Origin of the sequence: Pseudomonas sp. NFX15 (genome assembly GCF_049132105.1) — a bacterium.
Taxonomy (GTDB): domain Bacteria; phylum Pseudomonadota; class Gammaproteobacteria; order Pseudomonadales; family Pseudomonadaceae; genus Aquipseudomonas.
Genome location: NZ_JAFMPV010000036.1, coordinates 1 through 51,634, shown reverse-complemented (window position 1 = coordinate 51,634; position 51,634 = coordinate 1). Strand labels below are relative to the sequence as shown.

Below are 51,634 nucleotides of genomic sequence, written 5' to 3'. Positions count from 1 at the left end.
AGGCATTCTTGAGATCGCCTTCGCCGGCAAGCCGGCTCCTGCGGTTTTTTCGTGTCCGTTGAACCCATCTATCGAGCCTGCCACTCCAGCGCCAGGCCTGCATGGATGCCCACGCAAACAAACTTTCTGTATCGATTGAAACGGACAAATTCTGTATCTATCCAGCCCTCATTCAACTAACTACGATCACTTCAAATGCACGCTAATCCCGGCAAGTCAGTGAATGGAGTGTTCTATGGATAACAGGAAGCTAAAGCTGTATCTCGGCGCGGATTATGTCAGCGCTTTTGCAATGTCGGCATTTGTTGCGCTCAAGGAAAAGCAACTTTCATTTGAACTTGTTACGGTCGATTTAAAGTGGCGGGAAAACTATCTGGCGACTTATCGCGATCTTTCGTTGACCTGCAAGATTCCGACGCTGGTTCATGAAGGTTTTGCCCTGTCGGAGTCGTCGGCGATCGCCGAATACCTCGATGAACTCACCCCGGGCCATAACAAACTCTATCCCCAGAACCTCCAGCAACGCGCTCGCGCCCGGCAACTGCAAGCCTGGTTGCGCAGTGACTTGCTGGTGGTGCGCAAGGAGCGGCCATTCGACCTGGTGTACTTCGGCAAAAAACACACCGTGCTGTCCGATGAGGCCCAGGCCGCGGTCGGGCGCCTGTACTTCGTCGCCGAGCATTTGCTGGAGGAGGGCGCCGAACACCTGTTCGGTGACTGGAGCATTGCCGACACCGACCTGGCAATCATGCTCAATCGCTTGCTGGCCAATGGTGACCCGGTGCCTGCCAGGCTTGCCGCGTACGTGCGTCGCCAGTGGGATCGCGACAGTGTCCGGGCATGGATGGACATCGAGCGCCAAGCGCCGGCCATCGCGTAACAACACTCAGGGCAATCACCAGGAGCGCGGCCATGCAAGGACTGTCGGAGCACGAACGCTACAAACCCTATAACGCTCGCACCATCCGCGATACGCCGTACTGGCACAAGCTGACCCCGGCATTGCAGGAGGCCATGACCGTGGTGGCCCGGGTCATGCCGTTTCGCACCAACGATTATGTGTTGGGCACGCTGATCGACTGGGACAACATCCCGGACGACCCGATTTTCCGCATGACCTTCCCGCACAAGGACATGCTGCTGCCCGAGGAATATGCCTCGCTCAAGCAACTGATCGCGCAAGATGACAGCGTCGCGATCAAGCGCCGGATCGAGGCGATCTGGCTGCGCATGAACCCGCATCCGGCCGGACAACTGACCCACAACGTCGCCACCCTCAACGGCAAAGTCCTGCCGGGCATCCAGCACAAGTACCGCGAGACCGTGCTGTTTTTTCCCGGTGCCGGGCAGACTTGTCATGCGTACTGCACCTTCTGTTTCCGTTGGGCGCAGTTCATCGGCGAGGAAGAACTCAAGTTCAACGCCCGCGAGTCCCAGGAACTGGTCAGCTACCTGCGGGTGCACAGCGAAGTGACCGATGTGCTGATTACCGGTGGCGATCCGATGATCATGAACACCCGTTCGCTGGCCGGTTACATCGAGCCGCTGCTGGCATTGCCGCACCTCAAGAGCATCCGTATCGGCACCAAGTCCGTGGCGTACTGGCCGCAGCGTTTTGTCTGCGACAAGGATGCACCCGAGTTGCTGGAACTGTTCCGGCGCATCGTCGCGGCGGGCAAGAACCTGTCGATCATGGGCCATTACAACCACCCGGTGGAGATCCGCCAGGCCATCGCCCGCCAAGCCGTCGAGTGCATCCGTTCGACGGGCGCAACGCTGCGCATGCAGGCGCCGGTGATCCGTCATATCAACGAAAACCCCGCCGATTGGGCCGCGCTGTGGACAGAAGGTGTACGGCTTGGAGCCGTGCCGTATTACATGTTTGTCGAGCGTGACACCGGTCCCAGCCATTACTTCGCGATGCCGCTGGCGCGGGCCTTCGAGATCTTCCAGGCGGCGTACCGCACGGTGTCGGGGTTGGCGCGCACGGTGCGCGGGCCGTCCATGAGCACCTTCTACGGCAAGGTGTTGATCAACGGCATCGAGACCGTCGCCGGGGAAAAGGTCTTCGTCTTGCAGTTTTTGCAGGCGCGCAATCCGCAATGGGTGTTGCGCACGTTCTACGCGCGCTTCGACCCACAGGTGACCTGGTTCGACGACCTGCAACCGGCCTTCGGCGAGCGTGGATTTTTCTTTCAGAACGAGCCCGCAGCAGTGCCGGAATTGATACCGGTCCTGCTGGAAACGGCGTAGGGCAATGGCGAGGAGTCAAGAATATGAGCGGTATTGCGTTTGATCAGCGCGAAGGGGTCATCTGGCTCGACGGCGAGTTCGTCGAGTGGTCCCAGGCGCAGTTGCATGTATTGACCCATGGCCTGCATTACGCGAGCACCGTGTATGAAGGCGAGCGAGTCTATAACGGCAGGGTCTTCAAATTGCGCGAACACAGCGAGCGCTTGTATCGCTCGGCGCAGTTGATGGATTTCGTCATCCCTTATGAACTGGCAGAGCTGGAATCGGCCAGCCTGGAACTGTTGCAACGCAACCAGGTGGTCGACGGTTACCTGCGTCCGGTGGCGTGGCGCGGCAGCGAGATGATTTCAACCTCGGCGCGTTTCAACCGTGTGCACGTAGCCATTGCGTGCTGGCAGTGGCCGAGCTATTTCGACCCGGCGGCGCGCATGGCCGGCATTCGTTTGAAAACCGCGACCTGGCGCCGTCCGCCGCCGAGCAGCAGCCCCTTCGAAGCCAAGGCCTCCGGGCATTATCAGATCGCCACGCTGAGCAAGCACGATGCCGAGAACACCGGTTACCACGATGCGCTAATGCTCGACTGGCGCGGCCATGTCGCCGAAGCCACCAGTGCTAATGTGTTCTTTGTCAAAGGCCGGACGCTGCACACACCGCTGCCGGATTGCTTCCTCAACGGCATCACGCGGCAAACGGTGATCGAGCTGGCCAGAACCCTGGATTACCAAGTCGTCGAACGCACGATGTTGCCTACAGAGCTTGGCGACTTCGAGGAATGTTTTCTCACCGGCACCGCCGCCGAAATTACCCCGGTGCAGAGCATCGACGCACACCACTACCAACCCGGCGACGCCTGCCGCGACTTCATTGCCGCGTACACCTCAACCGTCAACGCCGGATAACCTGTCAGGAATCTCGCCATGTCAGATCAAGGAATCGTTGCGTCTCACGCGTTTGTCTCACTGGGCCATCGTCATGAAGAACTGTCCACCCTGGGCTGGACGGTGCTGACGCCGGAGGAATTTGCCGATGATGTTGTAGGCACCTTGCAGGCATTCGGTCCGGTCATTCCACAGTTCAATGGCCAGATGGCCTTTGCGATTACCCGCAAGCCGGGTTACGAAGACTTGCCGTATTCACAGAGCATGAACGGCATCGGCCCACACACCGAAGCGCCGGTGTACGGGCCGCCACCGCGCTACCTGGCATTGCACTGCCACACGCAGGCCACGTGCGGGGGCGGGCACACCGGGTTGGTGGATGGCTACCAATTTCTCAAGTGCCTGGAACGCGATGAACCAGAACTGCATGAGTGGCTGGAGGATACGCCGGTAGAATTTGTCGCCACCGCCAAGCCCGGCGAACCGGGACAGCGGCGGGTCAGGGAATACATCCTGACGCCTACAGAGGACGGGGATATTTTCCGCTTCAGCTACAACCAGTTTCACTATGGCGATGTGAACCCGTCCAAAGAAGCCCTGCAGCAATCTCGGGTCGCCAACAGCACATCGCCGCTGGCCAGGTTTGCCGCATTGGGGGAAGCGTATTTCGTCGAGCACAACGTTGCGGTGCTGATTCCCGACGGATGCCTGCTGATTTGGGACAACTGGCGAATGATCCACGCCCGCAGTCGTTACACTGACCCGGCGCGCCACCTGACCCGCTATTGGCTGGCCTGATTTTTCCGTCGCTTCTCATTCTTTTGGCGTACCCCATGGCGGGTACGCGTCCTACAGGTATCGCGTCATGCAAACAGCAATCGAGATCGCCCAGGTCGATCACCAACTGATCGTGCGGCTCAATCAGGGCTGGACCAAGCGTGCCTCCGTTTGTACCCCGCAAAAGGCCCAGGTCAACGAAGTGTTCGACCCGGCGCGCCCGGATTACCCCGAGTGCATGGTGCCGTTCTTCCAGCATCCGAAGTTCCAGGCCTTGAGTGATGAGCTCAAAAGCAACGTGGTGACCTGGGGCTGGATCGGCTACAACCTGCGCACCATCACCGCCGAGGAACATGTGGTCAACCCGGCGCTGAGCGTCATCGCCCATCAGTACCTGGGCAAGGATGACTGGCATTTTCGCGAGGCCATGCAACAGACCCTGATCGACGAGCATTACCACACGCTGATGCACCTGCGGGCTATCGAGCGGACTAAACTGGAGCGGGCGCTGGATCAAGACCTGGACTTGCCACCTTCCGTCACTTACCTGCGTCTCAAGGCCCATTGCGAAGCATTGCCCGAGCAATGGCAGCGCGATCTGGCGGCGATCACCTTTGCGGTGGTGGCCGAAATCAGCGTCAACGCCTATCTGGATTTGCTGGCAGACGACCAGACCATCCAGCCGCAAAACCGCCGCGTGGCCGAGATGCACAACCGCGACGAATATGCCCACAGCAAAGTGCTGGCCGAAGTGGCCAAGGTCATGTACGCCAACATGCAGCCTGTGCAACGGGAATTTTTCGCACGCAATCTGTCGGTGGCGCTGAGTGCTTTTATCGCCCAGGACTACTCGATGTGGGAGGCGATTCTGACGCAACTCGGGGTCGAGGACGCGGTGCTGATTATCGCCGACACGCGCGAGAGCAACAGGAACGCGACCATCATGCGCGACTACAGCGGGCTGCATAAGCTGGCGCAGGACCTGGGCATCAGTGACCAGATCGATTTTGATTTCCGTGCGACCCTCAAATCCACGGCGGCTGCCTGAGCCCGGAGGTGCGTATGTCGATTCCCGTGTACGAAGTGTTCGCTATCCGTGTCGGTGCAAACGCCCAACGCACCGCCAAAGAAAACTTTCTCTACGACGCCTGTTGCGGTGATCCGAATGCGCCGATGCCGCTGGACTACTACTTCTGGGTCATCCGCAACGCGCAGCAGTTGATCGTAGTCGACACCTGTTTTCAACCGGCCACGGCAGAGCGTCGCAATCGGCAGATGTACCGCTTGCCGGAGGAATCCCTGCGGCAACTGGACATCGATCCGGCGCAGGTCGAGCACCTGATCCTGACCCATTTGCATTGGGATCATGCCGGTAACCTCGGGCTGTTTCCGAAGGCGACCGTGTATTTGCAGGAGGCGGAGTTGCGATTCTGCACCGGGCCGAAAATGGCCCATCGCACGGTGAACAAAACCTACGAGGTCGAGGACGTGATGTCGGCGTTGCCGCCGCTGTTCGAAGGGCGGATGCGCCTGCACAACGGCGTCGCCGAGGTGGCCGCCGGCGTGACGCTGCACCCGGTGGGCGGACATACGCCGGGTAGCCAGGTGGTGCGGGTCAATACCGAGCGTGGCTGGGTGGTGCTGGCCTCGGATGCGGCGCACCTATGGGTGAACATTCGTGAGCGCAGCCCGTTTCCGATCCTCGATGACCTGGCGCAGACCCTCGAAGCCTTCAGCGAAATTGACCGCCTGGCCGACAGCCAGGACCATGTCATCCCTGGCCATGACCCGCTGATCGCCAAGCTTTTCCCGCACTGGAATGACGACCCGCACATCATTTGCCTGCACCTGCACCCGGTCTGAAACCCCGCTGCCGCCTTCGCTGGCAAGCCAGCTCCTACAAAGCTTGCGGTGGGCACCGATCAACTGTGGGAGCCGGCTTGCCAGCGAAGACGGCGGCACATCCAGCATTGATATTGGCTGCGAGGAAGCTTTCGCTGGCACGCCAGCGCCTACAAGGGTTTCAGTGCTGGCTCTTGAGGATGCGCCCCAAGGTCTGTAGCGCCTCATCGATCCGTGGCGAAAATGGCGCGCCACAACCCATGCGCACAAAGTGATCGAAACGCTGGGTGTTGGAAAAGATATCCCCAGGGGAAATCTGGATGCCGACCTTCAGCGCTTCGTGAAAAAACGCCATCGATGAATGCCGTCGGGGCAATTCCACCCAGAGCAGTGTGCCGCCTTGCGGGTGGGTGACGCTGGTGCCGAGGGGGAAATAACGACTGATCGCCGTGCTCATCTGTTCGCGTTGCACGGTCAGGGTTTTCCTCAAGCGCCGCAGGTAACGTTCGTAGGACGCTGTGCGCATGAACTCGCTGGCGGCCATTTGCGATAACGCCTCGCACCCGCGTGATTGCGTGTGCTTGAGCATTTCCACGCGGTCGTGCCATTGGCCGGCGCTGATCCAGCCCAGGCGCATGCCCGGGGCCAGGGTTTTGTTCAGCGAGGCGCAATAGATCACGTTGTCGGTGCAGTCCCAGTGTTTGAGCGTGGACAGCGGTTGCTCGGTGTCCATCAGGTCACCGTAGGTGTCGTCTTCGATCAGCACGGTGTTGTGCTCGGCGCAGAGTTTCACCAATCGCGCCTTGTTGGCCTCGGGCATGATGCTGCCCAGCGGGTTTTGCAGGTTGGGAATCACGATCAACGCCTTGATCTGCTCACTCCCTTGCAGCAGCAATTGCAAGGCCGGCAGGTTGATCCCGGTGTGCGCCGAGGCCGGGACTTCCAGCACCCGCAGGTTCAGGCTCTCGAGAATTTGCAGCAGGCCGTAGAAGGTCGGCGACTCCACGGCCACGGTGTCGCCGGGGCGGGTGACCGCGCGCAAGGCCAGGTTGATCGCTTCGGTGGCACCGTTGGTGATCACGATCCGCTCGGGGGCCAGATGAGTCTTGCTGGCCAGTGCCCGCCGGGCCAGCAAGTTGCGCAATGTGCTGTTGCCGGCGGTCGTGCCCGCGGCACCGAGCAGACGGGCGTCGTTGCGCAGCGCCTTGATCATGCTGTCTTGCAAGGTCTTTAGCGGATACAACTCGGGCGCGCAGTAGGCGCTGGCCAAGTTGACCTTGACCGTCGCACGCTGGCTGGCCTTGAGTACCGCAGACACCTGTTGATGAATGCCGATGTACACGCTGCTATCCAACGCGGGCACCAAGGCAATCGCTTGGGGCTTGGGCAAACTGTCGGGCTGGCGGATGTAGTTGCCGGAACGCGGCCGGGCCTCCAGCACGCCGCAGTCTTCCAGTTCGCGGCACACCTGCACGGCGGTCGACAGGCTGACGGCGTGTTTTTCCATCATCAAGCGGATCGAGGGAAAGCGTTCACCGGTTTTCAGGGTGCCGCTGCGGATCGCGTCCAGGTAATGGTTGGCGAGTTGGCGATACAAGGGGGTCGTGTTCATGATGACCTCGGCACTTGCACCACTGAGGTCTGGGCTGGAAAGTGAGTTGACGCTCCCCGCAGGCGGACCCGTGGTGCTCATGGGTGAAGGGAAGGGGTGTTCTGCGTCGATACTGGAAGAGTAATCGCGGTTTTGCCCGAATCACGGGCAATAAAAAGCCCCGCTCGGATGGCGGGGCTCTTGGGAGGGGCTGTGAGTCATCTGTGGCGAGGGGGCTTGCCCCCGTTCGGCGGCGAAGCCGTCGTAAAATCAGCGACCGTGGTTTTTCTGAAAGAGCTCAAGTGACTTGATTAGGGTGGCTGCGCCACCCAACGGGGGCAAGCCCCCTCGCCACAGAACAGCTTGCTGTTCACAACAGCCGGGGGTTACTGCGCAGCAATGCTGTACCCATCAAACGCCGTCTGCTGTTGCAGGGCGGTGATGATGTTCTTGCGGTTGACCGCTTGCTCGGCGCCGCTGTTGTCCAGGAACGTCTCGCTTTGCAGCTCTGCTTCTTCGCCTTCGCCAACGAAGGTGAAACCGAGGAATTCCAGGGCTTCACGGTCGACATTCAGGCGCGACCGAGGAGTGCGCAACGGCAGGGTGACGCTGATGCCGTCCTTGCTGATGGTGAACACTTCGACTTCTTTCCTGGCCTTGGCGGCTTTGCTCTTGCCGCCGCTCGGGTTGCTGACGGCCTGGTGGGTCTGGTTCAGCACCTTCAGGGCCAGGCCGTAGACGATTTCCTGGAACGCCGGGTCGTCCTTGAAGCTGGACAGGATACGGCTGATCGGGAATTTGCTGCTCAGGTCTTCGAGGGCGGCGATGTCGGCAGCCTCGGCGTCCTTGAGCTGCTTGAGCTGGCCCATCAGTTCGTAGGCCTTGTCATCGTCGAAGCTGTCGTGGGCCTGACGGATCGCCGCGCGCAATTCGCGGATCTGGTCGCTTTCGCGGGTGGACTGGAAAGCGTCCAGCACCATCTCGCTGATGGTCTTGGCCTGGGGAACGTGTTGTGAAAGATTGATGGAGTTTTCGTATTCCGCTTTGGACGACAAGGTGACTAGGGATTCAGCGGTGTTGGAATCGGACATTGAAATTTCACTACTTCTGTAACTGGAATTGAGGCGAGAAAGCGCGGGGGCTTTTTCAGGCCGTCTAATCTATTGGACCGGGGCGGCGTTGTCACGGCTCAACAGGCGGCTGGTCATTTTTTTGCTCCTTTGTAGGAGCGAGCCTGCTCGCGATGGACGTTAACGATAACGCGTACATCCCGATGAAACGCTGCGCATGTGAGACCTTCGCGAGCAGGCTCGCTCCTACACAGGGGTATTTTTCAGGGTTCGGTAGATCAGGTAAAACTTGATCGACCGTCCACAGATCAAACCGCAGGCAGCGCCTGACGCCACAGCCTTGAGCAGCACCATGGGCAAGGTCGCGGACTTTTGTGGATACAACTCGGCTTGATAACCAAAGTAATAATTGACGGCAAAAAACACCAGGTAGAGTGCCAGGGTCTTGGCCGTGCCGGGCAGTGACAGCCCGGTGGCGCTGTCGTCGAGCTGCACGCCCTTGCGCGAAAAAATCACCAGCGCGATCACGCCGGACACGACCACCGTGACTGTCCAGTAACCAATCACCAGCACGGGAAACGTCAGGTTCAGCGAGTACAACGACCAGCCCAGCAGGATCGGCGGGGTAATCAACATCGAGAGCCGGCTTTCGCGGGACGGCATCAGCGCCCTGATGCCCAGGTAGCACAACAGCAGGAAGATGGCGTAGACCCACAACGGGGTGTTGAGCAGTGTATTGAGCATCAGGCAGGATCCCTTGCCGTAAATCGGGTGGCCGGATATTAACCGCAGTGCTCGCGAATGCAAAAAAGCCCCGCGCTCGTAAGAGCCGCGGGGCTATTTCAGTGGTGCGCCAGAAGGCTCACGGGTGCAGTAGTTTTTGTGCGCGTTTGTCCGCCAGGTGCTGAACCACCAACCGGCCAATCAACACCAACAACGTCAGGCTGATCAGCAACACCGAAATCGCCGCGACGCTCGGGTCGACGTTATCGCGCAAGCCGCTCCAGATACGCTTGGGCAGGGTGTCGACGTTGACGCTGGTGATGAATAGCGTGACCGCCACTTCTTCCCAGGACAAGGCAAAAGCCAGCAGCGCGGTGGAGGCCAGGCCCAGTTTCAGGTTGGGCAGGATCACCATGAAGGTGGTCTGCATCAGGCTGGCGCCGAGGTTGCGCGAGGCCAGTTCGATGCGTCGGTCGATGTTGCTCAAGGCAACCAGCATGGTCACCACGCCGTACGGGACCACCATGATCACGTGGGCAATCACCACGCCGGTCAGGGTGTCGTAGCCCATGCCCGGGGCGAAGCGGCCGAGCTTGGTTTCCATGAAGTACAGCACCAGCGCGGAAATCACCGGCGGGATCGCCATCGGCAACAGCACCAGGCCGATCAGCGCCGTGGCCCATTTGGAGCGCATGTACCAGATGCCGAGGCTGAAGCTCGCCGCCAGCAACGTGGCGATGATGCTGGTGGCAAACGCGATGCTCAGGCTCTGGCTGATCGCGTGAAACCAGTCCGGGTTGCTCACCAGCGCTTCGTAGTGGCGCAGCGACCAGTTGCCTTCGGGCATCGACAGGAAGCGTTTGCTGGTGAACGACACCGGGATGACCGTCAACAGCGGGAACAGCATGAAGGCCATGGCGACCACGGCCAGCAGCCGGGTACTCGGGCTTGTGCGATGGGTATTCATAGTTTTCTCAGCCTACCAGTCGGTTCACGCGGGTCATTTTCAGCAGCACCCAGATCAGCGCGCTGACCAGGGCCAGCAACACCACGCTCAGTGCCGCACCCAGGCCCCAGTTGCTGGTCTGGAACATTTGCAGGAACACGTATTCGGCGATCATCACCGTTTGCCCGCCGCCCAACAGTACCGGGGTGATGAAGAAGCCCAGGCAGAACACGAAGACCATGATGAACGCGCCGAGGATGCCCGGCAGGGTCTGCGGCAGCAACACTTGCCAGAACGTGCGCAGGGCACCGGCCCCCAGGCCTCGCGATGCCATGAGCACGCGTTGATCCAGTTGACGCATGGTCGACAGCAGCGGGAACACGGCGTACGGGATCATCACGTGGAGCATGCCGATGACCACGCCTATCTCGTTGCGGCTCAGTTGCAGCGGCTGGTCGATCAACCCCATGCCCATCAGGCCATTGTTGAGCACGCCGTTGCTGCGCAGCGCGATCAGCCAGCCGAAGGCGCGCACCAGCACCGAAATCCAGAACGGGATGAAGATGCAGATCTCTACCACGCGCTGCCAGAACGGCGGGCTGAAGACCCAGCAGTAGGCCAGCAGGTAACCGATCACCAAGGCCAGGCAACTGACGGTCATGCACAGGCGCAGGGTGCGCCAGAGCATTTCGTGGATCGCCGGGTCCGTGGCGATGCGCTGGTATTGCTCGATGCCAGGCGTCGGCAGCGAGAAGCTCCAGCCGACCACGCCGAGGAACGGCAGCACGTAGAAGACCAGCAGCAACACCGGCAGCGGAAACAGCAGCAAGCCGCGCTCCAGGCCCGGCGAACTGAAGCGGGGCTTGGGTCTGGTCAGGGTTGAGGTCAGGGTCGTAGTCATGGTCACAGGCTCACTTGGACAACCGCGTCAGGTACTCTTCCAGGGCTTTGGAATAGTTGTCGGCGTACCACTGCGCGTTGAGGGCGATCTGCTTTTTCAGGTTCGCTTCGGAGCCGCAGTTGGCTTCCAGTTGCTTGGCCGACATCAGCTTTTCGGTAGCGCTGTTGGACGGGCCATTGCCCAGCAGTTCGAACAGCTTGAGCTGGCCTTCGGGTTGCAACGCTTGCTGGATGAACTGCATCGCCGGTTGTGTGCCGCCCGGGTTGCCGTTGAGCACCGCCCAGCTGCTGGAGTTGATGAAGCCGTTGTCGAAGCTCCAGCGCACGCGGTTGTCAGTGTCTTCGCTGAGCAGCTTGGCGCGCGTGTGCCAGATCGCGCCGACCGACACTTCGCCATCGACCATCAATTGCTGGCTCTCGGCACCCGAACTCCAGAACGACAACACGTGCGGCTTGATCTCGTCGATCTTCTTCATCGCCCGTGGCACGTCCAGCGGGTACAGCTGATCGGCTGGAACACCGTCGGCCAGCAATGCTGCTTCGAGCATGCCGTTCATCCACTTGTACAGGGTGCGTTTGCCGGGGAATTTCTTCACGTCCCAGAAATCGGCCCAGGTCTTGGGGCCGTTTTCGCCAAACTTTTCGCTGTCCCAGGCCATGACGTAGCTGAACTGATAGCTGGCGATGCCGAAATCGGAGGACAGCGCCGGGGCCACCTGATCGCGCTTGATGGTGGTGTAGTCCAGCGGTTGCAGGATTTTTTCCCGGCCCAGCACGATGGCGCTGTAGCTCTCGACGTCGACCACGTCCCAGCTCGGTTGACCGCTGGCCAGTTGCGAGCGGATCGCGCCCTCGGTCGGGCCGGCGCCGTCGATGCGCACCTGGATGCCGGTGTTCTTGGTGAAGGTGTCGGTCCATGCGGCGCGGAAGGCGTTCAGGGCATCGCCACCCCAGTTGACCACCACCAGCGGCTTGTCGGCCGACCAACTGATGCCGCTGCGCAGCGCCAGTGGCACGGCGGCCAGCAGGCCCATCGCCTGGATAAAGGTGCGACGGTTGATCTGACCGTCGCGGGCCTTTTCGATAAGCACTTCGATGCAGTCTTGTTGGTGATCCTGGCGCATGGGCAAGTCCTCAGTCGACGGGTGCCTGCGTGGGCACCGGCCTTTTTGTTGTCATTGGAAGAGAGCTTTGTGACGCAATTTTTTCTGAAAGTCAGGCCTGCAGCAGGAAGCTTTGCTGCACCGGCCAGCTCAGCCACACCGGCGCACCGTTGGGCATCGACGCGCCCGGGTGATTGCCGGGCACGGACAGGTTGATCGGCTGGGTGTCACCGCCAACCTTGAGCGCCAGGTGGGTGCTGGAACCCTGGTAGACCTTGTCGGTGAGTTGCGCGGGCATCATGTTGTAGCCCTCGCGGTTGGGGCATTCGCTGTGCAGTTCCATGTGTTCCGGGCGCACAGCCAGCACGATCGGTGCGGCGCTCAGCGCGTTCGGGGCCTGGGCGTGCAAGACGCTGGTGCCGCAGCGGCCGCTGGCGGTCGGGCCATTGCGGGTCAGGTTGTCCAGCGGGAACAGGTTCATCTTGCCGAGGAACTCGGCGACGAAGCGGCTCTCGGGGCGGTTGTAGATGTTTTCCGGGGTATCGACCTGGGTCAGTTTGCCGTGGTTGAAGATCGCGATGCGCGATGACAGCGCCAGCGCTTCGTTCTGGTCGTGGGTGACGAACACGAAACTGGTGCCGACCTGACGGTGGATGCGTTGCAACTCGGTTTGCAGCTGCTCGCGCAGGTTCTTGTCGAGTGCCGACAGCGGTTCGTCGAGCAGCAGCAGTTCCGGTTCGAACACCAGCGCCCGGGCAATCGCCACTCGCTGTTGCTGGCCGCCGGACATCTCGGAAGGCTTCTTGTGCATGTGCGCACCGAGGCCGACCACTTCCAGGATGTGCTTGACCCGGCGGTTGCGCTCCTCGACCGGGACTTTGCGGATGCGCAGCGGGTAGGCCACGTTATCGGCCACGGTCATGTGCGGGAACAAGGCATAACCCTGGAACACCATGCCGTAGTTCCGCTTCTCGGCGGAGCGCTTGATGATGTCGACGCCTTGCTCCATCAGCTTGCCCGAGGTCGGGCTGAGGAAGCCGGCCAGGATCATCAGCAAGGTGGTCTTGCCCGAGCCGGAAGGACCCAGCAGGGTGAGAAATTCGCCTTTGCGAACGTCAAGGTTGACGTTGTCCAGCGCCGCGAAACGGCCGTAATACTGGCTGATACCTTGGGCGCTGAGCTGAGTCGCTGAACGGCTGGACACAATGAGGTTCCTCTTTTTATTGCCCATATGACGTACGAGGACGGATGCAAATCCGACATGGGCTTTGGGCTTATTATTGTTAAAAATATCGCTACATCAATGGAATTATTTTGCGCGTATTGGTTAGTTTTATTACCCAATCAACGCGGGCGTTGTAGGAGCAAGCTTGCTCGCGAAGGTCGATAACGATGATGCGAAAACCTGATACACAACGGTGCTCTCTGGTTTTTCGCGAGCAGGCTCGCTCCTACAGGGCGATGTGTTGTTAGAGGGCGTCCTGCCAGGTCTGGCGGGACGATTGCAGCTGGGTCTTGACCCAGTTGCTGAAAGCCTGGACCACGGCGCGCTCGGCCTTCTGCGGGTCGACCGCCAGGTAATAACCCCTGTGCAGATCGATGGTGATGTCGAACGGTCGCACCAGCAAACCCTTGGACAGGGCGTCGCCGCTGATCAGGTTGTCGCCGATGGCGATGCCCTGGCCGGCAATGCACGCCGACTGCGCGCAATGCGCATCGGAGAACAGGATGCCACTGAGTGCGTTGACACCCGAAGCCCCGGCAGCTGTCAGCCAGATGCGCCAGTCCGAGTAATCGGTCATGTGCAGCAACGGATAGGCGCTGAGTTCCTGCGGGTTTTTCAGCCCGCTCAGGGCGTTGATCAGCCGTGGGCTGCACACCGGAAAGAAGCGCAAGGCGACAACCTCTTCCACGTTCATTTCCGGCCAGTCGCCAATCCCGTAGGCGATGAACAGATCGACGTTGGGGTTGTGGGTGTCGTCCGGTGTGCGCGGGGAAACCAACTGGAGCTGCACTTGCGGGTACTGGCGCGAAAACGCGCCGATGTGGTGACACAACCAATAGGTGGCAAACCCCGGCGCACAGCTGACGCACAGCCGCCCGGAAATCTCCTGGTCGTCGATCAACTGCCCGGCATCGAGCAGGTTCAACAAAATCCCGTGCACCTCGCGCGCGTAGCGTTCGCCTTGATAGGTCAGGCCGATGCCGCGGCCGATGCGCTCGGTCAAGGCAAATCCGACGCACTCCTCAAGCTTGCTGATCTGGTGGCTGATGGCGCTGCGCGTCAGGTTCAGTTCACGGGCCGCGACCGACACGCTGCCCAGGCGGGCGACTGCGTCAAGGGCGCGTAGGGCTGTCATTGAAGGAAATCGCATAAACCATCCCGCTGAGAGGTTGAAGGGCCACAAGTCCGGTGCTTGCCTTATCAATATGGTGAGCTAAATCGAACAGTCAGGCCAAAAAAAATCGATTGTTGTATCGGTTGGTTCAACAATACTAGCGCTAATTGTCACTGGGGTAATCAGGCCCGGCATCAAAAAATGCTGCCTGCTACATGGCCTGTTGACTAGAACAACAACAGTTTTTCAGGTCCCCGGCCCGCCCCGCGCCCGGTGGACCTTTCAATCTCCTGAACTCGAAGGTGGCTACATGGCTGAGTCCGATAACTTTTCCTCTACCCATTCCGCGCAGGGGACCTACGCCGACCTGATCCTCGCCAACGGTCGCATCTATACCCAGGACCCGGCCAACCCGTGGGCCGAGGCCGTGGCCATCCGCGATGGCAAGTTGATCGGGGTCGCCAGCCTCGGCCAGATCGAAATGTTCAAGGGCCCGAACACCCGCGTGCATGACCTGCAAGGCGCCTTCTGCATGCCGGGCCTGCACGACATGCACACGCACCCCGACCTCGCCCTGGCGCCGCGCTACGCCGATGATCTCGACGTCGGCATCGAAGACCCGACGCCTGCGCAACTGCGCGAAAGCATCCTCGCCTACGCCGACAGCCATCCCGGTGACGGTTGGATCTACGGTCAATACTGGGTGCGCTATACCTTCCGCGAAGCGGGTCTGACCCCGGGCCGCGAGTGGCTCGACAGCGTCATGCCGGACCGTCCGGTGGCGCTGCTCGACCGTATGTGGGGCACCATGATGGTCAACTCCAAGGCGCTGGAGCTTGCGGGCATCGACGGCAACACGTGCGACCCGCGCAACGGTTATTTCGAGCGCGACGAACTGACGGGCGAACCCACCGGCCTGATGATCGACGGCGCCTACGCGATGATCCACGCCGCCATGCCGCCCACCCCGGTCAGCGTGCTGCGCCGCGCCTACCGCGATGGCGTGCACTTCCAGAGCTCGCGTGGCGTCACGGCGAGCAAGTACGTGCACGTCTGCGAACAGCGTCTGCAAGCGCTGAAAGAACTCGACGACAGCGGCGAACTGACCGTGCGCATCGAAGCGGCGATCAGTTGGCAGGACGACATCTTCCCGGTGCGTCGTCGCTGGGAACTGCTGGCCGGCGAGCGTCACTACTACCGCAGCGCACGTCTGAGCGCCAACGCGGTGAAGTTCCACTTCGACGGTACCGTCGAACCAAAATCTTCCTACCTGCTGACCCCGTGGCCAGAGGAAAAGAGCTGGCGCGGCAAGCTCAACCTGACCCCGGAACACATCACCGACATGGTGGTGGACATGGACCGCAAGGGCATCCGCGTGATCGCCCACTGCACCGGCGACGGTGCTTCCGACGTGTTCCTCGACGCGGTGGCCGAGGCTCGTCGTCGCAACGGTTTTAGCGGCGTGCGCCACCAGTGCGCCCACAGCACCTTGCTGCACCCCGGCAACCTGCCGCGCTTCAAGGAACTGAATGTGATCGCCGAGTTTTCCCCGGCCGCGTGGTACCCGACGCCGTTCGCCAGCGGTGCGCGCTCCGGCTATGGCCAGGAACGCCTCAAGCGCATCTACGATTTCAAAGGCGTACTCGCCGCCGGCGGTACCGCGGTGATGGGTACTGACTGGCCGGTGGCGTCCATCGACCCGTGGCTGGGGCTGGAAACCATGATCACCCGGCAGAACCCGTGGAACGACGACCCGTCCTGCTTCGGCGACCCGATCAGCCTCGAACAGGCGCTGACCGTGATCACCAGCAACGGCGCCGTGGCCATGGGCCTGGAGCACAGCACCGGCAGCCTGCAAGTGGGCAAGGCGGCCGACCTGATCGTGATCGACCGCGACCTGTTCGCTCAGCCTGCGCGCAATTACATCCACAAGACCCAGGTGCTGCTGACCTTCGTTGAAGGGCAACTGGTCTACGACCGCCATTCGACCCTGCAATCCCTTGGCCTCAAGGCCGTGTGGCAGGGCGAACCACCGGTGCTGGAGGGCAAGGCAGAATGACTTCCCCACGCATTGCCGTGACTGTGGTCTCGGGATTTCTCGGCGCCGGTAAAACTACGCTCCTCAACCGCATGGTGCGCCGTGCCGAAGGCAGTCGGCTGGCGGTGATCGTCAACGATTTCGGCGAGCTGAACATCGATGCGGCCATCGTCTCGGAGGTCACCGACGCGGTGTACAGCCTGCAAAACGGTTGCATCTGCTGCACCGTGCAGGAAGACCTGCTGGCGCAACTCGCCAGCCTGGCGCAGCTTGAACCAAGATTGGAACGCATCGTCATCGAGTGCAGTGGCGTGTCCGATCCGCAGCGCATCGTGCAGACGTTGGCTTATCCACAGCTGCGCAGCCAGATGCAGCTGGACATGGTGATTACCGTGGTCGACGCCACCCGTCATCTGCAACTCGACGGTGAGTACGCACGGCTGGCCCGGGCACAAGTCGCCGCCGCCGACTTGCTGTTGTTGAACAAGACCGATCTGGTCGACGAATCACAATTGCAGACCCTGCGCGAAGCACTGGGCGCGAGGACTCGGGTGCATGAAAGCGTGCAGGCCGAGTTGCCCGATGCGCTGTGGCTGGACACCGACCTGGACCTTGAACCTCGGGCCCTGAAACCGTTGACGCGGGTGGCCGATGGCGACCATGGCGAGATGTTCAGCAGTTGGCTCTGGCAGAGCAACGCGGCGCTGGATGTCGAGTGCCTGCGTGGCTGGTTGCGGGCGTTGCCCAGCGATGTATTCCGGGTCAAAGGGCTGATCCTGTTGACACCCGGCAGCACGCCGCACTGGCTGCAACATGTCGGCACCCGCAGTCAGTTTTCGCCGGCGATCGATGAGGCCCAGGCCAGCGCCACGCGCCTGGTGTTCATCGCCCGCCGCGGCTTCGAGGGCTGGCCGGCGTTGGGCCAGGGGCTGGAAGATTGCACCGTGAAGGAGGTCATCGGCGTATGACATCGACCGAACAACGTTTGCGGGAAGAGCTGGCGGCCTGCTACCGCTTGATCGCGCACTTTCGCATGACCGATCTGATCTTCACCCACATATCGGTGCGGATTCCGGGGCCGGAACATCATTTTTTGATCAACCCGTACGGGCTGATGTTCGATGAGATCACCGCATCCAATCTGGTGAAGATCGACCTCAATGGCCAAGCCGTCGAACCGTCACCGTACCCGGTCAACCCGGCCGGTTTCGTGATCCACAGCGCCATCCATGGCGCCCGTGAGGATGCGCAATGCGTGTTGCACACCCACACCAAATCCGGCTGTGCTGTCGCGGCGCTGAAGTGTGGATTGTTGCCGGTGAACCAGATCTCGATGGAGTTCTATGGCCGCGTCGCTTACCACGACTACGAAGGCGTAGCGCTGGACCTGGGCGAGCAAGAGCGCCTGGTGCAGGATATCGGCGACAAGCCGGTGTTGATGCTGCGCAACCATGGTTTGCTGACCGTCGGCGAAACCGTAGGCCAGGCGTTCATGCGCATGTATTACCTGGAAAAAGCCTGCGACATTCAGTTGGCGGCCATGGCGGCTGGTGAGTTGGTATTGCCATCGGCGCAGGTGTGCGCGCACACCGAGCGCCAGTTCAATGATCCGGGACGGGTGCTGGAAGAGGGTGAGCTCAATGATCCGGATGCGATGGAGCTGGCCTGGGCGGCGTTGTTGAGGATGTTGGAGCGTATTGCTCCGGGGTATCGCGACTGATCTGAGCCTTGGGTTGTTTGATGTGGCCCCATCGCTGGCAAGCCAGCTCCTACAGGGTATGTGGGTGTACACAAAAGCTGTGACCAACATAAAAACCTGTGGGAGCTGGCTTGCCAGCGATGCAGGCGCCGCGGTTTGTCAGGCCTGCCGCGGTGTATTGAGGTTCATCGAGCGCTCGGCCAACGCCGTCGCCGTCTCCTCATCGACCGGCAACGAAAACCGGAATGTCGCCCCACGCCCCGGCACATCCACCAACTGAATCTCGCGCCCATGCAATTGCAGGATGCGATGCACGATCCGCAACCCCAACCCGCCATCACGCCGCGCGCCGCCGATATTGAACGGGCGCAGGAACAACCCTTCGCGCAGTTCTGCGGCGATGCCGGGGCCGCTGTCGCTGACTGTCACTTCGATGAATGACCCTTGCGGGCGCAGGCCCAGTTCCACCTCGCCACCCGGCGGGGTATGACGCAGGGCATTGTCGAACAAGTTGGTCAGCACCCGCTCGATCAGGCCGAGATCCGCGCAAGCCGCCGAGGCATTCGGCGCGAACGTGGCCTTGAGTTCGACCTGGCGTGCTTCGGCGGTGAGTTCGAATTTCTGGAAGATGTCCTGGGCCAGGTCGGTCAAGGAGAAACGCTCCAGTATCGGCTGCACGAAGCCGTGCTCCAGCCGCACCAGTTCCAGCAGCGACTGCGCCAGGCCACCGACCTTGCGGCTCTGGTCGAGGGCGATGCCGAGGTAGCGACGGCGGTCGGCAGGGGACAGCGTGGCATCCTTGAGCGACAGGGTTTCCAGATAGCCATGCAGCGAGGCCAGTGGCGTGCGCAAGTCGTGGGAGATGTTCGCCACCAGTTCGCGGCGCTCCTGGTCCTGACGGGTCAACGAACGCCATTGTTCGCCCAGGCGTGCCTGCATCTGCCGGAACGTGGCGTCGAGGATGGCGATCTCATCGTGCGTGGCGGTTTTTTCCGCCGTGACAGGCAGGGCCGGGGTGACGGGAACGCCATCGATGTCGAACTGGCTGACGGTGTCGGTCAGGCGGCGCAACGGCCGGGTAATCAGGTTGAACGCGGTGAGGCCGGCAATCAGGCACAGCAGCGCCACCAGGCCGATGGACAGCAAGGCGGTATTGAGCGCCGCGCTGGTCGCGCCACGTTCGGCCAGGCGGTCGTGATCCTCGCCGAGCAACACCACGTAGAGGTAACCCGCCGGTTTGCCATCGACCTTCAGCGGTGCGGCGCTGAACACTTTGCGTGCATCGACGCTGCGTGGGTCGTCGCCCAGAATCGGCAATGCGTCGCCGCGCAACAGGCGCTGAATCGGCGCCAGGTCGACCTGCTCGCGACGGATGCGACCTTCGGGCGCGGCGCTGCCGACAATCTTCCCGGCGGAATCGAGCAGGTACACCTCGACGCTCGGGTTGACCAGCATCAACTGGCTGAACAGGTTGCGCACGGCATCGGGCATCAAGCCCTGGGTGTCCATCAGCACGGTGTCACGGGCGATGTGCTGGGCCAGGTCGCGAGACAAGCCTTGCACCACTTCCTGCTCATGCATCTGGTTGGAGCGCACCTGCATCCACGCCGACGTGCCGCAGCACACCAGCAGCAACACGGCGAACACCAGGGACAGGCGTTGCGTCAGGGTCAGCCTCATGGCAGCGACTCCTCACCGGTGGCGAATTTGTAGCCGCGGCCCCACACCGTGAGGATGCGCACCGGTTGCGCCGGGTCGGTCTCGATCTTGGCGCGCAAGCGGTTGATGTGGGTATTGACCGTGTGTTCGTAGCCTTCGTGGCTGTAGCCCCACACGGCATTGAGCAGGTCCATGCGCGAAAACACTTTGCCCGGCTGGCGCGCAAAAAAGTACAGCAAGTCGAACTCCCGTGGCGTGAGGTCCAGGCGTCGGCCGTCGAGGGACACTTCGCGGGTGATCGGGTCGATGGCCAGGCCATCGGTGAGCAGGCTGCCGGCGTCCATCTTCAGGTTGCGCGCCATGGCATCGACCCGGCGCAACAACGCCTTGACCCGGGCCACCAACTCCAGCATGGAAAACGGCTTGGCCAGATAGTCATCGGCGCCGAGTTCCAGGCCAAGAATGCGGTGTACTTCACTGGAGCGCGCACTGGTGATGATGATCGGCGTGTAGCGCGCCATGGCCCGTGCGCGGCGGCAGATTTCCAGACCGTCGACGCCGGGCAGCATCAGGTCGAGCACCAGTGCGTCCCAGTTGCCTTGCTGCAGCAGGCGCATGCCTTCATCGCCATCGGCACTGTGCACCACCTCGAACTGCTCATCGCGCAGGTGCAGGCAGATCAGGTCGGCGATGTGCTGGTCGTCCTCGACCACGAGGACGCGTTTGGTCTGTTCCATCCAGGTCAATCCTTCAGTGCGATGCGCGCAGGGTGCGCAAACCCCCTGTAGGAGCGAGCCTGCTCGCGAAGGTGTTCCAGGCACATTGGTGTCGACTGACACTCCATCGCGAGCAAGCTTGCTCCTACAGCCATTGCAGCGTTCAAAATCGGCGTTATGCATTGTGCGGGTTTTTCGGAGCCCGAGTTATCACGAATTGTTTAACTTCCCGTGAGGATTTGGCGATCACCCAAAGCCTAGGCTGTGTTGCATGAAACACCCCTGGATTTTTTGGAGACGAGCATGTTTTCACGACGGCAATTTCTTCTAGCGAGCGGCGGGCTGGGCGTGGCAGCCCTGGCCATCGGCCTGTTGCCGAAGTTTTCCACAGGCTCGGCCCTGATCAGCGAGGCCAGCGCCGAGGAGGCATTCGAAGTGACCCACAGCGACAGTGAATGGCATGCGATCCTGAGTGACGAGCAGTACGACATCCTGCGCGAAGAGGGCACCGAGCGCGCCTACAGCAGCCCATTGAATAACGAGCACCGCGACGGCACCTTCGCCTGTGCCGGTTGCGACCTGGCGTTGTTTTCCTCGGCGACCAAGTTCGACAGCCGCACCGGTTGGCCGAGTTTCTGGGCGCCGCTGGACAAGGCCGTGGCTACCCGTCAGGACCGTGCGTTCGGCATGGTCCGCGAGGAAGTGCATTGCCGCCGCTGCGGCGGACATTTGGGCCATGTCTTCGACGACGGCCCCAAACCCACGGGCCTGCGCTACTGCATGAACGGCCTGGCGATGAAATTCGAGCCGAAGACGGCCTGATCCCTTACCCCTCACTTTTTGCAGGTAATCGCCATGTGGCTTCTGGTCCTCGCGTATCTCGGTGGTGTGCTGACGATTGTCAGCCCGTGCATTTTGCCGGTGTTGCCGTTTGTCTTCGCCCGCACCGGGCAGCCGTTTGTGAAAAGCGGGCTGCCGCTGTTGGTGGGGATGGCGCTGACTTTCGCGCTGGTCGCCACCCTGGCCGCGGTGGGTGGTGGCTGGGTGGTGCAACTCAATCAGTACGGTCGCTGGCTGGCGCTGGTGTTCGTTGCCCTGTTCGGCCTGACGCTATTGCTGCCGCAATTGGCTGAACGCCTGACCCGGCCGTTGGTGGCGGCGGGCAGTCGTCTGTCCGAGGCGGCGGGTGCCGATGCGCGCCCGCGTCCCGGCGCATCATTCTTGATCGGCGTGGCCACCGGCCTGTTGTGGGCGCCCTGTGCCGGGCCGATCCTCGGCTTGCTGCTGACCGGCGCAGCACTGCAAGGCGCAAGTATCCAAACCACTTTCTTGCTGCTGGCCTATGCCGCCGGTGCAGCCACGTCCCTGGCGTTGGCGTTGTTGCTGGGCGGCAAGGTCTTCACGGCGATGAAGCGCTCGATTGGTGCCGGCGAATGGGTGCGTCGCGGCCTCGGTGCGGCGATGCTGGCCGGTGTCGCGGCAATTGCCCTGGGGTTGGATACCGGCGTTCTGGCGGGGTTTTCCACAGCGTCGACCGGCGGTATCGAGCAAGCGCTGGTGGAGCAACTCAGCGGCAAGTCGCCGCGTAACAGCGTGCTGCCAAACGCGACCACCGAGGGCGCGATGCCAGTGGCGGACAAAACCCCAGGCACGTTGCCGGTCGAAGGCAACCTGCCGCCACTGGATGGCGCCGTGCAATGGCTCAACTCACCACCCCTCGATGCCCAGGCGCTGAAAGGCAAGGTGGTGCTGGTGGATTTCTGGACTTACTCCTGCATCAATTGCCTGCGCTCGCTGCCCTACGTCAAAGCCTGGGCCGACAAATATCGCGATCAGGGCTTGGTGGTGATTGGCGTGCATGCCCCGGAATTTGCCTTCGAACGTGACGTCAACAACGTCACCAAAGCCATGAAGGACCTGGGTATCAATTACCCGGTGGCCATCGATAACGAGTTCAAGATCTGGCGCGCCTTCAACAATGAATACTGGCCGGCGCATTATTTCGCCGACGCCCAGGGTCGCATTCGTTATCACCACTTCGGCGAAGGCGAGTACGCCGAGTCGGAGCGCGTCATCCAGCAACTGTTGCGCGAGGCGGGCGGCAAGGTCTCGGGCGGGCTGATCAATGCCAAGGCCGACGGTGTGCAAATGGCCCCGGACAACAACGAAGTGCAGTCGCCGGAAACCTATGTCGGCTACCAGCGCGCCGAGCATTTCGTGCCGGACACCGCGCTGGTGCCGGACAAGGTCGCGGCCTACAACCCGCCGGCCCAACTGGCCCTCAACGACTGGAGCCTGGGCGGCCAGTGGCATGTCGGCTCGGAACGGGCCACCGCCAGCGCGCCTGAAAGCCGCATCGTTTACCGCTTCCATGCCCGTGACTTGCACCTGGTGCTCGGCCCGGGTGCCGAGGGCAAACCGGTGCGCTTCAAGGTGTTGATCGATGGCAAAGCTCCGGGCGATGCCCACGGCATGGACGTGGCCCCCGATGGCAGCGGCACTGTGACCGACCAGCGTTTGTATCAACTGGTGCGCCAGAGCGGTGGGGTGACAGACCGGACCTTCAGCATCGAGTTTCTTGATCCGGGTGCGTCGGCGTACGCCTTCACCTTCGGCTGATTTCTCTTCAACGCTTCAGGAGTTCGCCCCATGAAAAATCTCTTTACCTGGCGCCGTGCCCTGTTGGGTCTGGCAGCTGCCGGCATCATTAGCCAGTGCTCGGCCTTCTCGTTCGGCGGTGCCGAAGACGCGGTGCTCCTGCCACCGCCGGCCCTCGATGAAACCTCCCAGGCCCACAGTGAAACCGCGGTGTTCGCCGGCGGTTGTTTCTGGGGTGTCCAAGGGGTGTTCCAGCATGTCAAAGGCGTGAAGAACGCGGTCTCCGGTTATGCCGGCGGCGCGGCCAATACCGCGCAGTACGAGCGCGTCAGCGATGGCAATACCGGTCACGCAGAATCGGTCGAAGTGACCTTCGACCCGACTCAGGTCAGCTATGGTGCCTTGTTGCAGATCTACTTTTCGGTGGCGCACAATCCGACCGAACTGAACCGCCAGGGGCCGGACAGCGGCACCCAGTATCGCTCGGCGATTTTCGTTAAAAACAATGAGCAGCAGAAGGTCGCACAGGCCTACATCACGCAGCTTGATGCTGCCCATGCGTTCGACAAACCGATCGTGACCAAGCTCGAAACTTTCAATGGTTTCTACCCGGCAGAAGAAGAGCACCAAGACTTCCTGACCAATCACCCGAGTTATCCGTACATCGTGATCAACGATCTGCCGAAGGTCGCGCAGTTGAAGCAGCTGTACCCGAACCGTTACCAGGACAAGCCAGTGCTGGTGAAGGCCGGGATGTAAGCGGCGGGGCTCATTCCGAGATCCCGTTTTTGCCGGCGACTTTCGAGCGATACAACGCCACGTCGGCCCGGGCCATCAGGCTGGCGGGCTGTTCATCGTCAACGCGCTGGACCACGCCAAAACTCATGGTCAGTCGGAAGTCGCCGACCGGCAGTAACTCATGCAGGCCCAGGCGAATGTGCTCGGCCAGTGTGCAGGCATCGGCCAGCGAAGTGTCGGGCAGGACCATGATGAACTCGTCACCGCCCCAGCGCGCCAGGAGGTCGCCTTCACGCACGAAGCGCTTCACGTTTTCCACCACCTGTACCAGCGTCGCGTCGCCAAGAGGATGCCCGTAACGGTCGTTGATGTGCTTGAAGTCGTCGATGTCCATGGTGATCAGCGACAGGGGTTCGCGAAAGCGCTGGGCACGCTCGCACGACTGGGGCAGGACCTGTTCCAGTCGATAACGATTGGCAATGCCTGTCAGGGTGTCGGTTTGCGCCAGCCGGCGGTTTTCTTCGAGTTGCAGCTGCAATTGCTGATTGACCCGGGACAGCTCGCGGGTGCGATCTTCAATGATGGTTTCGAGGGAGTGATTGCGCCGTTCGAGTTCTTCGACCAGGCGGCGTTTGTCTTCGATGCTGCGGTGGGCGCCGATCATCCGCGCTACCGAACCGTCGGCATTGCGCGCCAGGATGTGGCCGCGATCTTCGATCCAGAGGTAATTGCCGTCGTGCATGCGGCAGCGGTATTCGGCCTGGTAACCGGAGGCGCGCTGGTTCAGGTAATCATCGAAGTGCGCCATGACCCGTGGGTAATCGTCGGGGTGGATGACGTTCTCCCAGGTCAATACGTTGTTATCCAGCGAGTGCGGCGAGTAGCCGAGCATTTCGTACCAGCGGGCCGTGCGGTAGACGAAGCCGGTGTTGGCATTCCAGTCCCAGATGCCGTCACTGACCAGTTCGAGGATGGTGTGCAGCATGCCATCGTTGAGATCCGCCGCATTGAACTTCAACGCCTCGGTATTCGCATCATCCATGTCCGCTCTCCTTGCAGTCCCGATATCCGGCTGGCTCGCCAGTCAGCAGAGTAGTGCATGGCGTATTCGGTCGCCTAGTGCCTGCCCCACCGCTGGACGGCGAATTCGACGAAACGCCGCAATTTCGGCAAACGGTAGCGATCCTGGGCATAGACCAGGTGCATCGGGCGGCTGGGTGGGCAGTAATCAGGCATCAGGGCCAGCAGTTTCCCCTCCCTGAGGTCCTGCTCGACCAGCGCGTCGGGCATCATCACGATGCCCATGCCGGTGCGCGCCGCCTGATGCAAGCCGGCGGAACTGTTGATCAGCATCGGTCCGCTGACGCCGACGCTGACTTCGCCGTCGGGCCCGCTCAGGCGCCATTCCTTTTGTACCGATTGCCAGTCATCGCCGGCCGGGTAGGCAAAGGACAGGCAGTCGTGGTGGCGCAAATCTTCCGGCGTAAGCGGTGTGCCGCGACGGGTGAGGTAGTCCGGCGAGGCGCACATGGTCAGGGTGTAGTCGATCAGCGGCCGGGCGATCAGGTTGGTAGGCTCCAGCGCGCCGAGGCGAAACGCGACATCCAGACTGTTTTCCAGCAGGTCCGGGCGCCGGTTGGTCAGGACCACGTCGAGTTTCACCCGCGGGTTGTCCCGGCTGAACTCGCTCAGGGCCGGTGCCAGGCGTTCGGTACCGAAGGTCAGGGGCGCGGTGATGCGCAGGATGCCGCTGGGTTCGTCGAGGGCCTGTTCGGCCAGTCGCTCGGAGTCGGCCACCAGCCCCAACACTTCCAGGCAGCGCTGGTAATACGCCGCGCCGAACTCGGTGAGCCGCTGGCGCCGCGTCGTGCGCTGAAGCAGGCGTACGCCGAGCCGCTGCTCCAGGGCCTTGAGGTGGTTGCCGACCATGGTCGTGGACATTTCGCATTGGAAAGCGGCGGCGGTCATGCTGCCGGTCTCCACCACTTTCACGTAGACGGTCATTGCCTGGAACAGGTCCATTATCAAGCTCTGCTTTTAAATGATTGAAGTTTTACGCAGTTTATCCAGCTCAGGTGGCTAACCATACTGCATAAACACCGACCTTGCTGGAGCTTGATGTCATGACCGCCGCCCACCTGATGAGCACTTACCAACCCTTGGCCTTGAGTTTCCACAAGGGCCTGGGCACTCGCCTGTGGGACCAGGCTGGACGTGAATATCTGGACGCGGTGGCCGGCGTGGCGGTAACCAACGTCGGCCACTCCCATCCGAAAATCGTTGCCGCCATTACCGAGCAGGCCGGGTTGCTGCTGCACACCTCGAACCTCTACAGCATCGACTGGCAACAACGGCTGGCGCAGAAGCTGACGCGGCTGGCGGGTATGGACCGGGCGTTTTTCAACAACTCCGGGGCTGAAGCCAACGAAACCGCGCTGAAAATTGCTCGCCTGCATGGCTGGCACAAAGGCATCGAGCGGCCGCTGGTGGTGGTCATGGAGAACGCGTTCCATGGCCGCACCCTCGGCACGTTGTCGGCCAGCGATGGCCCGGCGGTACGGCTGGGTTTCAATCAGCTGCCGGGGGACTTCGTCAAAGTGCCATTCGGCGACCTCGACGCGCTGGACAAGGTGCAGCAAGCCCATGGCGCGCGGATCGTGGCGATCCTGATGGAGCCGATCCAGGGCGAAAGTGGCGTGCAACTGGCGCCACCGGGTTATCTCAAGGCCGTGCGCGAACGGTGCAACCGGCGCTCATGGCTGTTGATGCTCGACGAAATCCAGACCGGCATCGGCCGTACCGGGCAGTGGTTCGCCTTCCAGCATGAAGGCATCGTCCCGGACGTCATGACCCTGGCCAAAGGCCTGGGCAACGGCGTGCCCATCGGCGCATGCCTGGCCCGTGGCAAGGCGGCCGAACTGTTCACCCCGGGCAGCCACGGCAGCACATTCGGCGGTAATCCGCTGGCCTGCCGGGTCGGTTGCACCGTGCTGGACATCGTCGAAGAACAAAGGCTGCTGGAAAACGCTCGTGTGCAGGGCGTGCGCCTGCTCGACAGACTGCACGCGGAATTGGCGGGCAACCCGAACATCATGGCGATCCGCGGGCTTGGATTAATGATCGGCATCGAACTCAAGCAGTCGATTCGAGACCTGAGCCTGATCGCTGCCCGCGATCATGGCGTGCTGATCAATGTCACGCGGGGGAAAACCATTCGTTTGCTGCCGCCGTTGACCCTTGATGAGCGGGAGGTGGAGATGATTGTCAGAGGGGTGAGTGGGGTGGTGAAGGCTGCTTGAAATACCTTTCCAGGCGCGGCGTCTATTCGACACGCTGCGCCTTGACCCGCGCCCGCCAATGCCGAACCAGCGCGATCACCACCGCCAACACCAAAAAACCCAGCGCAATCGGCAATCGATAGGGTTTCAGATTGCCCAGCCAACTCTCCAGGGCTTCTCCCGCCCAGTAACCGGCGCTGGCAAACACCGTCGCCCAAACGCCAGCGCCCAAGGCGTTCAACAGGCTGAAACGTATCGGCGACAAGCCACTGGCCCCGATCACCAGCGGTCCGACCAGGCGCATGCCATACAAAAAGCGCACGGCAAACACCGCGGTCGATGGATAGCGGTGGATCAGCGTCGTTACCCGGTCAATGGCCGTCTGTTTGCGCTTGAGTCGGGGCAACAGTCGGGCGCCGAAGTAACGTCCGGTCCAGAACAGGATCTGATCCCCCAGCATCCCGCCCAGGCTGGCCCAGCCAATCACCGGCCACAGGTGCAGCAAGTGTTGGTGAGCGGCCATGCCACCGAGGATCAGGATGGTTTCGCCTTCAAGCAAACAGCCGAAGAACACTGCCCAATAACCGTAGGTGGCGAGTAGGTAGCTGAAATCTATGTGTTCAAACAAGGACACCCCCCAGGTTTCTACACCCACCTGACGTCGCAGTGTGGCAGCCCCATGCTTTGACGTCGGCTGCACTTCGCAGTTTCATCTTCATTCACTGGCGTCCCACCGGAAGAACCCACAGAATCGACGTTCACCCAAGGGGAAGGAGTTCCATCACGTGCGGGTACCCTTTGCGTTTTTCATGATGTTGGGCATCGCTTGCGGCGCAAATGCTGCAACGACGACATCGGACATTGCCGGTCAGTACACGCTGCAAGACGGGGAAATCGGCTCGAAACTCGCCCTGGCGCCCGACAACACTTTTGAAGCGATGATCGTGTACGCCGGTGCTGAGGGGCGCGCCAAAGGACACTGGAAACGGGTCGACAATACCCTGACCTTGACCAGTGACGCGGTCGAACCTGCGGCTGAAAACCTGCTGTTCAATCTCAGTCGCACCCACAGTCTGGCAGACCTCAAGGACGCGCATCAGCCCGGCGGCGAGCGGTTCAAGCAGGCACAAAACCACTATGTGCTGAACCTGCGCTATGCGCGCTCCAGCCGCGTGCCGAGCATCGCCCCGGTGATGGTGTCGTTCGAATTCAACCAGGGACCGGCCACCCAACTGTTGTGGAACAACGCGGCAGGCCGGCAGCTCTACTTGCCCTATTCCGAACAACGCACCCTGACCCGGATCGGCTTGCAAAGCCGCGCCGACCAAGCGCCGGAGTGGTTCGCTATCGCCCCGCAAACGCGCACCCTGACCTTGAACTGGAAGGTCGATCGCACCACCGGCCAAATGAGTTACGAACAGCCCGATGAGCTTGGCCTGGCGCAGTCGCAACAGTTTTTCCGCAACGCCCCCAAAGCGCTGGCGCAGATCGACGGCAACTACATCCTGACCCTGCTGTACGGTGTGATGGCCAAACCGCCGGCGATCAAGCCTGTGGATATCTTTTGGTCGTTTGACGACGGTTCACAAACGTCGCAACGCTGGGCGGATTCGCAGCAAATGCAATTACTCCAGCCGGTATCGGCGGGCAAGGCCCTAAAAAAAATCGGCGTGAAATTGAGCAGCGACCAGAGCCCGCAATGGTTCGAGGTCGCGGCCGACACCCGGACCATCGACGTGATGTGGGATGAGCGGGTCAACCCCGACCAGATGCGCGATTTGTCCGCGGTCTTCAAAAACCTCGAACTGGACGTCAAGGGCGATTGCCTGGCGGTGGACCTGGGCAACGGCCAGGCGTGTTATCGCCAATAACCTCAGTCGCTTGGTTCGGGGGCAATCATCCGGGTCTTCGGTGAGCCGTTGGCGTTGTGCTGATAAATCGTCTGCGGTTGCCCCTGGTCATTGAAAAACACCTGGCCGATGCCCGCCGAGTTCCATAGCCGCTCCCCGGCTTCGGCGTGTTCGGGCACGTGCGGCACGATGCGCATGCGTCGACGCTTGGTCAACCAGTTCAGCGGCGAACGTGGCGAGTACAGCCAGCGGTTGAGACGGTCGAACCATTCGAGCAGCGTGCGCGGAAATTCGTTCTTGATGCCGCTGCTGGTGATCTGCCAGATGCGTGGTCCGGCCTTGCGGTGACGGATCAGCACTTCGTAGACAAAGGAATAGTGCACGTCGCCCGACAGCACTACGTAGTTACCCGGCGTGCGCGAGTGGCGGAAAATGTTCAGGATCACCTGTGCCGCGCCGCGATGGGCCATCCAGTTTTCTGCGTCGACCAACAATGGATAACCGCACCAGCTGAACACCCGCTGCACGGTTTCGATCAGCTTGACGCCGAAGATCGGCGCCGGCGAAACGATGATGGCGCTCGGGTGGTCCAGCAGTTCCTGCTGCAATTCGCTGAGGGCTTCCCAATCCAGCAGCCCGGAAGGCTGCTTGAGGTTCATCTCGCTGCGCCAGCGTCGGGTGCGAGTGTCGATCACCACGATGGCCGGGGTGGTCGGCAATACGTAGTGCCAGTGCTGGAACTTCAGCAGGTCACCGATCAAGTCATCCTGAACGGTTTTATCGAGGTGAAGGGCGTGTGTGCTGTCGCTCAGCGCGCTGGCCTTTTCCAGCACGGCGGCGAACGCATCCGGATTATTGCCCCAGCCCTGGCACAGCAGATAGGCAATCAGCGCGTTGCCGATGATGCGGCGGGAGAAGGGGTGGCCGTAGGCGGTTTCTTCCCATTGCGCGGACAGGTTCCAGTCGTCGGTGATGTCGTGGTCGTCGAACATCATCAGCGTCGGCAGATGCGCCAATGCTCGGGCGACGTTGCCCAGACCCGATTTGAAGGCGTCGATGCGCGTCTGTTCCAGGGCATAACGCTGGGCTCTTTGCGGCGTCAGCACGGGGGCTTGAGGGGCGATCAGCGCCCAGGGCACTGGCGACCAGACCAGCAAGTACATGGCCATGACCTCGGCGAAGGTCACCAGGTGATTGTCGGCACTGCTGCTGGTGAAAATCGGCTTGCGGGCGCCACCGAAAAACCGCTCGCGCAGGGTTTCATTGCTCTGCAGTGCCGGCAGCAGGTCCGCACGATGGTAGTAACTGGCCGGGTGTTCGTAGAGCCTGGCACTGTCGCTGACCACGGCGCCTTCGAGGTGCTCACCGAACAAACCCAGGCGCTCGATCAACGCGTGAATCGCCCGCAACATCGGCCCGGCGACATCGTCGGCGTAGACCTGGTCGCCGGTCATCAGCAGCAGGGCCGGGCGATCCTTGGCGGCGTGTTGCTCTGCCAGCAACCGGTCGACACACAGCAAGCCGTCCGCCGCCGGGTGATGCGGCTTGCGGCAGGAGCCATGCAGCAACTGATCGACCCGCTCGCGCAGGACGAAGTTCGGGCAACGCGCCTCGCCGTACAGCAGGTGCGGTGCCCATTCGGCGATGCCGGCCCCCTCGATCAGTACGTCGTATTCGATCAATTCATCGCGGGGCAGGGCGCTCTCGAGTTGCACGTCGATCAAGTGCACAAAGGCCTGCGCCCCGACCGCGATCACCTTGCATTGCCCGCTGTCGAGGCGAATGTCGCCCACGCCCTGCACGCGCAAGGTCAACGTCAGCGCCCGGGAACCCACCAGCCACAACACCAGTCGCGTGGGCTCCAGGCGGCGCAATAATGGGCCAACCAGAACCGAGGGCAGGGTGTGTCGATCATCGGGCAGTGGCAGCGTTAAGGGCATCCGGGCTCAAGACTCTTGGGGACAGAGGCGGGGGATGATAGCGCAGCTAACGACGGGAAAGGCTAGAGTGAGTCTGCCGCACCCTGTGTCGGAATTTCAGTACAAGAGAGAGGCTCATGCACAAGATCATCCTGCCGGCTTTGGCCATTTTGCTCGTTGCCCAATCCCCGGCGTATGCCATCAGTGACAAATACCGCAAGCAGCTGGAGAAGTCCGGCTGCACCCAGGTGAGCGAGCTGCAGGGCTGCGATATCCACAAGTCCAAGGCGGAAAACGCCAAGGCCGGGTTCGTGAACCCCGCAAAGCCTGCCACTGGCGAAAAAGCCAAGGTCCCGGCGACTGACACCAAGGAGGGTGCCGCAACGCCTGTCACGAAATGAAAAGCCATTGTCGTCTGATGAGAAGCGTCCCGACAGGCCTCGTCCTACAGTCCAATCAGCGCAATTCGATGCACGCCCCTATTGCAGATTGGAGAATAAGAAAAATGGCCAAAGCCGTCCGCTTTTACGAAACCGGTGGTCCTGAAGTTCTACGTTACGAAGACGTGGAGGTTGGCGACCCGGGTCCGGGCCAGGTCCGTCTGCGTCATGTGGCGGTCGGCCTGAACTATGCCGACACCTACTTTCGCAACGGCACCTATCCGATTCCGATGCCCAATGGCATGGGTGTCGAGGCCTCTGGCGTCGTCCAGGCCGTGGGTGAAGGCGTTACCAACGTCGAAGTCGGTGATCGCGTCACCTACACCGGTTTTCTCAACACCCTCGGCGCCTACAGCACCGAGCGCCTGATCCCGGCCGCGCCGCTGATCAAGCTGCCGGAAACCATCAGCTTCGAGACCGCCGCCGCGATGACCATGCGTGGCTTGACGTCTTCGTACCTGATGCGCCGCATCTATGACTTCAAGGCCGGCGACAGCATTCTGCTGCACGCCGCTGCCGGTGGTGTCGGCCTGATCGTTTCGCAGTGGGCCAAGCTGCTCGGCCTGAACGTGATCGGCACCGTGTCGACCGAGCAAAAAGCCGAAATCGCCCGGGCTCACGGTTGCGACCATACGATCAACTACAGCCATGAAGACGTCGCCGCCCGCGTTCGCGAACTGACCGACGGTGTCGGCGTCAACGTGGTGTTCGACAGCGTTGGCAAGAACACCTTCATGGGTTCGCTGGATTCGCTCAAACCCCGTGGCCTGATGGTCTGTGTGGGCACCGCGTCCGGGCCGATCCCGGCGTTCGACCCGGTGCTGCTGGCGATGAAAGGTTCGCTGTTCCTGACCCGTCCGGCCCTGGCCAACTACATCAGTGACCCGGCGGAAAAAGCCGCCCTGGCCGGTGAGTTGTTCGACCACGTCGGCAGCGGCCGGATCAAGATCGAGATCAACCAGCACTACGCGTTGCAGGACGCGGTGCAGGCGCATCGTGACCTTGAGTCACGCAAGACTACCGGCTCGTCGATTTTCGTCATTTAAGGAGCGGCCAGCCATGAAAGTCGAACAATTGACCTGCTCCATCGGCGCCGAACTGATCGGCGTCAACCTGGCCGACGCGGTGCACGATGACGGCTTGTTTGCCGAGATCTGTGCCCAGTTGCTCAAGCATCGGGTGGTGTTCCTGCGCGATCAGGACATCAGCCGCGCCGATCACGTGGCGTTTGCCCGTCGCTTCGGCGAGCTGGAGGATCATCCGGTGGCCGGCAGCGATCCGGAGCATCCGGGCCTGGTGCGGATCTACAAGAATCCGGACCAGCCGATGGACCGCTACGAAAACGCCTGGCACACCGACGCCACCTGGCGCGAGGCACCGCCGATGGGCGCCGTGCTGCGTTGTGTGGAGTGCCCGCCGGTGGGCGGCGACACCATGTGGGCCAACATGGCCCTGGCGTACGAGAATTTGCCGGACGACGTGAAGGCGAAGATCGCCAACCTGCGCGCGCGCCACAGCATTGAAGCGAGCTTCGGTGCGGCCATGCCGATTGAAAAACGCTTGGGGCTCAAAGCGATGTACCCGGACGCTGAACACCCGGTGGTGCGTACTCACCCGGAAACCGGTGAAAAGGTGCTGTTCGTCAACGCCTTTACCACCCACTTCAGCAACTACCACACCCCTGAGCGGGTGCGCTTTGGTCAGGACGCCAACCCCGGCGCCGGCGAATTGCTGCGCTACCTGATCAGCCAGGCGTACATCCCCGAGTATCAGGTGCGCTGGCGCTGGAAGCCGAACAGCATCGCCATCTGGGACAACCGCAGTACCCAGCACTACGCCGTCATGGATTACCCGCCCTGCCATCGCAAGATGGAACGCGCCGGGATCATCGGCGACAAGACGTTCTGATCGAACGCCACCTGCATCCGCACTCGTAGACACGTCTGCCCGGCTCGACCCCGGGTGGACGAGACAATCATAAGAACTGGCCTGAGAACTGGAGTAACCATGCAATTCTTCGACGATTCCCTGCACCCCGAAAACATGGAAAAGGTAGTCATTACCGTGGCCCCGTACGGCCCGGAGTGGATGCCGGAAGACTTCCCGGAAGACATCCCGCTGACCATGGACGAGCAAGTCCAGAAAGCCGTCGAGTGCTATGAAGCCGGCGCCACCGTGCTGCACCTGCACGTGCGTGAACTGGACGGCAAGGGTTCCAAGCGCCTGTCGAAATTCAACGAGCTGATCGCCGGTGTGCGTGAAGCCGTGCCCGATATGATCATCCAGGTCGGTGGCTCGATTTCCTTTGCTCCGGAAAGCGATGGCGAAGCGGCCAAATGGCTGTCCGACGACACGCGCCACATGCTGGCCGAGCTGACGCCGAAACCGGATCAGGTCACCGTGGCGATCAACACCACCCAAATGAACATCATGGAGTTGTTGTACCCGGAGTACCTCAAGGGTACCTCCCTGGACAACCCGATGATCCACGCTGCCTACAGCGAAATGACCGTACCGGCAGGCCCGGCCTGGGTGGCCGAGCACCTCAAGCGCTTGATGGACAACGGCATCCAGCCACACTTCCAGTTGACGGGCATGCACGCCCTGGAAACCCTCGAGCGCCTGGTGCGTCGTGGCGTCTATATGGGGCCGCTGAACCTGACCTGGATCGGCATCGGCGGCGGCTTCGACGGCCCGAACCCGTTCAACTTCATGAACTTCATCCACCGCGTACCGGACGGTTGCACCCTGACCTCCGAATCGCTGCTCAAGAATGTTCTGCCGTTCAACACCATGTCGATGGCCATGGGGCTGCACCCGCGTGTGGGCAACGAAGACACGATCATCGATCACAAGGGCGATCGTTTCGGCTCTGTGGCTCAGATCAAGCAAACCGTGCGCATCGCCCATGAACTGGGTCGCGAAATCGCCACCGGCAAAGAAGCCCGCGAGATTTACCGCATTGGCGTGAAGTACGACACCGTCGAGCAAACCCTGTTGGCCAATGGCATGGCACCCAACCGCAAGGCTGGGCAAAAAGGTGTGCCGCAACGCGGCTGATCTGTAGGCGGGGACGAGAGGCCGTTGCCGCTCGTCCACCGCCCTGCAACACGCTTGATAACAACAATAAAACGAAAGCTTTGAGGAGGCTGAATGGCCTTTCACCCAATCGCCGCTGACGATGACGACGCAGGCTGCGTCGGCGTTGCGCGCCAATATGCCTGGATCGTCTTTGCCTTGACGTTCGGCCTGTTGATTTCCGATTACATGTCGCGTCAGGTGCTGAACGCGGTGTTCCCGTTGCTCAAGAGCGAGTGGTCGCTGAGCGACGGTCAGCTCGGCCTGCTCAGCGGCGTCGTGGCGCTGATGGTCGGCTTGCTGACGTTCCCGCTGTCGCTGATGGCCGACCGTTTCGGCCGGGTCAAGAGCCTGGCATTGATGGCGTTCCTGTGGAGCCTGGCGACCCTCGGTTGTGCCTTGGCGCAGGACTACCAACAGATGTTCATTGCCCGCTTCATGGTCGGTGTCGGCGAAGCAGCCTATGGCAGCGTCGGCATCGCGGTGGTGATTTCGGTGTTCCCCAAACACATGCGCGCCACCCTGGCCAGTGCCTTCATGGCCGGCGGGATGTTTGGCTCGGTGTTGGGCATGGCCCTGGGCGGTGCCATCGCGGCCAAGTTGGGCTGGCGCTGGTCGTTCGCCGGCATGTCGCTGTTTGGCCTGGCGCTGGCAATTCTGTATCCGCTGATCGTCAAGGAAGCGCGCATCGCCCCGCAACGTGCCGCGCAGATTGCGAACAAGACGGCGGCAGCGGTCAAACGGCCGTTGCGCACGCTGTGGTCCAGCCGTTCAGTGGTGGCGACCTACATCGGCAGCGGCTTGCAGTTGTTCGTCGGCGGGACGGTGATGGTATGGATTCCCAGCTACCTGAATCGCTACTACGACATGCCCACCGACAAGGCTGGCGGCATGGCGGCGATCATCGTGCTGTGCAGCGGTGCAGGCATGATTTTGTGCGGCATGTTGAGTGACCGCCTGTGTCGCAACTCGCCAGAGCGCAAGGTCAGCCTGGCCATCGGTTTTTGCCTGGGCAGTTGCTTGCTGCTGTCGGCCGCTTTTGCCTTGCAGGCAGGACCCCTGCAATTGCTGCTGATTTGCCTGGGCATGTTGATTGCCACCGGGACCACCGGCCCCGCCGGTGCAATGGTTGCCAACCTGACCCATTACTCGGTGCACGGCACCGCGTTCGCCACGCTGACCCTGGCCAACAACATGCTGGGGCTGGCACCGGGGCCATTCATTACCGGTCGGGTGTCTGACCTGATCGGGCTGCATGCCGCGTTTCAATTGGTGCCACTGGTCAGCCTCGCGGCAGCCGCGGTGTTCTTCTACGCCAAGTGTCACTACCACAAAGATATTGCCCGCCTTCAGGGTCAGAGCGTGCCTGACCCCGTTCGTGAGGTCGGGTTAGAGGTGAAGTTGTGAGTCGTCGTTTACGTATTGATGTGTTATTCGATTTTATCTGCCCCTGGTGCCTGATCGGCAAACGCCAACTGGAGCATGCCCTGGTGCAGTTTCGCAGTCGTCACCCGGATGTGCAGATCACTACGGCGTGGCATGGCGTGCAGTTGCTGCCCCAGATACCGGTTGAAGGTGAACCCTTCGCTGATTTCTACCGCAAGCGCCTGGGCAATGCCGACGCCATGACCATGCGTCAGGCCCAGGTGCAGCAGGCCGCCGCAGCGGTCGGGCTGGCCATCGACCTGAGCCGCATAGAGACCATGCCCAACACCGCCGACGCTCATCGCCTGTTCGCGCGGGCCGCGCAGACAGGCAATGCCAGCCAGCGTGAAATGCTGCTCGAACGCCTGTTCTCGGCGTATTTCCTGAGGCGCGAAAACCTCGGTTGCCGTGAGACCTTGCTGGCGATTGCCCGCTCCTGCGGTGTCTACTCGGACGAGCTGCTCGACTGTCTGATCGGCGACGCCACGCCCTTTGAGGGCCATCCCGGCGCAACCAGTGGCGTGCCGAGTTTTCAGTTCGATGGCCGCATGACGGTGATCGGTGCACAACCGGCCCAGGCGTTGCTCGGGGCCATGAATGAAGCGCTCAAGGAAAGTGAGCGCGAGCGGCAGCCAGCATGAGCCGGCGCGTCCCCGTACCGGCCGGAAAACACCCGCCGGCCGGTGGCCGTGCCCTGTTCGAGTTCGAGGACAAGAGCCTGGCGCTGTTCAACGTCGAAGGGCAGCTCTACGCCATCGACGACAGCTGCCCGCACCAGGGCGCCTCGCTGTGTGGCGGACGCCTTGATGGCCGGGTGATTCAGTGCTGCGCCCACGGCCTGCGCTTCGATTTGCACAGCGGTTACCTGCTCAATTCCAAAGCCGTAAAAGTCACGAGCTACCCGGTCGAGATCATCGACGACCAGGCGTTCATCGTCATCGCAACCGAGGAGACCGCGCCATGAGCGCCATTGCTCTCACCCGCATCCACAGTCGCACGCGCGAACTGGCACCGGGTTTTATCGTCAGCCTGATCGTGGCCGCCGCCGCGTCGTTCCTGTCCGAGCACTACGGTGCGCCGGTCATGCTGTTCGCCTTGCTGTTGGGCATGGCCCTGAATTTTCTAGCCGATGACGGCCCGTGCAAGGCCGGCGTCGAGTTCACCGCCCGTACGGTGCTGCGCATTGGCGTGGCGCTGCTGGGCATGCGCATTACCCTGGAACAAATGGCGGCGCTGGGCTGGAAGCCGATTGCGCTGGTGGTGATTCTGGTGGTGGTGACCATCTCTGTCTCGGTGGTCGCTGCGAAAATCCTGGGTTTCTCGCGGCTGTTCGGCATGCTCACCGGCGGCGCCACGGCGATCTGCGGTGCCTCGGCGGCACTGGCACTGGCGGCGGCGCTGCCTAATCATCCGCAGAAAGAACGCGCCACGCTGTTCACGGTGATCGGTGTTTCGGCGCTGTCCACACTGGCGATGATCGTCTACCCGATGATCGCCAACTGGTTGCATTTATCGCCACAGGTGGCGGGCGTGTTCCTCGGCGCCACGATCCACGACGTGGCCCAGGTGGTCGGCGCCGGTTACGGCATGTCGACCGAGACTGGCGACACGGCCACAGTGGTCAAGCTGATGCGCGTGGCCATGCTGCTGCCGGTGATCGTCACCGCCGCCATGATCACCCGCATGCAGGGTGCCGACCCGACGGGCAAGCGCCCGCCGCTGTTGCCGTGGTTCGCCGTTGGCTTCCTGATTCTGGCGTGCATCAACAGCACCGGCTGGATCGCGCCGGCAGTGCAGGGTGGGGTCAACGAACTGTCACGCTGGTGCCTGGTGATTTCCATCAGCGCCCTGGGCATGAAGACCCGCCTGCGCGAGCTGGCAGCGGTCGGAATCAAGCCGATACTGCTGATGGTGGGGGAGACGGTATTCCTCGTCGTGCTGGTGCTGTTGCTGCTGCACTGGGGCCTCTGATCGCCAGCCAGACACTACCCCTGTAGGAGCGAGCCTGCTCGCGATTGCGATCTCACATCCAACACATTGGGTGGCTGATACACCGTCATCGCGAACAGGCTCACTCCTGCAAGGTTTTCGCTTTCCACATCGCGCCTTCGCGGCGACTGTACCAGCAGTCGCCGTTTTTTTTATGCTGTCGAATCAGGGTTCTTTCGGACCCGGGAAGGGTTTGGCAGTGGTGTTTTTTTGCGCCCGCCAACTCGCTGGCGGCATTCCGAACTGGCTGATGAACCACCGCGTAAACGAACTCGCCATCGAGTAGCCGAGCATGTCGGCAATCCGGCTCAGCGAGTAGTTCGGGTTGTCCAGGTAGCGCAGCACCAGGTCGCGACGCACGTCGTTGATCACGTCGTTGAACGCGCAGCCATCGTCCTTCAGGCGACGTTGCAGGGTGCGCACGTTCATGCCCTGGCTCTGGGCGACCTGTTCGATGGTGGCGCGGCCCATGGGCAGCAGCAGGTAGATCGCCTTGCGCACTTCGAACAGCATCGAGGTGCCTTGCTGGCCCTGCAGTGAGTCGAGGTAGCTTTGGGCGTAGCGGGCCATCGCCGGGTCGGCGTTGGGGTTGGTCGTGTCGAGGCTGATGTCCGGGCAGACGATGCCATTGAACTCGCTACCGAATTCCAGTTTGCAACCGAACAGCCGGCGGTGCAGGTGCAGGTTGTCGGGTGCCTGGTGCATGAAGTTGACGCTGTAGGGGTGCCAGTGACTGCCGAGCAGGGCCGAGCACAGGCGGAACATCACGCCGATGGCCAGCTCCGTGGCCTGGCGGCTTGGCATCGGCGTGTCGGTGACCACCTCTTCGCGAATGATCACCATCTTGCCGGCCTCTTCAATGAAGATTGCCAGTGAGTCGTTCATCAAGTGCCGGTAATGCACCACCACCTGCAACGCATCGCGCAGGGTGCGCTGGTGGCTGAGCAGCAGGCTGACCACGCCGAAGTCCGAGAGCTGGCGCGACTCGGCCATGCTCAGGCCGAAGGTCTGGCATTCACTGGCGGCGGCGGAGTCTTCCAGCAGGCGTACGGCGGCATCGATGGGGATGCGGTGTTCCGGGGCTTGCAATTGGGCTTTGCTCAGGCCGACGGCTGCCATGACGTCTCTGGGGTTGAAACCCAGGTACTGGGTGACCTCGAGGTAGTTGGTCAGGACGGCAGCGCGGACAAGCTTGGACATGCGAAGGTCTTCCCTGGGCCGATGGCGGATGGCGTGAGCGTGGCGACTATATCCAGCGTTTCGGCTGTTGAACAGTTGTCATGTGATTGTGGCAGTCATGCGGCCCGGTGTGCGGATCATTGCGTCGGTGGGAGCCATCGCGCCTCATCCGTTGATTACAGTGACCCTGCGCCAACCTGCGGCATTTTGCGACCAGTGGTCGCAGTGATGAAGTGTCCGACAATTTGTCATCAAAAGAAAAGTGCCTGACGTCCAATGTAAAGCGCTTAGGGTGGTCGCTCTTTAATGTCGACTCTACAAAAAGCCCCTGGCAAAAACAGCCAGTCGAGTTATCGAGAAAGCGAAGGTGTTGACCGTGGACAAACTGCAAACTACCGCCACCGTTCTGATCGTTCCAGGTCTGCGTGAACACGTAGCCGAACATTGGCAAACGTTGCTGCAAGCCCGGCTGGACAAAGTACGTAGCGTCCCGCCGCTGGAGACCGACAAGCTCGATTGCATGGCGCGTGTGCGGGCGATTCAACACGAACTCGAACAAATCGACGGGCCCGTGATTCTGGTGGCCCACAGTGCCGGCGTGTTGATGGTCGCGCACTGGGCGGCGCATTACAGCCGTCCGATCAAGGGCGCCTTGCTGGCCGCGCCACCGGACCTCGATGCGGTCTGGCCGGCCAATTATCCTTCTTCCGAAACCCTGCGTAGCCAGGGCTGGAATCCACTGCCACCAGGCCCGCTGCCATTTCGCAGCCTCGTGGCCGGCAGCACCGACGATCACCTTGCCACGCTGCCTGCGGTCGCCCGCATGGCAGAAGGCTGGGGCGCCGATTTGCTCAATCTGGGCAATGTCGGGCACCTCAATCCGGCCGCAGGATTTGGCCACTGGCCGCAGGCCGAAGCACTCATTCTGGAGCTTGATCGCTAGTACAAGGAGCTGGACTGGCAGTACGCCACCGGCCATTGCCCTCATTTCTTAAACGCAAACCCTTAGAGGATTGCGCGAGGGCGGCTGCGCTAAAAACAAATACAAAAAGGGCGGAGAAAACGCAATGCACAACAATAAGAACCATGGCTTCACCGTAGCACGCTACACCTTGCTGGCCTCGGCCATTCTGGCGGTCATTGCACCGGCCGCTCATGGGGTCGAGCTCGATCTGGGTAATCCGGACTGGTCCGCGCGCCTGGATAACACCGTCAAGTACAACTATGGCGTGCGCACCGAAGGCGCCGACAAACGCATGCTCGGATCGCCTAACAACAACGACGGCGATTACAACTTCCGCAAGGCCGGCACCAATATCACCAACCGTATCGACCTGTTGACCGAAATGGACGTGGTCTACAAGAACGCCATGGGCTTTCGCGTCAGTGCCGCGAGTTGGTACGACAAGGCCTATGACAACACCGGTTCCAACTCCAACCCGTTCATCAATGGCAACGGTGATGTGTCGGGCCTGGTGCAAAACGACACGCGCCCTGGTTTTGGCGGCGTCACCCGTGACAACGTCGGCAATGGCAGCCCGCACCTGAGCAACTACGCCCAGCGTTACTACAGCGGCCCTTCGGGCGAAATCCTCGATGCCTTCGTGTTCTACAGCACCGAAGTGGGCGAGGAGTCGATGCTCAGCGTCAAGGCCGGCCAGCACAACGTGTTCTGGGGCGAGACCATTCTCAACCCGGTGCACTCGGTCAGCTATGGCCAGTCCGGCCTCGACCTGGCCAAGCTCGCCGCGTCGCCAGGCACCGAAGCCAAGGAACTGTTTGTTCCGCGTGAACAGCTGTCGATGACCTTCACCATCAACCCGGAACTGACCGTCGGCGCCCAGTACTTCCTCAATTGGGATGCCGCGCGCTTGCCGGAAGCCGGCACCTACTACGGTGGTTCCGATCTGGTTGGTTTCGGTGCGCAGTCGTTCCTGTTGGGCAACACCAACAGCCCATCGGGTCCAGCTTCTTTGGGCTGCGGCCTGGCGCCGTGCAACGGCCTGACCAACGTTGTTCGTGGCAAGGACCTGACGCCGCACAGCAGTGGCGACTGGGGGGTCATGGCCAAATGGTCGCCGGCATGGCTGGACGGCACCCTCGGCGTCTACTTCCGTAACACGTCGGACATCCTGCCCCAGGCCTACCTGACGGCCACCGGAATTTCCTCGGCCAACCCCAACGGCACCCGACCTGCGGGCGCGGGCCCGGCGGTGATCAACACGCTGAACTCGCTGAACACCTCCAGCTATCAACTGGCCTATGGCGATGACATCCAGATCTTCGGTCTGAGCCTGTCCAAGGATGTCGGCGGTATCAGCGTCGGTTCTGACCTGAACTTGCGTCACAACATGCCGCTGGCCAGTATTCCGGCGATCGTCGTCAACACCAGCCCCCTGGGTCTGGGACAAGGTTTGGGCATCCTGGCGCCGCGTACCGCCGATACCGGCGTGGTCTACGACACCCCGAGCCGTGGCGACAGCATGGCCGCCACCGGCGACACCCTGCACTGGACGCTCAACGGTCTGATGACCCTGCCGAAAACGCCGGTGTTCGACCAGGCCACCGTGCTGGCCGAGCTGTACTACAGCAACCTGCTCAAGCTCGATGACAAGAACGAAGCGCTCTACAAGGGCAAGAGCACCTATCACGGTATCGACCAGCCTACCCGTGACAACTGGGGCATCGCGGTCAACTTCACACCGACCTGGTACCAGGTGTTCCCGGGCGTGGATCTCAACGCTCCGGCGTCGCTCAACGTCGGTCTGGCAGGTATCTCGCCGGTCTCCGGTGGTGGCGCCAAGGACACCGGCAACTACGCCGTCGGCGTGGGTGCCGTTGTGTACAACAAATACTTTGTCGACCTGAAGTACGTGGACTCCTTCGGTAAAACCGACAAGTGCAACAACAGTGGTGTGAGTACCGGCTCGAACGGCGGCGACGGCTCTACGCCGAACGCCTTCAGCGGCAACGAAAACTACGCCTGCTACGGCGGCGGCTACTCGGCCTTCTCGGGCGGTGGTGCCACGACCGAGGACCGTGGCGCTGTGTACCTGACGATGAAAACCACTTTCTGATTCACCACTGATTTGCTCAACGCAAGCAGGAGAATAACAACATGAAATTTGTACAAACCGTGTTGGCCGCGTCCTTGGCCATGGTCCTTGCCGCTCAGGCACAGGCCGCTGTATCACCCCAGGAAGCTGCCAAACTGGGCACCAGCCTGACGCTGGTGGGTGCTGAAAAAGCCGGGAACGCTGATGGCTCCATCCCGGCCTACGGCGGTGGCCTGACCACGCCGCCGGCCAGTTTCAAATCCGGCGACAGCATGCGCCCGGACCCGTTTGCCAGTGAAAAACCGCTGCTGGTGATCGACGGCAAGAACGTCGATCAGTACAAAGGCCTGCTCACTGCAACCACCGTGGAACTGGCCAAGCGTTTCCCGACATTCCATGTCGACGTGTTCCCTACCCACCGTACCGTTTCGCTGCCCCAGGCCATCCTGGACAACGGCGTGAAGAACGCCACCGGCGCCAAGTCCCTTGAAGGTGGGCTGGCCATCGACAACGTTCTGCCGGGCGTACCGTTCCCGATTCCGCAGTCGGGCAGCGAAGCGATGTGGAACTTCCTGTTGCGTTATCAGGGCGTGAGCATCAGCTCCAAGTACGACTCCTGGAACGTCGACTCGGCCGGCGTGCCGAGCCTGGCGATCACCGGGCAAGCGAACATCTCCTACCCGATCTACGAAAACCTGTCGCAGCCAATCAGCAGCTCCGACGTGTACTACCAGATGAAACTGGCCTACACCGGTCCTGCGCGCCGCGCCGGTGAATCGGTGATGATCAAGGATGCCGCCAACCCACTGCAGCAGCCACGTCGCGCCTGGCAGTACCTGCCAGGTCAGCGTCGGGTGAAACTGGCACCGAACCTGGCCTACGACACACCGAACCCGGGTACCGCCGGTGCGGGCACCTACGATGACGTGTTCGTGTTCAACGGTGCGCTGGATCGCTACGACTGGAAGCTGGTGGGCAAACAGGAACTGATCGTGCCCTACAACACCTACAAGCTGACCTACGTCCAGGATCCGAAGTCGCTGACCACTGCCAACCACCTGGCACCGGACTTCGTGCGCTGGGAAAAACACCGCGTGTGGGTAGTCGAGGGCAACCTCAAGGCTGGCGCTCGTCACATCTACGCCAAGCGCCGCTTCTACCTCGACGAAGACAGCTGGACCGCTCTGGCATCGGATCAATATGACGCTCGTGGCCAGCTTTACCGTGGTTCCTTCGCCTTCCTGAGCCAGAGCTACGACAAGCAGGTGCCGGACTCCACGCCGTTCATGATCTACGACCTGGTCGGTGGTTCCTACAACATCAACGGCGTCGTCGGGCCTTACGGCGGCATCAAGTACATCGAGCCGCTCTCCAAGGCTCAGTGGTCTTCGGAATCGCTGGCAGGCGCCGGCATTCGCTAAGCCAACCGCAATGCAGGAGCGAGCCTGCTCGCGATGAACCTGAGGGCGACGCGTGCAGCCTGAACGCACGCGTCATCGTTCACGGCCATCGCGAGCAAGCTTGCTCCTGCAAGCGGGGTGAGGTTTTAACGTCAGGCACACCCCGGTGTGCCGCGACGCGGTTTTCCGAAGAGGGCGCAGTATGAGTTCGTATAAAAACAATATTTTGCAGCTGACGCTCGGTGTGGTGCTTTGCATGGCGCAGGGCGTTACGCATGCCGCCGATTACGTCGATGTGCTGGACCTGCCCGCCAGGGTCAGCGCGTTGGCCGCCAACAGCCCGTTGTCCGGCATGGCCCGCGCCGGTGCGCGTGTGATTGCCGTCGGCCAGCGTGGTCATATCCTGTTTTCCGACGATGCCGGCCAGCATTGGCAGCAGGCCGCCGTGCCGACCAGTGCCGACCTCACCGCGGTGAATTTTCCGACCGCCACCCAAGGCTGGGCGGTGGGCAACGACGGCGTGGTGTTGCACAGCAGCGACGCCGGTCAGACCTGGAACAAGCAACTCGACGGTCGCCAGATCGGCGATCTGCTGATCAAGCATTATTCGGCATTGGCCAAGGCCGAGCCGGACAACGAGCAATGGCCCCAGTTGGCCACGGAAGGCCAACGACTCACCGATCAAGGCGCGGACAAACCGCTGCTGGACGTCTGGTTCGCCAACGAAAAGCTGGGCTATGTGGTCGGCGTGTTCAACCTGATCCTGCGCACCGAAGACGGCGGCCAGAGCTGGACCCCGTTCCAGGACCGCACCGACAACCCGCAGGGTTTCCACCTCAACGCCATCGCCTCCACCGGCGATGCGCTGTACATCGCTGGCGAGCAAGGCCTGTTGCTCAAATGGGACGCTATCGCGCAACGCTTCAACGCCGTGCCGACGCCGTATCAAGGCAGCTTTTTCGGCGTGCTCGGCAAGCCGGGCGAAGTGCTGGTCTACGGCCTGCGCGGCAACGTGCTGCGCAGCACCGACGGCGGCCAGAGCTGGACGCCACTGGACACCGGCCTGCACGTGAGCATCACCGCCGGGCTGATCGATGCCCGTGGCAACTACCGCTTGTTCACCCAGGGCGGGCAGATGCTGGTCAGCCAGGGAACGGGTGCGCAGCTGCACCTGGTGCAGCAACCCGCACCGACGCCGGTCGCCGGCGCCACCCAGTCCACCTCCGGCGCCTTGGTGCTGGCGGGTAGCCGCGGTGCGCGGACGTTGCCCGCCGATCCAGCCCTCGAACCCTAAGAGCGAGAACCCAGACATGGGCAATATCAAACAAGACGCCATGCCGGTGATCCGCGAATTGCGCGATTTCGACCAGCGCTCCGGCAACCGCCTCGAACGCCTGGTGTTCAACTTCCGGCCGCTGTTCATGCTGCTGATGGCGTTCGCCACAGTCGTCTTTGCCTACATGGCGGTGACACGCCTGGAACTGCGTCCCAGCTTTGAAAAAATGATTCCGCAGAGCCAGCCGTACATCCAGAACTTCCTGGAAAACCGCGCCTCGTTGCGTGGCCTGGGTAACTCGGTGCGGGTGGTGGTCGAGAACACCCAGGGCGATATTTTCGACCCCGGTTACCTCGATGTATTGAAGCAGGTCAACGACCAGTTGTTCCTCACCGACGGCGTCGACCGCGCCTGGATGAAGTCGCTGTGGAGCCCGGCAGTGCGCTGGACCGAAGTCACCGAGGACGGTTTCCAGGGCGGCCCGGTGATGCCCGATACCTACTCGGGCCAGCCTGAGCAAATCGAACAATTGCGCCAGAACATCTCCCGCGCCGGTGTGGTCGGCAGCCTGGTGGCCAGTGATTTCAAATCGAGCATGCTGGTCGTGCCATTGCTCGACAAAGCCGCTGCCGGTGGCCAGCGCATCAACTACCACGCGTTCTCGCAGATGCTCGAAGAGCAGTTGCGCGACAAAATCGAATTCGCCGGCGACAGCGCCGCACGCAAGGCCGGCAAGGAAGGCACCGGTCACTACAAGGTGCGGGTGATCGGCTTCGCCAAACTGATGGGCGACCTGATCGACGGCCTGATCCAGGTGATGATGTTTTTCGGCCTGGCGGTGGTGACGTCGCTGGCGATCATCTTCGCCTACACCCGTTGCGTTCGCAGCACCTTGCTGGTAGTCGGCTGCTCGCTGATCGCCGTGGTCTGGCAACTGGGCATCGTCGCCTGGCTCGGTTACGCCATCGATCCGTACTCGGTGCTGGTGCCGTTTTTGATCTTCGCCATCGGCGTGTCCCATGCCGCGCAGAAGATGAACGGCATCATGCAGGACATCGCCCGCGGCACCCATAAACTGATCGCGGCGCGCTACACCTTCCGCCGCCTGTTTATCGCCGGGGTCACCGCGTTGCTTGCCGATGCGGTGGGTTTTGCGGTGTTGATGCTGATCGACATTCCGGTGATCAAGGACCTGGCGATCACCGCCAGCATCGGCGTGGCGGTGCTGATCTTCACCTCGCTGCTGCTGATGCCGGTGGCGCTGTCCTACATTGGCGTCGGCGCCAAGGCCGCCGAGCGTGCGCTGAAAATCGATACCCGCGCCGAGAAGCACAAAGGCTTCGGCCGGTTGTGGGACATGCTTGACCGCTTCACCACCGCCAAGTGGGCCACCGGCGCCGTGCTGGTGGCGCTGCTGATGGGCATCGGCGGTTACGTGGTCAGCCTCAACCTGAAGATCGGCGACCTCGAAAGCGGCGCGCCGGAACTGCGTGCCGACTCGCGCTACAACCGCGACAACGCCTACATCACCCAGCATTACGCGCTGTCCAGCGACCTGTTCGCGGTGATGATCAAGACCGCGCCGGAAGGTTGCCTGAACTACAAGACCCTGGTCCTCGCCGACCGCCTCGCCTGGGAGCTGCAACAGTACCCGGGCGTGCAGGCCACCGCGTCGCTGGTCAACGCGGTACGGCAGATCACCGCCGGCACCTACGAAGGCAACCCCAAGCTCAACAGCATCCAGCGTAACCAGGACGTGCTCAACTACGCCGCGCAGCAGGCCTCGGTCAACTCGCCGGAGCTGTTCAACACCGACTGCTCGCTGATGCCGGTGATCGCCTACCTCAAGGATCACAAGGCCGAAACCCTGGACGCGGTGGTGGCGATTGCCGACAAGTTCGCCAAGGAAAACAGCACACCGGACCGCCAGTTCCTGCTCGCCGCTGGCAGCGCCGGCATCGAGGCCGCGACCAACATCGTCGTGCGCGAAGCCAACCACACCATGCTGCTGTACGTGTACGCGGCGGTGACGCTGTTCTGCCTGATCACCTTCCGCAGCTGGCGCGCGACGCTGGTGGCGCTGTTGCCGCTGATGCTGACCTCAATCCTCTGCGAAGCACTGATGGTGGCCATGGGCATCGGCGTGAAGGTCGCGACTTTGCCAGTAATCGCCCTCGGCGTCGGCATCGGCGTTGATTACGCCTTGTACCTGCTCAGCGTGCAGTTGCACTTCCAGCGCCAGGGCCTGCCGCTGTCCCAGGCCTACCGCAACGCCGTGTCCTTTACCGGCCGGGTGGTCGGGCTGGTGGGCATCACCCTCGCGGCCGGCGTGGTGTGCTGGGTCTGGTCGCCGATCAAGTTCCAGGCCGACATGGGCATCCTGCTGACCTTCATGTTCCTGTGGAACATGCTCGGCGCGCTGATCCTGATTCCGGCTTTGTCGTACTTCCTGTTGCGTGAACGGGCGCCGATTGCCGATGCCCCTCAAGCGCAAGCAGTTCCAAACGAAACCACTGAACGTCCCGGCATGCCCCATGCCGTGACCACTTCCGAGTAAGCCAAGATGTCTGAATACAATGCTCCCCTGCGCGACATGCGCTTCGTACTCAACGAGGTTTTCCAGGTGTCCCGGCTCTGGGCCAATTTGCCTGGCCTGGCCGACGTGATCGATGAAGAAACCGCCGCCGCGATCCTCGAAGAGGCCGGCAAGATCAGCGGTGAAGTGATCGCACCCCTGAACCGCGCCACTGACGAGCAGGGCTGTACCTGGAGCAATGGTTCGGTCGCCGCGCCAGACGGTTTCGCCCAGGCTTATCAAGCTTTCGCCGAGGGCGGTTGGGTCGGTGTCGGCGGTGATCCGCAGTACGGCGGCATGGGCATGCCCAAGGCCATTTCGGCGCAAGTCGAAGAGATGGTCAACGCGGCCAGCTTGTCATTCGGCCTGTACCCGATGCTGACCGCCGGTGCGTGCCTGTCGATCAAGGCTCACGCCAGCGAAGAACTCAAACAACGCTATTTGCCGAACATGTACGCCGGCACCTGGACCGGTTCCATGTGCCTGACCGAAGCCCACGCCGGCACCGACCTGGGCATGATCCGTACCAAGGCCGAACCTCAGGCCGATGGCAGCTACAAGGTCAGCGGCAGCAAGATCTTCATCACCGGCGGCGATCACGACCTGACCGAGAACATCATCCATCTGGTCCTGGCACGCCTGCCGGATGCACCGGCCGGGCCGAAGGGCATCTCGCTGTTCCTGGTGCCCAAAGTGCTGGTCAACGCCGAAGGTTCGCTGGGTGAGCGCAACTCGCTGTCCTGCGGTTCGATCGAACACAAGATGGGCATCAAGGCCTCGGCCACGTGCGTGATGAACTTCGACGGCGCCACCGGCTGGATCGTCGACGCACCGAACAAAGGCCTGGCGGCCATGTTCACCATGATGAACTACGAGCGTCTGGGCGTGGGTATCCAGGGCTTGGCCCAAGGCGAGCGTTCCTACCAGAACGCCCTCACGTACGCCCGTGATCGTCTGCAAAGCCGTGCACCGACCGGCGCGCAGCACAAGGACAAGTCCGCCGACCCGATCATCGTGCATCCGGACGTACGCCGCATGCTGCTGACCATGAAGGCCTTGAACGAAGGTGGCCGTGCGTTCTCCAGCTACGTGGCCCTGCAACTGGACACCGCCAAGTACAGCGAAGACGAGACCGTCCGCACCCGCGCCCAGGAACTGGTCGCGCTGCTGACCCCGGTGGCCAAGGCCTTCCTCACCGACATGGGCCTGGAAACCACGCTCCACGGCCAGATGATCTTCGGCGGCCACGGTTACATCCGTGAGTGGGGCCAGGAGCAACTGGTGCGCGACGTGCGCATCACCCAGATCTACGAAGGCACCAATGGCATCCAGTCGCTGGACCTGGTCGGGCGCAAGATCGTCGGCAGCGGCGGGGCGCTTTATCGCCTGTTCGCCTCGGAAATTCGCAACTTCACCGCCAATGCCGGCGCTGAACTCGGCGAGTTCACTCAGCCCTTGAATGCGGCCGTCGACACCCTCGACGAATTGACCGCGTGGTTGCTCGACCGTGCCCAGCAAAACCCCAATGAAATCGGCGCTGCCTCGGTCGAGTACCTGCACGTGTTCGGCTACACCGCGTACGCCTACATGTGGGCGCGCATGGCCAAGACTGTCATGAATAGCGATGCCGAAGACGATTTCTACACCAGCAAACTGGCCACGGCGCGTTTCTATTTCGCCCGGGTGCTGCCGCGTATCCACTCGTTGAGCGCATCGGCCAAGGCCGGCAGTGAATGCCTCTACGAGTTGAAAGCCGATCAGTTCTGATCGAAGGACAAGGAACTCCAACCATGCTGAAAACAAAAATAATCGCGCCCGCCGAGGGCGCCTATGCCTACCCTTTGCTGATCAAGCAATTGCTGCTGTCGGGCGTGCGCTACGAACCGGGCCGGGAAATCGTCTACGCCGACAAACTGCGCTACAGCTACCAGACGCTGAACCAGCGCATTCGCCGCCTGGCCAATGCGCTGACGGCGGCCGGGGTCAAGGCCGGTGACACCGTGGCGCTGCTCGACTGGGACAGCCATCGCTACCTGGAGTGCTTCTTCGCCGTGCCGATGATCGGCGCGGTGCTGCACACCGTGAACATTCGCCTGTCGCCGGAGCAAGTTTTGTTTACCATGAACCACGCCGAGGATGACCTGGTGCTGGTGCATGACGATTTCCTGCCGCTGGTGGAGCAGATCCACGATCGGCTGGACACCGTCCAAGGCTACCTGCAACTCACTGATGACGAGGCGACCACCACCTCGCTGCCGGTGCTCGGCGATTACGAGCAGTTGTTGTCGCAGGCCTCGGACCAGTACGACTTCCCCGACTTCGACGAGAACTCGGTCGCTACGCTGTTCTACACCACCGGCACCACCGGCGATCCGAAAGGCGTGTACTTCAGCCATCGGCAACTGGTGCTGCACACTCTGAATGCGGTCGGCACCCTGGGCGCTTATCAGGGCCAGCCGCTGTTGCGTTCCGACGATGTGTACATGCCGATCACGCCGATGTTCCATGTGCATGCGTGGGGCGTGCCGTATGTCGCAACCCTGATGGGCATCAAGCAGGTCTACCCCGGCCGCTACGAGCCCAACGCCCTGGTCAAGTTGTACCGTGAAGAGAAGGTCACCTTCTCCCACTGCGTGCCGACCATCCTGCAGATGATCCTCCACTGCGAGGAAGGCAAGAAGACCCGTTTCGACGGCTGGAAAATGCTCCTCGGTGGCAGCGCGCTGACCCTGGGCGTTGCCAGCGAAGCCAGCGCCAAAGGCATGGTGGTGCACGCCGGCTACGGCATGTCCGAGACCTGCCCGTTGCTGTGCCTGACTTACCTGCGCGACGAAGACCTGCAACAGTCCACCGATGCGCAACTGCCGATCCGCATCAAGACCGGCACGCCAGTGCCGATGGTCGACCTGAAGATCATCGACGCCGAAGGCAACGACGTGGCTCACGACGGCGAGTCCCTCGGCGAGATCGTGGTGCGCGCGCCGTGGCTGACCCAGGGCTACCTGAAAGCCCCGGACAAAGGCGCGGAGTTGTGGCACAACGGCTGGCTGCACACCGGTGACATGGCCTCGATCGACAAGCTCGGTGGTGTGGAAATCAAGGACCGCATCAAGGACGTGATCAAGACCGGCGGCGAGTGGATCAGCTCCCTGGAACTGGAAAGCCTGATCAGCGAGCACCCGGCCGTGATGTCGGTTGCCGTGGTCGGCATCGTTGATGAGCAGTGGGGCGAACGGCCGATGGCGATGGTGGTGGGCGAACCGGGGCAGTACCTGGATCGCAAGATCCTCGAAACCCACCTGCAAACCTTCGTCGAACAAGGCCGCATCAACAAATGGGCGATCCCCAAGCAGTTCAAGTTCGTCGCCGAAATCCCCAAGACCAGCGTCGGCAAGATCAACAAGAAGCTGATCCGCGAAAACGCCGCGAACTGAGGGACAACCCCAAAAACCTTGTAGGCACGAGCCTGCTCGCGAGGGTCGTTAACGATAGCGCGTGTTATCGGGTTACCCGCAGTGCTCTTGAGTCCATCGCGAGCAGGCTCGCTCCTACAAGAGTCCATTGTCGCCAGGCTGTTTCTGGATAGTTGCGGGGCGTCATCTTTGTCATAGTTCTCGCCAAAGATAACGCCCCGTTGGTCGCAGTTTTCCACACTTGTGCCAAGCTGAACGGGGTATTGAAACGCCGCGCACTCAATGGCCGGTCGTCAAACCCCAGGAAGCCAACCCCATGAACCTCGCCCGTGCCGCCAGTGTCCGCAAAGAGTTCTACAAAGCCGTCTGGTTCTATTTCAAAGTGGTCTGGCCGATCTTTTCGATATTGCTGGTGTTGATGGTTGCGTTCGGCCTCATCATCGCCCATCTGGAAGGCTGGAGCGCGGACGACGGCATCTACTTCGCCTTCGTGACGGGCCTGACCATTGGTTATGGAGAGCTGGTGCCCAAGCTGGGTGTGTCACGGGTGCTGGCGATCTTGCTGGGTTTCAATGGCGTACTGATGACCGCGACATTCGCGGCGATCAGCGTGCGGGCAATTGAAGTGACGGTGACGGCATCACGACAAAAAGACAGTGAGTGACCCCCTACTGTAGGAGCGAGCCTGCTCGCGATGTTCGTCAACGATAACGCGCATATCCTGGATAAACGCGGTGTCCTTGCGTCCTTCGCGAGCAGGCTGTTGTGGCTCAATATTTATGGACCATGATGTAGGAGTATCAACCTAAGGAAGCATCATGGGATTTCGGATCGTTACTGCCGAAGAGAAGGCGGAAGCTGTGCGCTTGGTCGTGGAAATGAAGTA

General features: G+C 61.6%; 45 protein-coding genes. 30 read left to right on the top strand and 15 right to left on the bottom strand.

The annotated features are described in order from the left end of the window. Window positions 1-235: 235 nt before the first annotated feature. From yfcF to J1D76_RS25390, 6 genes are all read left to right on the top strand, one after another. Complete coding sequence (gene yfcF / locus J1D76_RS25415) at window positions 236-880, top strand: glutathione transferase (protein WP_421141129.1); 645 nt, start codon at window positions 236-238, stop codon at window positions 878-880. Between the two features lie 32 nt (window positions 881-912). Then, the gene (locus J1D76_RS25410; RefSeq protein ID WP_421141128.1) at window positions 913-2,253 is read left to right on the top strand and encodes a KamA family radical SAM protein; all 1,341 of its coding nucleotides are present in this window, start codon (window positions 913-915) and stop codon (window positions 2,251-2,253) included. 23 nt (window positions 2,254-2,276) lie between these two features. After that, the gene (locus tag J1D76_RS25405; protein ID WP_421141127.1) at window positions 2,277-3,152 is read left to right on the top strand and encodes a branched-chain amino acid aminotransferase; all 876 of its coding nucleotides are present in this window, start codon (window positions 2,277-2,279) and stop codon (window positions 3,150-3,152) included. A gap of 18 nt (window positions 3,153-3,170) precedes the next feature. Then, entirely contained in the window at window positions 3,171-3,929 is a 759-nt protein-coding gene (locus tag J1D76_RS25400) for a TauD/TfdA family dioxygenase (RefSeq protein WP_421141126.1), read from the top strand. 67 nt (window positions 3,930-3,996) lie between these two features. Further along, window positions 3,997-4,956 (top strand): diiron oxygenase, encoded by a 960-nt coding sequence (locus J1D76_RS25395; RefSeq protein ID WP_421141125.1) that lies wholly within the window; start codon window positions 3,997-3,999, stop codon window positions 4,954-4,956. 14 nt (window positions 4,957-4,970) lie between these two features. Then, window positions 4,971-5,771 carry an N-acyl homoserine lactonase family protein gene (locus tag J1D76_RS25390; RefSeq protein WP_421141124.1) on the top strand — a complete coding sequence of 267 codons (801 nt, stop codon included), beginning with the start codon at window positions 4,971-4,973 and terminating at the stop codon, window positions 5,769-5,771. A 160-nt stretch (window positions 5,772-5,931) separates the two neighbouring features. Here J1D76_RS25390 and J1D76_RS25385 read toward each other — a convergent pair whose 3' ends face one another. The 8 genes from J1D76_RS25385 to J1D76_RS25350 all read right to left on the bottom strand — a co-directional run bounded on the left by J1D76_RS25385 (window position 5,932) and on the right by J1D76_RS25350 (window position 14,458). Then, a complete protein-coding gene (locus J1D76_RS25385) occupies window positions 5,932-7,362 on the bottom strand; it encodes a PLP-dependent aminotransferase family protein (protein WP_421141123.1) in 1,431 nt (476 codons plus the stop codon). Between the two features lie 365 nt (window positions 7,363-7,727). Then, window positions 7,728-8,432, bottom strand: a complete 705-nt coding sequence (locus tag J1D76_RS25380; protein WP_421141122.1) for a hypothetical protein — start codon at window positions 8,430-8,432, stop codon at window positions 7,728-7,730. A 225-nt stretch (window positions 8,433-8,657) separates the two neighbouring features. Further along, complete coding sequence (locus tag J1D76_RS25375; RefSeq protein WP_421141121.1) at window positions 8,658-9,155, bottom strand: hypothetical protein; 498 nt, start codon at window positions 9,153-9,155, stop codon at window positions 8,658-8,660. Window positions 9,156-9,273: 118 nt separating this feature from the next. Continuing rightward, on the bottom strand, window positions 9,274-10,101 hold the full coding sequence (locus J1D76_RS25370; protein WP_421141120.1) for an ABC transporter permease: 828 nt from the start codon (window positions 10,099-10,101) through the stop codon (window positions 9,274-9,276). Between the two features lie 7 nt (window positions 10,102-10,108). Then, window positions 10,109-10,981 (bottom strand): ABC transporter permease, encoded by an 873-nt coding sequence (locus J1D76_RS25365; RefSeq protein ID WP_421141119.1) that lies wholly within the window; start codon window positions 10,979-10,981, stop codon window positions 10,109-10,111. Window positions 10,982-10,991: 10 nt separating this feature from the next. Beyond that, window positions 10,992-12,104 (bottom strand): ABC transporter substrate-binding protein, encoded by a 1,113-nt coding sequence (locus tag J1D76_RS25360; RefSeq protein ID WP_421141118.1) that lies wholly within the window; start codon window positions 12,102-12,104, stop codon window positions 10,992-10,994. Between the two features lie 91 nt (window positions 12,105-12,195). Then, window positions 12,196-13,287 (bottom strand): ABC transporter ATP-binding protein, encoded by a 1,092-nt coding sequence (locus tag J1D76_RS25355; protein WP_421141117.1) that lies wholly within the window; start codon window positions 13,285-13,287, stop codon window positions 12,196-12,198. A gap of 265 nt (window positions 13,288-13,552) precedes the next feature. Then, window positions 13,553-14,458, bottom strand: coding sequence for a LysR substrate-binding domain-containing protein (locus tag J1D76_RS25350; protein ID WP_421141116.1), 906 nt, complete (start codon window positions 14,456-14,458; stop codon window positions 13,553-13,555). 274 nt (window positions 14,459-14,732) lie between these two features. Here J1D76_RS25350 and J1D76_RS25345 point away from each other — a divergent pair, with 274 nt between their 5' ends. The 3 genes from J1D76_RS25345 to J1D76_RS25335 are packed head-to-tail and all read left to right on the top strand — an operon-like array spanning window position 14,733 to window position 18,180. After that, complete coding sequence (locus tag J1D76_RS25345) at window positions 14,733-16,481, top strand: amidohydrolase (protein ID WP_421141114.1); 1,749 nt, start codon at window positions 14,733-14,735, stop codon at window positions 16,479-16,481. Next, on the top strand, window positions 16,478-17,428 hold the full coding sequence (locus J1D76_RS25340; RefSeq protein ID WP_421141113.1) for a CobW family GTP-binding protein: 951 nt from the start codon (window positions 16,478-16,480) through the stop codon (window positions 17,426-17,428). The genes J1D76_RS25345 and J1D76_RS25340 overlap by 4 nt, the downstream gene beginning before the upstream one ends. Continuing rightward, entirely contained in the window at window positions 17,425-18,180 is a 756-nt protein-coding gene (locus J1D76_RS25335; RefSeq protein WP_421141111.1) for a class II aldolase/adducin family protein, read from the top strand. The genes J1D76_RS25340 and J1D76_RS25335 overlap by 4 nt, the downstream gene beginning before the upstream one ends. 138 nt (window positions 18,181-18,318) lie before the next feature. Here the strand turns inward: J1D76_RS25335 and J1D76_RS25330 are convergent, their stop codons facing one another. Both J1D76_RS25330 and J1D76_RS25325 read right to left on the bottom strand, forming a co-directional pair. After that, window positions 18,319-19,839 carry a sensor histidine kinase gene (locus tag J1D76_RS25330; RefSeq protein WP_421141109.1) on the bottom strand — a complete coding sequence of 507 codons (1,521 nt, stop codon included), beginning with the start codon at window positions 19,837-19,839 and terminating at the stop codon, window positions 18,319-18,321. Then, entirely contained in the window at window positions 19,836-20,555 is a 720-nt protein-coding gene (locus J1D76_RS25325) for a response regulator transcription factor (RefSeq protein ID WP_421141108.1), read from the bottom strand. The genes J1D76_RS25330 and J1D76_RS25325 overlap by 4 nt, the downstream gene beginning before the upstream one ends. A gap of 282 nt (window positions 20,556-20,837) precedes the next feature. On the opposite strand from J1D76_RS25325, the gene msrB reads away from it, so the two are divergent. Genes msrB through msrA form a run of 3 tightly spaced genes read left to right on the top strand, consistent with a single transcriptional unit; the run spans window position 20,838 to window position 23,891 of the window. Continuing rightward, window positions 20,838-21,356 carry a peptide-methionine (R)-S-oxide reductase MsrB gene (gene msrB, locus J1D76_RS25320; protein WP_421141107.1) on the top strand — a complete coding sequence of 173 codons (519 nt, stop codon included), beginning with the start codon at window positions 20,838-20,840 and terminating at the stop codon, window positions 21,354-21,356. A gap of 33 nt (window positions 21,357-21,389) precedes the next feature. Then, window positions 21,390-23,153 carry a cytochrome c biogenesis protein DipZ gene (locus J1D76_RS25315; protein WP_421141106.1) on the top strand — a complete coding sequence of 588 codons (1,764 nt, stop codon included), beginning with the start codon at window positions 21,390-21,392 and terminating at the stop codon, window positions 23,151-23,153. Window positions 23,154-23,183: 30 nt separating this feature from the next. Next, window positions 23,184-23,891, top strand: a complete 708-nt coding sequence (gene msrA, locus J1D76_RS25310) for a peptide-methionine (S)-S-oxide reductase MsrA (protein WP_421141105.1) — start codon at window positions 23,184-23,186, stop codon at window positions 23,889-23,891. A gap of 10 nt (window positions 23,892-23,901) precedes the next feature. On the opposite strand, the gene J1D76_RS25305 is transcribed toward msrA, so the two are convergent. Together J1D76_RS25305 and J1D76_RS25300 are read right to left on the bottom strand one after the other, a co-directional pair. Further along, window positions 23,902-24,912, bottom strand: coding sequence for a sensor domain-containing diguanylate cyclase (locus J1D76_RS25305; protein ID WP_421141104.1), 1,011 nt, complete (start codon window positions 24,910-24,912; stop codon window positions 23,902-23,904). A gap of 74 nt (window positions 24,913-24,986) precedes the next feature. Next, on the bottom strand, window positions 24,987-25,892 hold the full coding sequence (locus J1D76_RS25300) for a LysR family transcriptional regulator (protein WP_421141102.1): 906 nt from the start codon (window positions 25,890-25,892) through the stop codon (window positions 24,987-24,989). Between the two features lie 101 nt (window positions 25,893-25,993). Here J1D76_RS25300 and J1D76_RS25295 point away from each other — a divergent pair, with 101 nt between their 5' ends. Continuing rightward, on the top strand, window positions 25,994-27,169 hold the full coding sequence (locus tag J1D76_RS25295) for an aspartate aminotransferase family protein (RefSeq protein ID WP_421141100.1): 1,176 nt from the start codon (window positions 25,994-25,996) through the stop codon (window positions 27,167-27,169). Window positions 27,170-27,191: 22 nt separating this feature from the next. Here J1D76_RS25295 and J1D76_RS25290 read toward each other — a convergent pair whose 3' ends face one another. Beyond that, a complete protein-coding gene (locus J1D76_RS25290; RefSeq protein WP_421141099.1) occupies window positions 27,192-27,776 on the bottom strand; it encodes a DedA family protein in 585 nt (194 codons plus the stop codon). Between the two features lie 157 nt (window positions 27,777-27,933). On the opposite strand from J1D76_RS25290, the gene J1D76_RS25285 reads away from it, so the two are divergent. After that, the gene (locus tag J1D76_RS25285; RefSeq protein WP_421141098.1) at window positions 27,934-29,019 is read left to right on the top strand and encodes a hypothetical protein; all 1,086 of its coding nucleotides are present in this window, start codon (window positions 27,934-27,936) and stop codon (window positions 29,017-29,019) included. Between the two features lie 2 nt (window positions 29,020-29,021). Here the strand turns inward: J1D76_RS25285 and J1D76_RS25280 are convergent, their stop codons facing one another. Next, window positions 29,022-30,938: an alkaline phosphatase D family protein gene (locus tag J1D76_RS25280; RefSeq protein ID WP_421141096.1), complete on the bottom strand. Its 1,917-nt coding sequence runs from the start codon at window positions 30,936-30,938 to the stop codon at window positions 29,022-29,024. A gap of 116 nt (window positions 30,939-31,054) precedes the next feature. On the opposite strand from J1D76_RS25280, the gene J1D76_RS25275 reads away from it, so the two are divergent. The 8 genes from J1D76_RS25275 to J1D76_RS25240 all read left to right on the top strand — a co-directional run bounded on the left by J1D76_RS25275 (window position 31,055) and on the right by J1D76_RS25240 (window position 37,831). Then, window positions 31,055-31,318, top strand: a complete 264-nt coding sequence (locus J1D76_RS25275; protein WP_421141095.1) for a hypothetical protein — start codon at window positions 31,055-31,057, stop codon at window positions 31,316-31,318. Window positions 31,319-31,422: 104 nt separating this feature from the next. After that, window positions 31,423-32,403: a quinone oxidoreductase family protein gene (locus tag J1D76_RS25270; protein WP_421141094.1), complete on the top strand. Its 981-nt coding sequence runs from the start codon at window positions 31,423-31,425 to the stop codon at window positions 32,401-32,403. Window positions 32,404-32,416: 13 nt separating this feature from the next. After that, window positions 32,417-33,265, top strand: coding sequence for a TauD/TfdA dioxygenase family protein (locus J1D76_RS25265; protein WP_421141092.1), 849 nt, complete (start codon window positions 32,417-32,419; stop codon window positions 33,263-33,265). A gap of 99 nt (window positions 33,266-33,364) precedes the next feature. Then, on the top strand, window positions 33,365-34,417 hold the full coding sequence (locus J1D76_RS25260; protein WP_421141091.1) for a 3-keto-5-aminohexanoate cleavage protein: 1,053 nt from the start codon (window positions 33,365-33,367) through the stop codon (window positions 34,415-34,417). Window positions 34,418-34,510: 93 nt separating this feature from the next. Continuing rightward, the gene (locus J1D76_RS25255) at window positions 34,511-35,842 is read left to right on the top strand and encodes an MFS transporter (RefSeq protein WP_421141090.1); all 1,332 of its coding nucleotides are present in this window, start codon (window positions 34,511-34,513) and stop codon (window positions 35,840-35,842) included. Further along, entirely contained in the window at window positions 35,839-36,501 is a 663-nt protein-coding gene (locus tag J1D76_RS25250; protein ID WP_421141088.1) for a DsbA family oxidoreductase, read from the top strand. The genes J1D76_RS25255 and J1D76_RS25250 overlap by 4 nt, the downstream gene beginning before the upstream one ends. Beyond that, entirely contained in the window at window positions 36,498-36,824 is a 327-nt protein-coding gene (locus J1D76_RS25245; protein ID WP_421141087.1) for a Rieske (2Fe-2S) protein, read from the top strand. Before J1D76_RS25250 ends, J1D76_RS25245 begins: the two co-directional genes overlap by 4 nt. Next, window positions 36,821-37,831: a YeiH family protein gene (locus J1D76_RS25240; RefSeq protein WP_421141086.1), complete on the top strand. Its 1,011-nt coding sequence runs from the start codon at window positions 36,821-36,823 to the stop codon at window positions 37,829-37,831. Before J1D76_RS25245 ends, J1D76_RS25240 begins: the two co-directional genes overlap by 4 nt. A 183-nt stretch (window positions 37,832-38,014) precedes the next feature. Here the strand turns inward: J1D76_RS25240 and J1D76_RS25235 are convergent, their stop codons facing one another. Next, window positions 38,015-39,049 (bottom strand): AraC family transcriptional regulator, encoded by a 1,035-nt coding sequence (locus J1D76_RS25235; protein ID WP_421141085.1) that lies wholly within the window; start codon window positions 39,047-39,049, stop codon window positions 38,015-38,017. A 355-nt stretch (window positions 39,050-39,404) separates the two neighbouring features. On the opposite strand from J1D76_RS25235, the gene J1D76_RS25230 reads away from it, so the two are divergent. The 8 genes from J1D76_RS25230 (at window position 39,405) to J1D76_RS25195 (ending at window position 51,412) form a co-directional block, all read left to right on the top strand. After that, window positions 39,405-39,971 carry an RBBP9/YdeN family alpha/beta hydrolase gene (locus tag J1D76_RS25230; protein WP_421141084.1) on the top strand — a complete coding sequence of 189 codons (567 nt, stop codon included), beginning with the start codon at window positions 39,405-39,407 and terminating at the stop codon, window positions 39,969-39,971. A gap of 124 nt (window positions 39,972-40,095) precedes the next feature. After that, complete coding sequence (locus J1D76_RS25225) at window positions 40,096-42,105, top strand: DUF1302 domain-containing protein (RefSeq protein WP_421141083.1); 2,010 nt, start codon at window positions 40,096-40,098, stop codon at window positions 42,103-42,105. A 41-nt stretch (window positions 42,106-42,146) separates the two neighbouring features. Next, a complete protein-coding gene (locus J1D76_RS25220) occupies window positions 42,147-43,505 on the top strand; it encodes a DUF1329 domain-containing protein (protein WP_421141081.1) in 1,359 nt (452 codons plus the stop codon). 181 nt (window positions 43,506-43,686) lie between these two features. Continuing rightward, window positions 43,687-44,778, top strand: coding sequence for a WD40/YVTN/BNR-like repeat-containing protein (locus J1D76_RS25215; RefSeq protein ID WP_421141080.1), 1,092 nt, complete (start codon window positions 43,687-43,689; stop codon window positions 44,776-44,778). Window positions 44,779-44,794: 16 nt separating this feature from the next. Continuing rightward, the gene (locus J1D76_RS25210; protein ID WP_421141079.1) at window positions 44,795-47,317 is read left to right on the top strand and encodes an efflux RND transporter permease subunit; all 2,523 of its coding nucleotides are present in this window, start codon (window positions 44,795-44,797) and stop codon (window positions 47,315-47,317) included. Window positions 47,318-47,323: 6 nt separating this feature from the next. After that, window positions 47,324-49,102 (top strand): acyl-CoA dehydrogenase C-terminal domain-containing protein, encoded by a 1,779-nt coding sequence (locus tag J1D76_RS25205; RefSeq protein WP_421141078.1) that lies wholly within the window; start codon window positions 47,324-47,326, stop codon window positions 49,100-49,102. 23 nt (window positions 49,103-49,125) lie between these two features. Beyond that, window positions 49,126-50,769, top strand: coding sequence for a fatty acid--CoA ligase (locus J1D76_RS25200; RefSeq protein WP_421141076.1), 1,644 nt, complete (start codon window positions 49,126-49,128; stop codon window positions 50,767-50,769). A gap of 295 nt (window positions 50,770-51,064) precedes the next feature. Further along, entirely contained in the window at window positions 51,065-51,412 is a 348-nt protein-coding gene (locus J1D76_RS25195) for a potassium channel family protein (RefSeq protein ID WP_421141075.1), read from the top strand. Window positions 51,413-51,634 lie beyond the last annotated feature (222 nt).

What these genes read in the sequence shown, in the direction of transcription:
- yfcF (WP_421141129.1), top strand. Translation starts at nt 236, where the DNA reads ATGGATAACAGGAAGCTAAAGCTGTATCTCGGCGCGGATTATGTCAGC.
- J1D76_RS25410 (WP_421141128.1), top strand. Translation starts at nt 913, where the DNA reads ATGCAAGGACTGTCGGAGCACGAACGCTACAAACCCTATAACGCTCGC.
- J1D76_RS25405 (WP_421141127.1), top strand. Translation starts at nt 2,277, where the DNA reads ATGAGCGGTATTGCGTTTGATCAGCGCGAAGGGGTCATCTGGCTCGAC.
- J1D76_RS25400 (WP_421141126.1), top strand. Translation starts at nt 3,171, where the DNA reads ATGTCAGATCAAGGAATCGTTGCGTCTCACGCGTTTGTCTCACTGGGC.
- J1D76_RS25395 (WP_421141125.1), top strand. Translation starts at nt 3,997, where the DNA reads ATGCAAACAGCAATCGAGATCGCCCAGGTCGATCACCAACTGATCGTG.
- J1D76_RS25390 (WP_421141124.1), top strand. Translation starts at nt 4,971, where the DNA reads ATGTCGATTCCCGTGTACGAAGTGTTCGCTATCCGTGTCGGTGCAAAC.
- J1D76_RS25385 (WP_421141123.1), bottom strand. Translation starts at nt 7,362, where the DNA reads ATGAACACGACCCCCTTGTATCGCCAACTCGCCAACCATTACCTGGAC.
- J1D76_RS25380 (WP_421141122.1), bottom strand. Translation starts at nt 8,432, where the DNA reads ATGTCCGATTCCAACACCGCTGAATCCCTAGTCACCTTGTCGTCCAAA.
- J1D76_RS25375 (WP_421141121.1), bottom strand. Translation starts at nt 9,155, where the DNA reads ATGCTCAATACACTGCTCAACACCCCGTTGTGGGTCTACGCCATCTTC.
- J1D76_RS25370 (WP_421141120.1), bottom strand. Translation starts at nt 10,101, where the DNA reads ATGAATACCCATCGCACAAGCCCGAGTACCCGGCTGCTGGCCGTGGTC.
- J1D76_RS25365 (WP_421141119.1), bottom strand. Translation starts at nt 10,981, where the DNA reads ATGACTACGACCCTGACCTCAACCCTGACCAGACCCAAGCCCCGCTTC.
- J1D76_RS25360 (WP_421141118.1), bottom strand. Translation starts at nt 12,104, where the DNA reads ATGCGCCAGGATCACCAACAAGACTGCATCGAAGTGCTTATCGAAAAG.
- J1D76_RS25350 (WP_421141116.1), bottom strand. Translation starts at nt 14,458, where the DNA reads ATGCGATTTCCTTCAATGACAGCCCTACGCGCCCTTGACGCAGTCGCC.
- J1D76_RS25345 (WP_421141114.1), top strand. Translation starts at nt 14,733, where the DNA reads ATGGCTGAGTCCGATAACTTTTCCTCTACCCATTCCGCGCAGGGGACC.
- J1D76_RS25340 (WP_421141113.1), top strand. Translation starts at nt 16,478, where the DNA reads ATGACTTCCCCACGCATTGCCGTGACTGTGGTCTCGGGATTTCTCGGC.
- J1D76_RS25335 (WP_421141111.1), top strand. Translation starts at nt 17,425, where the DNA reads ATGACATCGACCGAACAACGTTTGCGGGAAGAGCTGGCGGCCTGCTAC.
- J1D76_RS25330 (WP_421141109.1), bottom strand. Translation starts at nt 19,839, where the DNA reads ATGAGGCTGACCCTGACGCAACGCCTGTCCCTGGTGTTCGCCGTGTTG.
- J1D76_RS25325 (WP_421141108.1), bottom strand. Translation starts at nt 20,555, where the DNA reads ATGGAACAGACCAAACGCGTCCTCGTGGTCGAGGACGACCAGCACATC.
- msrB (WP_421141107.1), top strand. Translation starts at nt 20,838, where the DNA reads ATGTTTTCACGACGGCAATTTCTTCTAGCGAGCGGCGGGCTGGGCGTG.
- J1D76_RS25315 (WP_421141106.1), top strand. Translation starts at nt 21,390, where the DNA reads ATGTGGCTTCTGGTCCTCGCGTATCTCGGTGGTGTGCTGACGATTGTC.
- msrA (WP_421141105.1), top strand. Translation starts at nt 23,184, where the DNA reads ATGAAAAATCTCTTTACCTGGCGCCGTGCCCTGTTGGGTCTGGCAGCT.
- J1D76_RS25305 (WP_421141104.1), bottom strand. Translation starts at nt 24,912, where the DNA reads ATGGATGATGCGAATACCGAGGCGTTGAAGTTCAATGCGGCGGATCTC.
- J1D76_RS25300 (WP_421141102.1), bottom strand. Translation starts at nt 25,892, where the DNA reads ATGGACCTGTTCCAGGCAATGACCGTCTACGTGAAAGTGGTGGAGACC.
- J1D76_RS25295 (WP_421141100.1), top strand. Translation starts at nt 25,994, where the DNA reads ATGACCGCCGCCCACCTGATGAGCACTTACCAACCCTTGGCCTTGAGT.
- J1D76_RS25280 (WP_421141096.1), bottom strand. Translation starts at nt 30,938, where the DNA reads ATGCCCTTAACGCTGCCACTGCCCGATGATCGACACACCCTGCCCTCG.
- J1D76_RS25275 (WP_421141095.1), top strand. Translation starts at nt 31,055, where the DNA reads ATGCACAAGATCATCCTGCCGGCTTTGGCCATTTTGCTCGTTGCCCAA.
- J1D76_RS25270 (WP_421141094.1), top strand. Translation starts at nt 31,423, where the DNA reads ATGGCCAAAGCCGTCCGCTTTTACGAAACCGGTGGTCCTGAAGTTCTA.
- J1D76_RS25265 (WP_421141092.1), top strand. Translation starts at nt 32,417, where the DNA reads ATGAAAGTCGAACAATTGACCTGCTCCATCGGCGCCGAACTGATCGGC.
- J1D76_RS25260 (WP_421141091.1), top strand. Translation starts at nt 33,365, where the DNA reads ATGCAATTCTTCGACGATTCCCTGCACCCCGAAAACATGGAAAAGGTA.
- J1D76_RS25255 (WP_421141090.1), top strand. Translation starts at nt 34,511, where the DNA reads ATGGCCTTTCACCCAATCGCCGCTGACGATGACGACGCAGGCTGCGTC.
- J1D76_RS25245 (WP_421141087.1), top strand. Translation starts at nt 36,498, where the DNA reads ATGAGCCGGCGCGTCCCCGTACCGGCCGGAAAACACCCGCCGGCCGGT.
- J1D76_RS25240 (WP_421141086.1), top strand. Translation starts at nt 36,821, where the DNA reads ATGAGCGCCATTGCTCTCACCCGCATCCACAGTCGCACGCGCGAACTG.
- J1D76_RS25235 (WP_421141085.1), bottom strand. Translation starts at nt 39,049, where the DNA reads ATGTCCAAGCTTGTCCGCGCTGCCGTCCTGACCAACTACCTCGAGGTC.
- J1D76_RS25225 (WP_421141083.1), top strand. Translation starts at nt 40,096, where the DNA reads ATGCACAACAATAAGAACCATGGCTTCACCGTAGCACGCTACACCTTG.
- J1D76_RS25220 (WP_421141081.1), top strand. Translation starts at nt 42,147, where the DNA reads ATGAAATTTGTACAAACCGTGTTGGCCGCGTCCTTGGCCATGGTCCTT.
- J1D76_RS25215 (WP_421141080.1), top strand. Translation starts at nt 43,687, where the DNA reads ATGAGTTCGTATAAAAACAATATTTTGCAGCTGACGCTCGGTGTGGTG.
- J1D76_RS25210 (WP_421141079.1), top strand. Translation starts at nt 44,795, where the DNA reads ATGGGCAATATCAAACAAGACGCCATGCCGGTGATCCGCGAATTGCGC.
- J1D76_RS25205 (WP_421141078.1), top strand. Translation starts at nt 47,324, where the DNA reads ATGTCTGAATACAATGCTCCCCTGCGCGACATGCGCTTCGTACTCAAC.
- J1D76_RS25200 (WP_421141076.1), top strand. Translation starts at nt 49,126, where the DNA reads ATGCTGAAAACAAAAATAATCGCGCCCGCCGAGGGCGCCTATGCCTAC.
- J1D76_RS25195 (WP_421141075.1), top strand. Translation starts at nt 51,065, where the DNA reads ATGAACCTCGCCCGTGCCGCCAGTGTCCGCAAAGAGTTCTACAAAGCC.